Raw genomic sequence first — 53,710 nt, forward strand, 5'->3', positions numbered from 1 at the left:
GCCTTCGGCAGCGGCTACAGAGTCCGCGCCCTATCGACAAGAACAATAAAGAGGCCCCGCCCATGTCCAGCTCGACCCTAGCCCTGCCCAGCGCCGCGGAGACGTCCGACACCTATCGGCGGATCACCTGGCGCCTGATGCCGCTGCTGTTCACCTGCTACATCTTCGCCCACCTGGACCGCATCAATATCGGCTTCGCCAAGCTGCAGATGACCCAGGACCTGGGCTTCAGCGACAGCGTCTACGGCTTTGGCGCCGGCCTGTTCTTCATCGCCTACGCGCTGTTCGGCGTACCCAGCAACCTGGCCCTGGATCGGGTCGGGCCGCGCCGCTGGATCGCCAGCCTGATGGTGGTCTGGGGCCTGCTGTCCAGCGCCATGCTGCTGGTGGACAGCGCCGCCGGCTTCTACCTGTTGCGCTTTCTGCTGGGGGTGGCCGAGGCCGGGTTTTTCCCCGGCATCCTGGTGCTGCTCAACCGCTGGTTCCCGGCCAGCCGCCGGGGCCAGGTGACCGCGCTGTTCGCCATCGCCGTGCCCATGGCCGGGGTGATCGGCGGGCCGCTGTCGGGCTGGATTCTCGAAAGCTTTCACGACCTGGGCGGGATGCGCGGCTGGCAATGGATGTTCCTGATCGAAGGCTTGCCGGTGGTCTTGCTCGGCCTGGTGGTGCTCAAGGCGTTGCCGGAAAGCATCGACAGCGTCGCCTGGCTGAGCGACCAACAAAAGCAGCAACTGCACGCGGCCCTGAGCCAGGAAGAACAGCACAAGCCGATCACCCGCTTCGCCGGCATCCTCCAGGACAGACACATCTGGTTGCTGGTGTGCATCTATTTCGCGGTGATGCTGGCGGTCAACACCATCGCCTTCTGGATGCCGACCCTGATCCACCACGCCGGTATCGCCCGCGACAGCCGCGTCGGCATGCTCAGTGCCCTGCCGTACCTGGCCGGCTGCCTGTTCATGATCGGCGTTGGCCGTTCCTCCGACCGCCTGCGCGAACGGCGCTGGCACCTGAGCGTGCCGCTGCTGATGTCCAGCCTCGGCCTGATCGCCGCCGGCCTGGCCCCGGACAACGCCTGGCTGGTGATGGCCGGGCTGCTGGTGGCCGGCATGGGCGCCAGCGCCGCGCTGCCGATGTTCTGGCAACTGCCGCCGGCCTTTCTCGCCAGCAACACCCAAGCCGCGGGTATCGCCCTGATCAGTTCCTTCGGCAGCATCGCCGCCTTCCTCGCGCCCTACCTGATCGGCGTGGTCCGCGACGCCACCCAGAGCGCCAGCCTCGCCCTCTATGCCCTGGCCCTGCTGATCGCCGGCGGCGCCTGGCTGGTGCTGCGGGTGCCGGCCCTTATCGTCAATCCCCAGGAGAAGTAACCATGCTCAGCACTTCGGACATCCAGCAGGCTGCCGCCCGCCTCGACGCCGCCGAACGCAACCGGGAACAGATCGCCCAGCTGTCGCTGGAGTTTCCCGGCATCGCCATCGAGGACGCCTATGCCATCCAGCGCAGCTGGGTGGAACACAAGATCCGCGCCGGGCGCAAGCTGGTCGGGCACAAGATCGGCCTGACCTCGCGGGCCATGCAGGTGTCGTCGAACATCACCGAACCGGACTTCGGTGCCCTGCTGGACGACATGCTGTTCGAGGAAGGCAGCGACATTCCCTTCCAGCGCTTTATCGTGCCGCGGGTCGAGGTGGAGCTGGCGTTCATCCTCGGCAAGCCGCTCAAGGGCCCGAACTGCACGCTGTTCGATGTGCTCGACGCCACCGAGTGGGTGATCCCGGCCCTGGAGATCATCGACGCGCGCATCCAGCAGGTCGACCCGCGGACCCAGGTCACGCGCAAGGTGTTCGACACCATTTCCGATAACGCCGCCAACGCCGGGGTGGTCATGGGCGGCCGCGCGGTGCGCCCTGGCGACATCGACCTGCGCAAGGTGCCGGCGGTGCTGTACCGCAATGGGGTGATCGAGGAGTCCGGGGTATCCGCCGCGGTGCTCAACCACCCGGCCAAGGGCGTGGCCTGGCTGGCCAACAAGCTGGCGGCCTACGACGTCGGCCTGGAAGCCGGACAGATCATCCTCGGCGGTTCCTTCACCCGCCCGGTGGCCGCCCGCCCCGGCGATACCTTCCACATCGACTACGATCAGCTCGGCAGCATCGCCTGCCGTTTTGTCTGAGGAGGACGCTCATGCAACTGCCGATCAACCATTTCAAACAACGCCTGCGGCAAGACGCGCCGCAGATCGGCCTGTGGCTGGGCCTGGCCAATGCCTATTGCGCGGAGCTGGCGGCCAACGCCGGTTTCGACTGGCTGCTGCTGGACGGCGAACACGCGCCCAACGACCTCAACAGCCTGCTTGGCCAGTTGCAGGCCATCGCCCCCTACCCGGTGCAAGGCATCATTCGCCCGCCGGTGGGCGACACCGCGCTGATCAAGCAGCTGCTGGATATCGGCGCCCAGACCCTGCTGATCCCCATGGTGGAAAGCGTCGAACAGGCCCGGCAGCTGGTGCGCGCCATGCGTTATCCGCCCGCGGGCATTCGTGGCGTCGGCAGCGCCCTGGCCCGGGCCTCGCGCTGGAACAGCATTCCCGGCTACCTGGACCAGGCCGATGAGCAGATGTGCCTGCTGCTGCAGATCGAGAACCTCGAAGGCCTGGCCAACCTGGATGCCATTGCCGCCCTGGAGGGGGTCGATGGTTTGTTTATCGGCCCGGCCGACCTCTCGGCGTCCATGGGCCATCGCGGCAACCCGGGGCATCCCGAAGTGGTCGCGGCGATCGAGGACGCCATCGCGCGGATCCGCAAGGCTGGCAAGGCGGCCGGGATCCTCAGCGCCGACCGGACATTGGCGCAGCGCTATATCGAGTTGGGGGCGAACTTCGTCGCGGTGGGGGTGGATACCACGGTGCTGATGAAGGGCTTGCAGGGGTTGTTGGGGCAGTACAAGGAGGTGGCGGCGCCTACCTCGGGTGGTGGGGTTTACTAAGATTCTGCGGGCGATCCTGGCGGCGCGGGGGTGTCAGGTAGAACTGATCGCGGGCAAGCCTCGCGTCTACAGAAGACTATGTCGATCCGCAAAATGGGGACGACGCAATCCTGTAGGAGCGGCCGGTCGACGCTCGATTGCCCGCGATGACGTCAGCCCTGGCGTGCCGCCAAGCGCCAGACCCGGGCAATATCCGCCGCCCTGTCCCGCAGCAAGCGCGGTGCCTCGGCACAGGCCTGCTCCAGGGTCATGGGGCCGGAGGCCAGGGCAAAGGCCGCATCCACGCCGTGCCCATACATCTGCTCGTAGCCTTCGCCCAGGGTCCCGGCGATCACAATCACCGGCACATTGTGCTGCTTGGCGATGCGCGCCACGCCAAAGGGGGTCTTGCCCCGCAGGGTCTGGGCGTCGAAGCGACCTTCGCCGGTAATCACCAGGTCCGCGCCCCGCACGGCCTCAGCCAGCCCCACCAGCTCGGCCACCACTTCCACCCCCGGACGAAAGCGCGCGCCGAGGAAGGCCTTGGCGGCGAACCCCAGGCCACCGGCGGCGCCGCTGCCCGGCTCGTCGCGCACGTCCTTGTCCAGCACCTGGGCGGCCTGGTCGGCGAACTGACCGAGGGCGCGGTCCAGCTGTTCGACCTGCTGTGGCGACGCGCCCTTCTGCGGGCCGAAAATCGCCGAGGCGCCGTGAGGGCCACAGAGAGGATTGTTGACGTCGGCGGCGATCTCGAAACGCACCTCGGCCAGCCGTGGGTCGAGGTTACTCAGATCGACTCGCGCCACCTGTGCCAGGGCCAAGCCGCCCAGCGGCAGAGCCTGGCCGCCGCGATCCAGCAGGCGCACGCCCAGCGCCTGCAAGGCACCGCTGCCGGCGTCGTTGGTGGCGCTGCCGCCGATGGCCAGGATCACCCGTTGCGCGCCGGCATCCAGGGCCGCGCGGATCAACTCGCCGGTGCCGATGGTGCTGCTGGTGCAGGCATCGCGCTGGCCCGGCGGCACCAGTTGCAGGCCGCTGGCCTCGGCCATTTCGATGATCGCGGTCTGGCTCTGCGGCAGCCAGCCCCAGCGCGCGTCCACCGGCGCCCCCAGCGGCCCCTGAACCCGGGTGGTGCGCAACTGGCCCTCGCAGGCATCGAGGATCGACTCCACGGTACCCTCGCCGCCGTCCGCCATCGGGCACTGGATCAGCTGCGCGTGCGGCCACACCCGCGCCAGCCCATCGGCGATGGCGCTGGCCACGCCAGAGGCACTCAGGCTGTCCTTGAAGGAGTCGGGGGCGATGATGATTTTCATGGGCTATCTCCGGTTCTTATGGCGCCCATGCTGCCAGTTGGCCGCGACCTTGACCCCGGTCGGCTGCACAAGTGTGGGGCGGCTTTATTGTTCATTGTCACAATCATAGGAGCCAGACGCAGCCCTGTAGGAGCGAGGCTTGCCCGCGATCAAGGCGCCGCGGTGTATCAGGCTCACCGCGGTGTGGCCATCGCGGGCAAGCCTCGCTCCTACGAATGCTGTGGTCAGGGTGCGTCGGTCTGCGGCAACAGCTGCACCCCCAGGTACAGCGCCAGCATGCCGTCGAGCTTGAGCGGGTCGACGCCGCTGAGTTCGGCGATGCGCTCCATGCGGTAGCGCAGGCTGTTGCGGTGGATGCCCAGGGCGTCGGCGCAGGCCTGGCTCTGGCCGTCGTGGTCGCACCAGCTGCGCAGGGTCGCCAGCAGCTGGCCATTGCTGTCCTTGGCGATGACCTTGCGCAAGGGGCTGAGCAACTCGTCCAGGGCATCGTCATTGCGATGGCGCCAGAGCATCACCGGCAAACGGAAACGATTGAGAGTCAGCAGCCGCGATTGGGGCAGCACGTCACGGCCATAGGCGAGCAAGTCGCCGACCCGCCGGTAGCAGCGGCGCAGCCCTGCCAGTCCGTCGGCCTGGCCGCCCACGGCGATGCGCAGGATGTTCCAGCCCAGGCTGTCGAGTTTTTCCAGCAGCCGCGGGTTGTCGACGCTCAGGGTCGCCGGCCGGCACCACAGCAACGAGGACTTGGCCGAGCTGACGCACCAGCTGTCCGGGTAACGGGACATCAGCCAGGCACTCAAGGCCTCGACGGTCTGCCCCGCCCCTTGCTCCGGGCCCAGCTCGAACAGATAAGGCGTGCGTAGCAGCTGCGGCTTGAGGCCCATCTGCTGCGCCTCGTCCACCAGCCGCGGCGAATCCCCGCTGTCGCTGAGCAGCAGCGCCAGCAGGTCGTCGCAACGCTGGCGGCGCCATTGCTGTTCCGCTTGCTGGTGGCGCTGGCCCACCAGCATCTCGGCGGTCATGCGCACCAGCTCGGCATAGGTGCGCAGCAGTTCCGGCTCGCCGGTGATGCCCAGCACGCCGATCAGCCGCTGGTCGTGCAGCAGCGGCAGGTTGATCCCCGGCTGCACGCCCTTGAGGTGCTTGGCGGTCTGCGCGTCGATCTCCACCACCCGGCCGTTGGCCAACACCAGTTGCGCGCCTTCGTGGCGGGTGTTGATGCGCTCGGGCTCGCCGCTGCCAAGGATCAGACCCTGGCTGTCCATGACGTTGACGTTGTAGGGCAGGATGGCCATCGTCCGGTCGACGATATCCTGCGCCAGGTCGTGATCCAGTTCGAACATAGCGACGTGTTCCTAGGAAAGCGGGCTCGGGTGCGATGGCGAAGGCTTGTTCACCGGCACAGGGGATGCCGGCAAACCCTGTGCGCCGGCACAAAGACAGCGGCCCATGGGGTGACCGAGACTCTCGGGGCGATCAACGTTAACCTCGCATCGCAAAAAATCATAATAAAGAGAGACACGCCATGTCACAGAGCGCCGCTGCCACCCTGGCCACCGATGACGATAAAAACGCCGTCTACAAGCGCATCACCCTGCGCCTGATCCCCTTCATCTTCATCTGCTACCTGTTCAACTACCTCGACCGGGTGAACGTCGGCTTTGCCAAGCTGCAGATGCTCGATGCCCTGAAATTCAGCGAAACCGTCTACGGCCTCGGTGCCGGGATCTTCTTCATTGGCTACGTGCTGTGCGGCGTGCCGAGCAACCTGGCGCTGAACAAGTTCGGCCCGCGGCGCTGGATCGCGCTGATGATGATCACCTGGGGCACGCTGTCGACCTGCCTGCTGTTCGTCACCACCCCGACCCAGTTCTACACCCTGCGCCTGTTCACCGGCGCCGCCGAGGCCGGCTTCTTCCCCGGCGTGGTGCTGTACCTCTCGCAGTGGTTCCCGAGCTTCCGCCGCGGCCGCATCATGGCCCTGTTCATGTCGGCGATCCCGGTCTCCGGCCTGCTCGGCAGCCCGTTCTCCGGCTGGATCCTCAACCACTTCGCCGCGGGCCAGGGTGGCATGGCCGGCTGGCAGTGGATGTTCCTGCTGCAGGGCATCCCCACCGTGATCCTCGGCGCCCTGGCGTACTTCCTGCTCAATGACAATTTCGCCCACGCCAAGTGGCTGAGCCCGCAGGAACGCGCGCTGCTGGAAGCCGACCAGGCCGAAGACGCCGCGCGCAAGCCGCGGACCACCGGCGATTCCCTGGCGGCGGTGTTCAAGAACCCGGCCATCTGGGCCTTCGGCCTGATCTACTTCTGCATCCAGAGCGGCGTGTACGCCATCAACTTCTGGCTGCCGTCGATCATCAAGAACCTCGGCTTCAGCGACAACCTGGTGATCGGCTGGCTCAGCGCCATTCCTTATCTGCTGGCGGCGCTGTTCATGCTGATGGTCGGTCGCTCGGCCGACCTGCTCCAGGAACGCCGCTGGCACCTTGTGGTACCTATGCTGATGGGCGCCATCGGCCTGGTGATCGCGGTCAACTTCGCCGCCAACCCGACCATCGCCATCCTCGGCCTGACCATTGCCACCATGGGCGCCCTCACCGGCCTGCCGATGTTCTGGCCGGTACCGACCGCGCTACTGAGTGCCGGCGCCGCCGCGGGTGGCCTGGCGCTGATCAACTCCATGGGCCAGATGGCCGGTTTCCTCAGCCCCTACATCGTCGGCTGGGTCAAGGACAGCACCGGCTCCACCGACGCCGCGCTGTACCTGCTGGCGGGCGTGATCGTCACCGGCAGCCTGCTGGCCCTGCGCATGACCCGCAGCCTGAAACGCTGAGCCACGCCTCCGAGCCTGCCACCGGGCCTGCCCTCTGGCGGGCCCGGCTTCCTGGGACAAGCCGCGGGTTTGTCACCGCCTCGCTACAAAAAGCAACAGCCCGCCCGGGCGCCCCCGTGGTATATCGGACAGATGTCCGGCCGCGGCAGTTTTCCATTGGCTGGATCGATTGATGACTCCCTCGCAGACCTTACCGAAGGAAGACCCACAGGATCATGACCGCGCCCATCTCCCTCGCCCGCCTGAGCGATATCCAAGCCCTGGAACAGCAGCAGCCCCTGGCCCAGCGCAATCTTCCCGCCAGCACCTATGAACTGTTGCAACGCTCGGCCAGCCGTTTCGGCGAGCGCACCGCCCTGACCTTCCTGCCCCAGGGCAGCCTCCAGGACCAGCCCTGGAACATCAGCTACGCCGAGTTGTTCGCCCAGGTCACCCGCACCGCCAACGCCCTGCACCGGCTGGGCATCCGCCCGGGCAAGGCAGTGTCCTTCCTGCTGCCCAACCTGCCGCAGACCCATTACGTGATCTGGGGCGGCGAAGCCGCCGGGATCGTCAACGCCATCAACCCGCTGCTGGAGCCGGAGCACATCGCCGAGCTGGTCCGCGCATCCGGCACCACGGTGCTGGTGACCCTGGCGCCCTTCCCCGGCACCGACCTCTGGCAGAAGGTCGCCAACCTGCGCGAGCGCCTGCCGGAACTGGAAGCCATAGTCACCATTGACCTGGCCAACCTGCTGCCCGAGCCGCAACGCAGCGCGATCAAGAGCCAGCGCCCGGCGATGCCGGAGGGCGTGCTGGACTTCGACACCCTGCTCGCCGCCTGCCCCACCGACCACCTGGAAAGCGGCCGGGTGATCCGGCCGGACGACATTGCCTCGTACTTCCACACCGGCGGCACCACCGGCACGCCGAAACTGGCGCCCCACAGCCACCTCAATGAAGTGGCGATGGCCGAGATCATTGGCCTGCACGGCGATTACAGCAGCCACGACGTGCTGCTCTGCGGGCTGCCGCTGTTCCACGTCAACGGGGTGATACTCACTGGCCTCGCCGCCTTCCACCGCGGCGCCCGGGTACTGCTGGCCGGACCCCAGGGCTACCGCAACCCGACGCTGATCAAGGATTTCTGGCACCTGGTGGAGCGTTACCGGATCAGTTGTTTCAGCGGTGTGCCGACCATCTTTGCCGCCTTGCTGCAGGTACCCAACGACGGCATCGACGTTTCCAGCCTGCGCTTTGCGGTGTGCGGCGCCGCGCCGATGCCGGTGGAGCTGATCCGTCAGTTCGAGGCGCGCTCGGGGCTGAAGATCATCGAAGGTTACGGCCTCACCGAAAGCACCTGCGCCACCAGCTGCAACCCTCGGGACGGCGAGCGCCGGATCGGCTCCATCGGCCTGCGCCTGCCGTATTGCGAGGTCAAGATCGCTGTGCTCGACAGCGATGGCCACTACCTGCGCGACGCCGCCAGCGACGAACCCGGCAACGTCTGCCTGCGCGGGCCGACGGTGTTCAAGGGCTATCTGCAGGCCGACAAGAACCAGGGCCTGTGGCTCGACGGCGGCTGGTTCGATACCGGCGACCTGGGGCGCATCGACCGGGACGGCTACATCTGGCTGACCGGGCGCAGCAAGGACCTGATCATCCGCGGCGGCCACAACATCGACCCGCAGATGATCGAAGAAGCCCTGCACCGCCACCCGGCCGTGGCCATGGCCGCGGCGGTGGGCAAGCCGGACATCAAGGCCGGCGAACTGCCGGTGGTGTACGTCCAGCTCAAGTCCGGCGCCAGCGCCGATCCGGCCGAACTGCTGGAGCACGCCGCGCGCCATATCCATGAACGGGCCGCGCTGCCCAAGGACGTCTGGCTGCTCGAGCAGATTCCCCTGACGGCCGTGGGCAAGACCTTCAAGCCGGCCCTGCGCCTGGACGCCATTCGCCGGGTGTTCGAGGACGAAGTCCGCCAGGTTGCCGAGGGCATCCGCGTCGAGGCCGTCAGCGACGAGCGCCACGGACAACGGGTGGATATCCATGTGCCCGACCTGGATGCGACCCGCCGCGCGGCCCTGGACCAACGCCTGAGCGGTTACGCGGTGCGCTACCAGTTGCACTCGGCCTGAGTTGCCGGCGGCCCCGGCAATCGGGGTCGCCGCGCTTCAGTCAGGCGCGCCGCCATCCGCTTCATAGCGATACCCCGGATGCAGGTCGGCGCCCGCCGGCGCATCCAGTTCCAGCACCAGGCCACCCGGAATGCGCACGAAGATCTGCCAGGTGCCGTCCTGCGGCACCTGCGCCACCTGATGCGGCAGGCCGCTGGCCTGGACCCGCTGCAATACCACCGCGGCATCCTCCTCGGTCCTGAAGGCGATATGGCTGAGCGCCGTCTCGGCGAAGGTCGGTTGCTCGATCACATGCACCAGCGCCTGGCCGTCCTGGTACAGCCAGCGCCCCGGAAAGGGAAACGGCGGGCGCCGTCCGGCCTGCAGCCCGAGCAAGGCCTGGAAGGCCTGCTGCAAGGCGTCGCCCTCGACGGTGTTGAAGGCCAGATGATCGAAATGCCAGGTCATGACACACCTCCGCCGCCGATAACGGCGGTGCGATCCGGCAAGAATGTAGTGAGCGGTTTCATGGGGGTCACCCTTGTGCGATGGAAGTGAGTGCATATTCTCAGCTTGATAATCGAGGAAAAATCCCGGTAAAACGCAAGGATCTTTAAAGGATTTTTAGCAATGAGCTCGATTCTCGACCTTGAAGTCTTCGTCCGCACCGCCGACTCCGGCAGCATTTCCGCCGCTGCCCGCAGCCTGGAGCTGACCCCCGCCGCCGCCAGCATCGCCCTCAAGCGCCTGGAAACCCGCCTGGGCATGCGCCTGCTGGCGCGCTCGACCCGCAGCATGCGCCTCACCGAAGAAGGCCGGCGTTACCTGGACAGCGTACGCGTGGCGCTGGCGGCCCTGGCAGAGGGCGAACAGGCCCTGAAGCAGCAAAGCCAGGGGCTCAGCGGTGTGCTGCAACTGGCGGCGCCGTCGGACTTCGGGCGCAACCTGCTGCTGCCCTGGCTGGACGACTTCAAGCGCGAACACCCGCATATCCGCCTGCAACTCTTGCTCAACGACCGGCACAGCGACCTGTTCCGCGAGACCGTGGACGTCGCCCTGCGCTTTGGCGTGCCCAGCGATTCCAGCCTGGTGGCCCTGCCGATCCTGCCCCGGCATCACCGGCTGGCCTGCGCCAGCCCCGACTACCTGGCGCGCCACGGTACCCCGCAAACACCCGCCGAACTGAGCGAGCACAGCGCCCTCGTCTATCTGCGCAACGGCCGCCCCTACAACAGCTGGCATTTCAGCCGGGATGGCGAGGTGCAGGAAGTCCAGGTGCGCGGCGACTACCTCAGCGACGACGGCGAAGTGGCGCGGCGCTGGGCCCTGGCCGGCCATGGCATCGCCTACAAGGCCTGGCTGGATGTGGCCAGCGACATCCGCGCCGGGCGCCTGGTGTCCCTGCTCGGCGACTGGCAAGGCGAAAGCGTGCCGCTCAACCTGCTGTGCCCGCACCGTTTGCAGGTCTCGGAACGGGTGAAGGTGCTGCAAGGCTTTTTGCAGGCGCGCTGCCAGCTGCTGGCGGGATAATTCAGATTGCCCCCTACGCCCGTTCTGGTATTTGATGGGCGTCCCATGACCGGTCGCTGGCCGCTGTCGCGCCGGCCTTACCTCACGCACAAGGATTTCGTACATGAGCTACCGCATCCTCGGCCATTCCGGGCTGCACGTGTCCCCCCTGACCCTCGGCACCATGATGTTCGGCGAACAGACCAGCACCGAGGACTCCCTGCGCATCATCGACAAGGCCTGGGACCAGGGCATCAACTTCATCGACACCGCCGACGTCTACACCAACGGCCGTTCCGAGGAAATCGTCGGCGAAGCCATCGCCAGCCAGCGTGACCAATGGGTACTGGCGACCAAGGTCGGCTTCGGCCCCGCCGATGGCGTGCCCAACCGCAGCGGCCTGAGCCGCAAGCACATCTTCAACGGCATCGACGCCAGCCTGACCCGCCTGGGCACCGATTACGTCGACATCTACTACCTGCACCGCGAAGACCACAACACGCCGCTGGAAGTCACGGTGTCGGCCATCGGCGACCTGCTGCGTCAGGGCAAGATCCGCTACTGGGGCCTGTCCAACTACCGCGGCTGGCGCATCGCCGAGGTGATCCGCGTCGCCGACCGGCTCGGCGTCGACCGGCCGGTGATCAGCCAGCCGCTGTACAACATCGTCAACCGCCAGGCCGAGACCGAACAGATCACCGCGGCCCAGGCCTACGGGCTGGGCGTGGTGCCCTACAGCCCGCTGGCCCGCGGCGTGCTCAGCGGCAAGTACGCGCCGGATGTCGCCCCCGACAGCAACAGCCGCGCCGGGCGCCAGGACAAACGCATCCTGGAAACCGAATGGCGCGTCGAGTCGCTGCGCATCGCCCAGCAGATCCAGCAGTACACCCAGGGCCGCGGGGTCGGCATGGTCGAGTTCGCCATCGCCTGGGTGCTGAACAATGCCGCGGTCAGCTCGGCGATCGTCGGCCCGCGCACCGAGGCACAGTGGGACGCCTACACCAAGGCGCTGGACGTGAAGATCAGTGCCGAGGATGAAGCCTTCATCGATTCGCTGGTCACCCCGGGGCATGCCTCGACCCCGGGCTTCAACGACGTCAGCCACTTCGTCTCCGGACGCACGCCACGCTGATCTCCCCCACAGTGGCGGCCTCTTCCGCGGGCCGCCCGCTGGCGCACTGCCGGTTGGTGGCGGCAAACGGGATATTTTCCCGTAACCTGCGCTAAATCCGAGTAAACGTCTCGCGCCAAACCCTCTATATTCCCCGCAGTTTTTCCTTCCACCCCATTTGCCTGGTTCAGGTCACACGAGGACAGCTTGTCTAAAGGTATTGCTCTATCGGTCTTGGCGTCGGTGCTGTTTGCCGTCATGTATTTCTACACCTCCTTGCTGGCGCCCCTGACCGGGGTGGAGATTTTCGGCTGGCGCATGCTGCTCACCGCGCCGTGCATGACGGTGTTCATGCTGCTGAGCGGCGAATGGCGGCATGTCGGGGCGATCCTCAAGAGACTGCTGGGCCAACCGCTTCTGCTGCTGGCGCTGCCACTGTCCGCGGCGCTGCTCGGGGTGCAGCTGTGGCTGTTCATGTGGGCGCCGTTGAATGGCTACAGCCTGGATGTATCGCTGGGTTACTTCCTGCTGCCGCTGACCATGGTCCTGACCGGACGCATCGTCTACGGCGAACAGCTGTCGCGTTTGCAGAAGATCGCCGCCGGCCTGGCGACCCTGGGGGTGCTCAACGAGCTGTACCAGGTGGGCAGTTTTTCCTGGGCGACCCTGTTGGTGGCCATCGGTTATCCCGTCTACTTCGTGCTGCGCAAACGCCTGGCCGCCGATAACCTGGGCGGCCTGTGGCTCGATATGGCGCTGCTGCTGCCGATCGCGCTGTGGTTCGTACAAAGCGGCGAGCAGGGGTTTGCCGTGGTCGATCAACACCCCTGGCTATACCTGCTGATTCCGTTGCTGGGGTTGATCAGTGCCTCGGCGCTGGTGGCCTATATCATCGCCAGCCGCCTGCTGCCCTTCAGCCTGTTCGGCTTGTTGAGCTATGTCGAACCGGTGTTGCTGCTGGGCGTGGCCCTGCTGCTGGGAGAAAGCATCAAGGCCGGGGAATGGCTGACCTACCTGCCGATCTGGCTGGCGGTACTGGTGCTGGTGTACGAGGGGTTCAAGCATCTGATGCGCCAGCGCAGAAGCTGAACCGGCTGTTGCTGTTGTAGGAGCGAAGCTTGCTCGCGATGCGGACCACGCGTACTGCCTGTCGCACCGCGCCGTATTCATCGCGGGCAAGCCTCGCTCCTACAGAAGCATCCGGGTCAGGGTTTGATTTGCTTCAGCTCGTTGAGCAGGGCCAGCAGGGCCTGCATCTTCTCTTCGCCGAACTGCTGCTGGATACGTTGGTAGTTGATTTCCATGTCGCCGCTCATGGACTCGAAACAGGCCTCGCCCTTTTCCGTCAGGGTGATGAACAAGCGGCGCTGGTCCTCGGGGGATTTACGCCGACTGACATATTCGTCGCGCTCCAGGCGGGTCAGCACGCCGGTCATGCTCGGCGGCAGGATACAGGCCATTTTCGCCAGCTGATGGCTTTCCAGCTCGCCGTTCTGGCGCAGGATGCGGATCACCCGCCACTGCTGCTCGGTCAGGTCGTGCTGGTTGAGGGACGGGCGAAAAAACGCCATGGCCGCTTCGCGGGCCTGAAGCAGGGTCAATGTCAGGGAAGGTCTTGGGTTGGTCATGTGCGGGTCGTTCACAGGGCTGGATGGCGGCGCTCGGCGCCACAAAGGCCGAACATTAACACATTCACAATCGCCAACCGACAGGCAAAACAAAGCCCGGTCGAGAATTCCCCGACCGGGCTTGATTGTCAGGCAGGCTGTGGCTTAGTCGGTGGACAGCACGCCACGACGGACCTGGTCGCGTTCGATCGATTCGAACAGTGCCTTGAAGTTGCCTTCGCCGAAACCATCGTCGCCTTTACGCTGGATGAATTCGAAGAACACCGGGCCCATCAGGGTTTCCGAGAAGATCTGCAGCAGCAGGCGCTTGTCGCCCTCTTCCGAGGAGCCGTCCAGCAGGATGCCCCGCGACTGCAGCTCGTTCACCGGCTCGCCGTGGTTCGGCAGGCGGCCTTCGAGCATTTCGTAGTAAGTGTCCGGCGGTGCGGTCATGAAGCGCATGCCGATCTTCTTCAACTGATCCCAGGTCTTGACCAGGTCGTCGGTAAGGAAGGCCACGTGCTGGATGCCCTCGCCGTTGAACTGCATCAGGAACTCTTCGATCTGCCCGGCGCCCTTGGACGACTCTTCGTTCAGCGGGATGCGGATCATGCCATCGGGCGCGGTCATGGCCTTGGAGGTCAGGCCGGTGTATTCACCCTTGATGTCGAAGTAACGGATCTCGCGGAAGTTGAACAGCTTCTCGTAGAAGCCGGCCCAGTAGGCCATGCGCCCGCGATACACGTTGTGGGTCAGGTGGTCGATGATCTTCAGGCCGGCGCCTTGCGGATGGCGGTCCACGCCTTCGAGGTAGACGAAGTCGATGTCATAGATCGAGCTGCCTTCGCCGAAACGGTCGATCAGGTACAGCGGCGCGCCGCCGATGCCTTTGATCGCCGGCAGGTGCAGCTCCATCGGGCCGGTTTCGATGTGGATCGGCTGGGCACCCAGTTCCAGGGCGCGCTTGTAGGCCTTTTGCGAATCCTTGACCCGGAACGCCATGCCACACACGGACGGGCCGTGCTCGGCGGCGAAGTACGAAGCGACGCTGTGGGGCTCGTTGTTGAGGATCAGGTTGATCGCACCCTGGCGATACAGGTGCACGTCTTTGGACCTGTGGGTCGCGACCTTGGTGAAACCCATGATCTCGAAGATCGGCTCGAGGGTGTTGGGGGTAGGCGATGCGAATTCGATGAATTCAAAGCCCATCAGGCCCATCGGGTTTTCGAAGATATCTGCCATGGTTGGCGCCTCATCATGCTTTTAGAAATTAACGGATCGTTAGTTGCTAGCAATGCTGAGGCAGGCAGGTGGCGCGCAAGAGATGCCCCGCACGCTGCGCGCGAGGAAATCACCGTAAATCAGTTGGAACCCGAGAATCTTCATGTCGACCCTGTCTTACCGGCTGGGGGGCGAGGCTTCTGCTGCCAGAAGACTTTATTATTGTATGCGTAACCAGATTCTACACAGCGTAAAACTGTTTGTCCGCACTCTCTATAAAATCCGCTTTTTTTCCAGGCTCGCAAGGGGTTTGTTGCACTGGTAAATGCCCCACAGGATCAGCCCGCCGCCCAGGCACATGGCCAGGCTCAGGCGCTCGTCCAGCAGCAGCGCGCCAAGGAGCACCGCGGTCAGCGGATTGAGCGCGATAAACACCCCCGAGCGGGTCGCGCCGATCTTGCGCAGGCCGTCGTAGTACCAGATATAGGCCAGGGCCGAGCCCAGCACGCCGAGGTACAGCAGGCTCAGGCCCTGCTCCAGGGTCAGGCTCGCCAGCGCCTCGATCCGCACCTCGCCGCGCAGCGCCGCGGTGCTCCAGAGCATCGCCGTGCCCAGCAGGATCGAATAGGTCACGGTCTGCAACGGGCCCAGGCTCTGGTTCAGATTGCGCGAAAACAGCGAATAGACACCCCAGCCCAGCACACAGCCAAAAATCAGCAGGTCCCCGCGCCAACTGCCCGGGCCGCTGGACAAGGCCCCCGGATCGCGACTGAGGATCACTACCCCTGCCCCGCCCAGGCACAAGGCAATGCCGAACAGCCTGGCGCCACTCAAGCGCTCCTTGAACAGCGCCCAGGACGCCAGGGCAATCACCGCCGGATTGAGGGCGACGATCAGCGAGGCGCGGGACGCATTGATCGACTGCAAGCCCTCGAAGAAACACAGGTTGTAGAAAAAGATCCCGAAAAACCCCAGCACCGCCAGCTGGGCGAACTGCATCCAGCTCGGGCGCACCAGGGCAATCCGGGCGATCGCCATGAACAGCAGCAAGGCCAGGCTGGCCAGGAGAAAACGCAGGCTGGCGGCTAACAATGGCTCCAAGGTACCCGCCAATAGCCGCCCAGCGACGAAGGTTCCACCCCAGATCATGGTGACCGCCGCCAGCTTGCAATACACCGGCCTATCGGAAGGTCCGGCACAGGATTGATCGACAGTTTTCATAAGGCCCCGAGGCGCGGTTGAAGGAAGGTTCGGGTATTCTTCGGCTAATGCCCGATCATCGTAAAATGAGCTTTTACTCATGACCCTGAGCCAACTGCAGATCTTCTCCCTGGTGGCCGAGTTGCGCGGCTTCACCAGCGCCGCCAGCCGGCTGGGTATCAGCCAGTCCGCGGTGTCCCACGCGCTCAAGTCCCTGGAACAGGAACTGGGGGTCGAGCTGATCCGCCGGCATCAGTCACTGGTGGAACTCACCGATATCGGCCAGCAATTGTTGCTGCGGGCTCGCGCCATCCTCGGCCTGGCCGCCACCATGGAACAGGAAGCCGCCGACGCCCGCGGCATGAAACGCGGCACCTTGCGCATCGGCTCGTTCGGCCCGACTTCGTCGATGAAACTGCTCCCGGCGATCCTCCAGCGTTACCGCGCGGCTCATCCCGGTATCGAGGTGCACATCGACGAAGGGCCCGACCGCCAGGTGCTGCAATGGCTGGAGGAACGCCGTATCGATGTCGGTTTCGTGGTGCTACCCCAGGAGCGCTTCGACTGCTTCGCCCTGGTGGAAGACCAGATGGTGGCGCTGATCCCCAGCCAGCACGGGCTGGCCAGCAAGGACTCGGTGAGCCTCGCCGAGCTGTGCGACGACCCGTTCATCCTCACCGAAGCCGGTTCCGCCGAGCTGGTTTCCCGGCTGTTCCTCGCGGCCAGGCTCAGCCCCAACATCCACTATCGCAGCTCGCAACTGCTCAGCACCCTGGAGACCGTGGCCCGCGGCGATGCCCTGACCCTGGTCGCCCAGTTGTCGCTGCCCGAGGCCAGCGATCCGCGTTACCTGATCAAGGCACTATCACCCCCCGTCCGGCGCCAGGTAGGGCTGGCGGTGCTGGACCGGCGGCAGGCGTCACCGGCGACCCTGGCCTTTATCGAGCAGGCGCGGAGTCTGTATCGCCATGACTGAGCGCAACCCGGGGGCGCCGTCTATCATGCCCATGGAGCGGATGCCGCCGTACCGTCCACCGGCTGTTGAGCGTTCTCTGGCCCCCACTTCGCCACAGGTTTTTCCTCCATGCCATTGACCGCCAAAGGCCCGTTGAAACGCTCCACCCGCAACCTGTGGACCCTGCTGATCGGCTTGCTGCCGGTTCTGCTGGGCGTGGTCATCCTCTATATGCAGGCCGAGCGCGCGCTGATCCACAGCAGCCAGCAGACCGCCGAGGAAGCGATCCGTCAGTTCGACCTGATGCTCGACAACACCGACATCGCCGCCCGGTCGCTGATGGTGCAAGTCGGCCAACCCTGCGACGACTTCAGGCAACTGGCCCTGCGCGAGCAGGTGACCCGCCGCCCGTTCGTACGCTCGACCAATCTGGTGTGGCGCAATGACAATTACTGCAGCTCGCTGCTCGGCCCATCCTCGTTCGCGCTGGACCCGGCCAACTATGTCGACGGCAAGCTGTGGTTGATGGACGGCAACCCGGTCACGCCCAATACCGCGCTGCTGGTCTATCGCCTGCAAGAAGGCGAACGCGCGGTCCTGGCCACCATCGACGGTTATCACCTGAGCAACGCTTTGCGCCTGATCAGTCGTTTTGCCGAGCTGCAACTGCAAGTCGGCCCCTACTGGCTGGCCGACGATGGCCAGGTCCATCAATCCATCGCTCCGCCAGCCCCGGTCGCCCCTTATCAGATGGCTTCTTCGCGCTACCCCTACAGCGTCAATTCGGGGTTCCCCGAGGGCGATATCTGGCTCTACATGAAGTCCCAATACCCTGCCCTGTTCAGCCTGCTGATTTTCTTCGGGGTGCTGGCGGCGGCCCTGGGCCACTGGCTACAAAAACGCTCGTCGTCACCCAGCCATGAACTGCAACGCGCCCTGGAAGCGGCGGAGTTCATCCCGTACTTCCAGCCCGTGGTGCGTGGCGACACTAAACAGTGGGCCGGCATCGAAGTGCTGATGCGCTGGAAACACCCCCGGGAAGGTCTGGTGCGTCCGGACCTGTTCATTCCCTTCGCCGAGCATTCCGGCCTGATCGTGCCCATGACCCGTTCGCTGATGCAGCAGACCGCCCTGCTGCTGGCGCCTCACGCCCATACCTTCATCGACGACTTTCATATCGGCATCAACATCACCGCCAGCCATTGCCAGGATTTGGAGTTGCTGGAGGACTGCCGGGAGTTTCTCGGCATGTTCCCGCCAGGCAAGGTGAGGTTGGTCCTGGAGCTAACCGAGCGCGAACTGGTGGAACCGACGGCGATCACCCATAGCCTGTTCGAGGAGCTGCACAAGTTGGGGGTGATGATCGCCATCGACGACTTCGGTACCGGCCATTCAAGCCTGGGTTACTTGCGCAAGTTCAATGTCGACTATCTGAAGATCGACCAGAGTTTCGTGGCCATGATCGGTGTCGACGCCCTGTCCCGTCACATACTCGACAGCATCATCGAACTCTCGGGCAAACTCGAACTGGGAATAGTCGCCGAGGGCGTGGAAACAGCGGAACAACAGGACTATCTGGCCGCCCATGGCGTCGACTTCCTGCAGGGCTACTTATTCGGCAGGCCGATGCCCGGAGAAGAGTTCCTACAAGCACTGGCGCGCCACTAAATAGCCATTTTTAATGAAAATTTATTGAACTCGGCAATTGTTTCGCGCACCAATTTGAATCAGAAGATGGCAAATTGTGTGCATCAACAACGACGTGATTTACTTGCGCCAGATTAACTACTACAATTTTTCATGCCTGTACAAGATTCACAGGTGGGCCATTATAATCGAGTCGTTCTAAGGCTCTTGGCTTATAGCTTTGTTTGCGGTTGGTATCAGCCAAATACACTATTGGAGTAAAGATATTGTCCAGACTCGCTGAATTTCGTGCAGCAGAAAAGGCCCTTCAAGAACAGCTCGCCCAGCTGGAATCCCTGAAGAACGACGCCGGACTCAAGAAAGAAATCGAGTTCGAGGAAAAGCTCCAGGGCCTGATGAAGACCTACGGCAAAAGCCTGCGCGACATTATCGCCATTCTCGATCCTCATCCGGGCAAATCCGCTCTGCCGCTCTCGGGCGCACCGAAAACCCGTCGTGCCCGCGTGGTCAAGGTTTATCAGAACCCGCACACCGGCGAGCTGATCGAAACCAAGGGCGGCAACCATCGTGGTCTTAAAGCCTGGAAAGAACAGTACGGCGCCGCCACTGTAGATTCCTGGCTGCGCGGTTAAGAAACCGATGTATATAAAAGACCCTGCCCATGCAGGGTCTTTACCTTTAAGCCAAGGTTGTTTGTTTCGAAATCGAATAAGTTGCAGCCCATAGATTGCCTGAGCGGCAATAAACACCCAGCCGGAACTGCACCTGCGTAGCAATCCCCCTGCTTGATCCTACAACTTTGTACTTAGTTCAAAGGCGCGAACCGCGCCGATCGACGTAGGACAATCGCCCCCCTCCACTAAAGTTTCAGGCTACTTCGCACCTCGCGGATCTCCTCCTGACTTTCGGCATAAACCGCAGCCTGTCCGGCATAAGACAATACATAGGCCTTATCGCCATCGACAGCAGCCACCAGTGTTTGCGACAACACATGACGGCCGTTCTCGGTAATGGTGCAAGTGGTTTCCAGCGCCGCCAGACGACTCAATGTCGTGTCGTGAATACGCGTGCAGACACTTTGATAACCACCGCGCCCGAAGTCCTTCTGCACCGACTTGCGCATCTCCAGCAAGACTCCTTGCAGATTGACCTGATGCCCACTTTCCACTTGAGTCATGGTCAACTCCATGACCATCAACGGCGTGCCGCCGGCATCGTTCTTCACTGCGCGCTGGCGGAATACCTTCGCCGGCTCTTCTGTCGCTGCCTGTGGCAACTCTTCTATCTGCCAGCCGCTGGGCCAGGTGATCACCGGGTCCGCCGCCTCTGCCAGGGCCGGAACCAGAAGCCAGGACGCAAGCAGACACAGGGTTTTGAACGATAAGCGCATGGTCATGAACACGTAGGGGACGAGCCCTGAAGTCTGAGGCTGGCAGGAGTATCGAGCAACAGATTCGTAGCTTTGTGTTTGGTGCGCCCAGCCGCTCTTGCGTATCATTGACCGACCGCAAGGACGCCCGAAGCCCTGCAAGCCAAGGGGCTCATTAGCATGAATATTCTTGCCCACTTCATTTCCGGAGGGCCCATGAGCCTGCACGAACTCAATACTTTCCCCGGCGTGACTGCCCAGCCTGACACCGCCACCGCCCACTTCGTGTTCAACCACACCATGCTGCGGGTCAAGGACATCACTAAATCCCTGGACTTCTACACCCGCGTCCTGGGTTTCTCGCTGGTGGAAAAACGCGACTTCCCCGAAGCCGAATTCAGCCTGTACTTCCTGGCCCTGGTGGACAAGGCCCAGATCCCGGCCGATGCCGCGGCCCGCACCGAGTGGATGAAGTCGATCCCCGGCATCCTCGAGCTGACCCACAACCACGGCACCGAGCACGACGCGGACTTCGCCTACCACAACGGCAACACCGACCCGCGCGGCTTTGGCCATATCTGCATCTCGGTGCCGGATATCGTCGCCGCCTGCGAACGTTTCGAAGCCCTGGGCTGCGATTTCCAGAAGCGCCTGAACGACGGTCGCATGAAGAGCCTGGCCTTTATCAAGGACCCGGATGGCTACTGGGTTGAGATCATCCAGCCTGCACCGCTGTAACCCACCTGTGTAGGAGCGGCCGGTCGACGCTCGATTGCCCGCGATAGGCATAACGCGGTTTGTCTGAACCACCGCGTCATCGTTGATCGCGAGCAAGCTTCGCTCCTACAGAAGCCTCGGATACAAATAAAAAACCTCATGAGCCTTGGCTCATGGGGTTTTGTTTTTTCCGCTGTCGGCTCAGGCCGGTGCGGAGGTACGGATCAGGTGGTCGAAGGCGCTCAGCGAGGCCTTGGCGCCCTCGCCTACCGCGATCACGATCTGCTTGTACGGCACGGTGGTCACGTCACCGGCGGCAAACACGCCGGGCAGCGAAGTCTCGCCACGGGCATCGACAATGATCTCGCCACGGGGCGACAGCTCGACGGTGCCCTTGAGCCAGTCGGTGTTCGGCAGCAGGCCGATCTGCACGAAGATCCCTTCCAGATCGACAGTGTTGAACTCGCCCGAATCGCGGTCCTTGTACACCAGGCCGGTGACCTTCTGGCCGTCACCCTTGACTTCGCTGGTCAGCGCGCTGGTGATCACGTTGACGTTCGGCAGGCTGTACAGCTTGCGTTGCAGCACGGCATCGGCGCGCAGCTTGCTGTCGAACTCCAGCAGGGTCACGTGGCTGACGATACCCGCCAGGTCGATGGCCGCTTCAACGCCGGAGTTGCCGCCACCGATAACCGCCACGCGCTTGCCCTTGAACAGCGGACCGTCGCAGTGCGGGCAGAAGCACACACCCTTGGCCTTGTATTCCTGCTCGCCGGGCACACCCATCTCGCGCCAGCGGGCTCCGGTGGCCAGGATAAGCGACTTGGCCTTGAGGCTCGCGCCGCTTTCGAAACGCACTTCGTGCAGGCCGCCGACTTCCTTGGCCGGTACCAGCGCGCTGGCGCGCTGCAGGTTCATGATGTCGACGTCGTACTGGCGAACGTGCTCTTCCAGGGCACTGGCCAGTTTCGGTCCTTCGGTTTCCTGGACCGAGACGAAGTTCTCGATGGCCATGGTGTCCAGTACCTGGCCGCCGAAACGTTCGGCCGCGACACCGGTACGGATGCCTTTACGGGCCGCGTAGATCGCTGCCGACGCACCGGCCGGGCCACCGCCGACCACCAGGACGTCGAAGGCGTCCTTGGCACTGATTTTTTCCGCCTGTTTCTCGATGGCCCCAGTGTCGAGCTTGCCGAGGATCTCTTCCGGGCCCATGCGGCCCTGGCCGAAGTTCACGCCATTGAGGTAGACACTGGGGACCGCCATGATCTTGCGATCGTTGACTTCATCCTGGAACAGCGCGCCGTCGATGGCGACGTGACGGATGTTCGGGTTCAGCACCGCCATCAGGTTCAGTGCCTGGACCACGTCCGGGCAGTTCTGGCAGGACAGCGAGAAGTAAGTCTCGAAGTTGAACTCACCCTTGAGGGCGCGGATCTGTTCGATCACCTCGACACTGGCTTTCGAGGGGTGGCCGCCGACTTGCAGCAAGGCCAGCACCAGGGAAGTGAATTCGTGGCCCATGGGGATGCCGGCGAAACGCAGGCTGATATCGGCACCCGGGCGATTGATCGAGAACGATGGTTTACGTCCATCGCTGCCGTTGTCGAGCAAGGTAATCTGACTGGAAAGACTGGCAACGTCTTTCAACAGTTCAAGCATTTCCTGGGATTTCGCACCGTCGTCGAGAGAGGCAACGATCTCGATCGGCTGGGTGACCCGTTCCAGGTATGACTTCAACTGGGCTTTAAGATTGGCGTCCAACATACGGGCGATTTCCTTTTATTCAGATCGAAAAAAAACGCCCGAGCGAATCTCGCCCGGGCGTTCTTGAGGGCGGTGCAGCTGACTTAGGTGCGGCGGTCCGCCCTGCTGTAGCGAGTCACAGACTTAGATCTTGCCGACCAGGTCCAGGGAAGGAGCCAGGGTGGCCTCGCCTTCTTTCCACTTGGCTGGGCAGACTTCGCCTGGGTGGGCAGCGACGTATTGAGCGGCCTTGATCTTGCGCAGCAGCTCGGAAGCGTCACGGCCGACACCGCCGTCGTTGATTTCAACGATCTTGATCTGGCCTTCCGGGTTGATCACGAAGGTGCCACGGTCAGCCAGACCGGCTTCTTCGATCAGCACGTCGAAGTTGCGGGAGATGGCCAGGGTCGGGTCGCCGATCATGGTGTAGCGGATCTTGCCGATGGCTGGCGAAGTGTTGTGCCAGGCCGCGTGGGCAAAGTGGGTGTCGGTCGAAACGCTGTAGATTTCCACGCCCAGTTTCTGGAATTCGGCGTAGTTGTCTGCCAGGTCTTCCAGCTCGGTTGGGCAAACGAAGGTGAAGTCAGCCGGGTAGAAGAACACGACGGACCATTTACCTTTCAGAGTGGCGTCCGACACTTCGATGAACTCGCCATTCTTGAAGGCGGTTGCTTTGAACGGTTTGACTTGGCTGTTGATGATAGGCATCGGTGATTCTCCATCAGTGGGTAAAAACTTGGGTTGAAAACTTGATGGGGAGAATCCTAACCAATGCTCCCAGCCAAGGCTCATTGGCAAAGCTGATGCTGCTGATTAGGTTTGGCTATTAGCGCGCAGTATTAATAGAAGAAATCTGCATTTACTCGCCGACCGGCTTTTCCTGGGTCAGGGCCATGCCGAGAAACGGGCTGGCCTCGACATAACGCATGGCCGACTTGATGTCCTTCCAGCCGACGTAGCTCATCAGCGACTTGAGGTCCCAGCCGCTGCGATGGGCCCAGGTGGCAAAGCCGCGGCGCAGGGAGTGGCTGGTGTATTGCTCGGCGGCGACCCCGGAGCGCTCCAGGGCCTGGCGCAATAGCGGAATCACGCTATTGGCATGCAGGCCCTCCTCGCTCAGATGGCCCCAGCGGTCGATGCCACGAAACACCGGGCCGCGTACCAGGGCGGCGGCGTTGATCCACTCGATATAGGCCTGGACCGGGCACAACCGCCGCAACGCCGGGGTGTGCCAGGTCTTGCCGAGGTTGTCGCGATCGCTCTTGCTGCGGGGCAGATACAGGCTGATGCCGGAGCCCGCTACCGCCTGCACATGCTCGATCCGTAGCCGGCACAACTCATCGCTGCGAAAGCCGCGCCAGAACCCCAGGAGAATCAGCGCGCTATCACGCCGCGCCCGCAGCAGCGCTGGCTGATTGTCATCGAGCCGGGCCTGGGTGGCTTCCTGCTCCAGCCAGGCCACCACCTGCTCCAGATGCTGCAACTGCAAGGGCTCAGCCTGTTTCTCCTGCGCCGGGTGCAGCGCGCGAATGCCCTTGAACACCTGGCGCACCACCGGCGCCTTGGTCGGATCGGCGAACCCCTGGCTGTTGTGCCACTGCGCCAGGGCCGAGAGCCGCAACTTCAGGGTGTTGATCGACAGCTCCCCCGCATACGCCACCAGATAACGCGCCACGCTGTCGCTGGTCGCCGGCAGAAACCCGCCCCAGGTCACCTCGAAATGCTCGATGGCCGCCCGGTAACTGCGCCGGGTGTTGTCGCGCGTCGCGGCGCGCAGATAACGATCCAGTTCACTCATGGCTTGCTCGACTCGTGTTGCGGTATGGAAATGGCGGGCTGAAACAGGGCGATCTGGCGATGACATGGGGTAATACCAGTATATCCCATGTCAATATTCCGAATATTTATCTTTGTTTTTATTGTAAAATTACACTTTATACATACCACGTAAAAAATTACGTAATCGTAGGAGATACCATGGCTCGTGGCGGCGTTAACAAGGCGGTGGTGCAAATCGCCCGTTCGGCAATCCTCGCCCGCGGCGAACACCCCAGCATCGATGCGGTGCGCATCGAAATGGGCAATACCGGTTCGAAAACCACCATCCACCGCTACCTGAAGGAGCTGGAGCAGAGCGAAGCCCGCCGCGCCGCGCCCCAGGAAGCCCTGGAAGAAGAGCTGACGGAACTGGTCCAGCGCATGGCCCAACGCCTGCGCGAACAGGCCCAGGAACCTGTGGAGCAGGCCCAGGCGCAAGTGGCGGAAATGAACCAGGAATTGGCGGCGCAGCAGGCCGCGGCCGAACAGGCACAAGCCCAGTTGCGACAACAACTGCAGACCCAGGCGTCAGCCCTGGCCAGCGAAAGCGCCCTGCTGCAGGAGACCCGCTCCATGCTGCAGAGCGAACAGACCCGCAATGCCGGGCTGAACCAGGCCCTGGCGGACTTCGAGTTGCGCCTAAAAGACAAGGACGAGCAGATTCGCTCGCTGGAAGAAAAGCACCTGCACGCCCGGGACGCCCTTGAGCATTACCGCAGCGCGGTCAAGGAGCAGCGCGAACAGGATCAACGCCGCCATGAAGGCCAACTGCAGCAAGTGCAACAGGAACTGCGCCAGGCCCAGCAAAGTGCCTTGGTACGCCAGGATGAGATCACCCAGTTGCACCGCGACAATGAGCGCTTGACCAGCGAGCAGCGCGCCACCCAGAAGGAATTGCGCCAGGCACAGGAACAGATACAGAAGGCTGACGGCAAGCTTGGCCAGCTGATGGAGCAATCCACCCGCCTGAACAGCGAACACACCCTCCTCCAAGAACGCCTGCGCGTCGCCTTGTTGGAGAGTCATGAGTTCAAGCAGAACCTGGAGCAACAGCTGCAGGACAACCGACAACTGGAACTGCGCGCCGCCAAGGCCGAGGCGAGCCTGGAGGCCCTGCAACTGGCTGCCGCCGCGAAGGTCGAGGCGGAGCCAGAAGAACAGCGGCCGGAGCCGCCAGAGCAGGCTTAACCGGCGACCGGCGTGCGCATGGTGACGAACTCTTCGGCGGCCGTCGGGTGGACCCCGATGGTTTCGTCGAAGTCACGCTTAGTGGCGCCGGCCTTCAAGGCAATCGCCAGGCCCTGGACGATCTCGCCGGCGTCCGGGCCGACCATATGGCAGCCCAGCACCTTGTCGGTGTCGGCATCCACCACCAGCTTCATCAGCGTGCGCTCCTGGCATTCGGTCAGGGTCAGCTTCATCGGCCGGAAGCGGCTTTCGAAGATCTGCACCTTGTGCCCCGCTTCCCGCGCCTGTTCTTCGGTGAGGCCGACGGTGCCGATGTTCGGCAGGCTGAACACCGCGGTCGGGATCATGTTGTAGTCCACCGGACGATACTGCTCCGGCTTGAACAGGCGCCGCGCCACGGCCATGCCTTCGGCCAGGGCTACCGGCGTCAACTGCACACGACCGATCACATCGCCAATCGCCAGGATCGACGGTTCGGCGCTCTGGTACTGCTCATCGACCTCGATGAAGCCACGTTTGTCGAGCTTCACCCCGGTATTTTCCAGCCCCAGGTTGTCGAGCATCGGCCGCCGCCCGGTGGCGTAGAACACGCAATCGGTGACCAGCTCGCGCCCATCCTTGAGGGTGACGTTCAGGCTGCCATCGGCCTGCTTTTCGATGCGCTCGATATCGGCGTTGAACTGCAGGTCGAGCCCACGCTTGGTCAGCTCCTCCTGCAAGTGCTTGCGCACCGCACCATCGAAGCCGCGCAGGAACAGCTCGCCGCGATACAGCAGCTTGGTGTCCGCGCCCAGGCCGTGGAAGATCCCGGCGAACTCCACCGCGATATAACCACCGCCCACCACCAGGATGCGCTTGGGCAGTTCCTTGAGGAAAAACGCTTCGTTGGAACTGATGGCGTGTTCGCGCCCCGGAATGTCCGGGATCTGCGGCCAGCCGCCGGTGGCGATCAGGATGTGCTTGGCGCTGTAACGCTGGCCATTGATTTCCACCTGATGCGGATCGATCAGCCTGGCGTGGCCTTCGTGCAGGGTCACGCCGCTGTTGACCAGCAGATTGCGATAGATGCCGTTCAGGCGATTGATCTCGCGATCCTTGTTGGCGATCAGGGTGGCCCAGTCGAAATCGGCCTCGCCCAGGGTCCAGCCGAAGCCTGCGGACTGCTCGAAGTCCTCGGCGAAGTGAGCGCCGTACACCAGCAGTTTTTTCGGCACGCAGCCGACGTTGACACAGGTACCACCCAGATAGCGGCTTTCGGCGACCGCGACTTTCGCGCCAAAACCCGCGGCGAACCGCGCCGAACGCACACCGCCGGAACCGGCGCCAATTACATAAAGATCAAAATCGTAGGCCATTTCACTCTCCCAGGCAGGCTGACAGCATAACCGCAGATGCGCATGCGGTCAGCGCTAGAGGATTTACATAGGGGCATAAAACGAAAAAGCCACCCGAAGGTGGCTTTTCAGTACAAGGACGAAGCGGGCTATCAGTAAGCCTTGCCAGTCTTGTAGAAGTGTTCGAAGCAGAAGTTGGTCGCTTCGATGTAGCCTTCGGCGCCACCGCAGTCGAAACGCTTGCCCTTGAACTTGTAGGCGATCACGCAACCGTCCTGCGCCTGCTTCATCAGGGCGTCAGTGATCTGGATCTCGCCGCCTTTGCCTGGCTCGGTCTGCTCGATCAGGCTGAAGATGTCCGGGGTCAGGATGTAACGACCGATGATCGCCAGGTTCGACGGAGCGTCTTCCGGCTTCGGCTTCTCGACCATGTTGCGCACGCGGTAGAGGTCGTCACCGATCAGGTCACCGGCGATCACCCCGTACTTGTTGGTTTCCTGCGGGTCAACTTCCTGGATCGCGACGATGGTGCAGCGATACTGCTTGTACAGCTTGACCATCTGGGTCAGGACGCCGTCGCCTTCCAGGTTCACGCACAGGTCGTCCGCCAGGACCACGGCGAACGGCTCGTCGCCGATCAGTGGGCGGCCGGTCAGGATCGCGTGGCCCAGGCCTTTCATCTCAGTCTGGCGGGTGTAGGAGAACGAGCACTCGTCCAGCAGCTTGCGGATGCCAACCAGGTATTTTTCCTTGTCGGTGCCCTTGATCTGGTTTTCCAGCTCGTAGCTGATGTCGAAGTGGTCTTCCAGGGCGCGCTTGCCGCGACCGGTGACGATGGAGATTTCGTTCAGGCCGGCGTCCAGTGCTTCTTCAACGCCGTACTGGATCAGTGGCTTGTTCACCACCGGCAGCATTTCTTTGGGCATGGCTTTAGTCGCTGGCAGGAAGCGAGTACCGTAACCGGCTGCTGGGAACAAGCATTTCTTGATCATATGAGTCCTTAAAAGGGCTGTACGTACGAATTTCGGCGCAGTCTAATCAGGCCGCGTGCACCTTACAATGGGCCGCGCTGGCTAACCGCTGCCATCTAAGAGAAATATTGCCGCGGATAGTTCCGCACTGGCTGCGAACATAGCTGCGCAGCATCGTACAGATAGCCCGCGCCGTAAACTGCCATCCGGCCGCAAGGCCTTAACTTTTCTGCACTTGAGCCCCGATCCGCACTCTTGCTGTGGCCCGTTTCCCGCTATCATGGCGCCCTTGAACCCGCCAACGAGGCAGATAGATGTCGGCAACAAAAAGCGTAAACGGTTACCAGATCAAGCAGTTGAAAGATGGCCAGTGGTGGCTGGTCAGTGCCCAGGGCGAGAACGTCGCCGGACCTTTCGCCAGCGAGGCGATGGCGGTCGAAGTGGCATCGGTGTTCGAGGATTCGGCAGGCCACGCCTCGGCGCGTCGCAGCCCCAAGGCCTGAGACCGCCCCTGTATCGAAGAGCCCTGCCCCGCGCAGGGCTTTTCATGCTGATCTATACCGCAGTGGCGGTTCGCTATAGCATCTCGTCCCAGACGCTCGCCAAGGGTGTCCAGCCCTCCCCCGGGGCTCAACTTCTCGACGACGATCACTCCCATGCACAAACTTCTGGCACTGACCGCGGTACTGGCCCTGACCGGATGCGCCACCGTTTCCGATACCTACCTGGAAAACGGCGAGCAAGGCCTGAGCATCGATTGCTCCGGCGAAGCCAGCTCCTGGGCCAGCTGCTATGAAAAGGCCGATGCCTCCTGTGCCGGCACCGGTTATCGGATCATCGGCACCGACGGCACGCCATCACTCAAGGAAAGCGACAAGACCCTGGGGGCGGATGTCGGCAACTACAAAAGCCGCAGCGTGGTGGTGGTTTGCAAATAGCAGGCGGCCCTCATGGCCTGCCTACATATGAATCTCGGCAAACTTGATGCCCAGGTTGCGAATGGTCTCGATCAGGTCGTCCAGCCGGTCGAATGACTCGACTTCATCGTTGTCATCCACAAGAAAGTAGCTGCGCCCCGCGCTTTTCTTGAAGAACACGATCCACTCCCCGGAATTCGCCGGATTCTGAATCACATGGGTCGCAGAGATATGCCCCTCTGCATGCCTCTCCCGGACTGTTTCGCGTTTCATGCTTTCTCCCAAAAAACGATGCCGCCGAAACCTGGATTTCGACGGCATCCTTGACAATGGCCGACAGTTTATCGGATGCCCTGGCCAATCAGCACGCCATCTACCGTCTGGCCATACAGATTGACCCCGTCGTTGGCGTGGAACTTGAGCCGGGTCTTCTCGATCGAGCCCTCCACCAGGCGCGGGTCCTGCGGCCGCTCATGGCGGTTGACGAACGCCGCCACGTCCCAGGCCTGCTGGTCGCTCAAGCTGCCGGCCTTGCCCAAGGGCATGTTGTATTTGATAAAGGACGCGGCCGTGTTGATCCGGTGCATGCCCGCGCCCCAGTTGTACGAGTCCTTGCCCCAGAGCGGCGGCATGACATAGTCCGTGCCGACCTTCTGGCCCTGGCCGTTATCGCCATGGCAGACCGCGCATTGCGCCCGGTACACCTGCTCGCCACGGGCCAGGTCATAGCCCTGGGCTGGTTGCGGCACCTCGGGGTAACCGCGCCCGGGCAACTCGACCCCGATCGGCGCCTTGCTCGCCAGCCAATAGGAATACACCGACAGCGCGGTGATCTCGTAGCTGTCGGCAGCCGGCGGCGTGCCGTTCATGCTGAACTGGAAGCAGCCCTGCAAGCGTTCGGCGTAGGTGTTCACCTTGTTGTTCTTCTTGCGGTACGCCGGGTACATCGGATAGGCGCCCCACAGCGGCGCGGAGTTGGCCAGTCGCCCCTGATCCAGGTGGCAGTTGCTGCAATTGAGCCCATTGCCGACGAACTTCGGCGCCAGGCGCTTGGTATCGACGAACAGCGCATAACCGTCGCGGACCATCTTGCCGTAGGCATTGTCCGGCAGCTCGCTCTCCGCCGGCGCCTGGAAATACTGAGGATGAGCAGCGCTCACTGCCGGCTCTCGAACCTGCGATTGGTCCTCCATGGCGACCGCAGCGCCATGAGCCTGGCTCGCCAGTAATACGAGGGAAAAGCCCAATAGAAGATCACGGCTCATGGCTTGGGCTCCTGTTTATTGGCCTTGGCCAACTGGCTGTCGGCCTTGGCGAAGTAGTCGGCCACCGCGGCGATTTCCTCGGGGCTCAGGGCCTTGGCGATGTGTCCCATCAGATCGTTCGGGTCGTTGCGGCGCGTGCCGTCGCGCCAGGCATTCAATTGCCCGACCAGATAAGCCGCGGGTTGTCCGGCCAACGGCGGAAAGGCGTCTCCCACACCCACGCCACCTGGTCCGTGACAGATCACGCATTCGGGGACCTGACGCTCCCAGGCACCGCGCAGGGCCAGCCTCGCCCCCACGCCTTCGGCCACGGAACTGCGATTGATGGGTGCTGGAATGGGCGCGGGCATGGCCGCCAGGGTCTGGCTGACCGCGTCGATCTCGTCATCGCTCAGGGCCTTGGCCAGTGGCTGCATGACCGGGTTGCTGCGCGCGCCGCTGCGAAAATCTTCCAGCTGCTTGCGCAGATAACCCGCCGACAATCCCGCCAGACGTGGAAATCCGGCGGCTGCCAAACCCAGGCCATCGCCACCATGACAGGCCAGGCATGCCGTGGCGCCGGGCTGCGCCCCACCTTGGGTAAACACTTTCTGCCCATCCACGGCCTGGGCACTGGCGACAAAAAACAGCATCAGGCTGCTCAGCAGTATTCGATCCATGGGGATCATGGCGAACTCCATTTTTCTAGTTATATCCTTAGTCTTATTTTATATAAGCCTACAAAGAGTAGGCCAATAGACCTTTGGCTACAACGCGAAATCCACCGAGCCTGCTTTGCCATCGGGCACAAAAAAGCCCGCCTGCGCCAGGGAAATCCGGGCCAGGGCGGGCTGTTGAAAAGTCACGCGGCTATCAGCCGGAAATGCAGTCCTCCGCCGCCTTGCGGATATCGCCCGGACGCATGGGCACGTTGGACATGCTTTCATGCAGCTTGATGCTGCTGCCGCTGGAACGCTCCTCGATATCGAACACCGCGGTCGGCCCCGCCGACAGTTTCTGCGGAACGATAACGCGCATACCGTCCTTATGCGGTTCGATCTGCAACTGGCCACGGCTGTCAGCCAGTTTGTCGCTGACGCACTTGGCGTACTCCTGCGGCTTTTTCCCTGAAATCACGTTCAGGGTGGGCAGTGTCTGGTTAATGTCCGAGACTGTCGCACAACCACTGATCGCCAAGGCCAGAATCAACACACCCCACTTCATACATTTCCTCCGTTAAAGACCGTCCGACCGCAGAAATGGCATTTTTCTCCGGATCAGTCAGATTTATCCTAAATAATCGGCAAATAACTGTTTTAAATTGTCAAAGCCGCCGGCCGTGGCCTGATAAACTGCGCCATCGTTTTGATTTTGTAGCAAAAGCCCTTCTGGAGGCGCCCATGAAATTTATCCACCAGCGCGAGCACCTCAACGAAGACGATATCGTCGTCATCGAATGCTCCCAGGTCTGCAACATCCGCCTGATGAACGACGCCAACTTCCGAAGCTTCAAGAACGGCGGACGTCACACCTATCATGGCGGCGCGTTCGACAAGTTCCCAGCCAAGATCACCGCGCCGAGCACCGGCTTCTGGAATATCACCATCGACACCGTCAACCGCCGGCCCATCAGCGTCACCCGCAAGCCGAACCTGACCCACTCGATCAAGATCATCCGCCGGTCCAGCTCGAAACTGCGCTGAACCCCGCCCAGCCCGCGAAAAACAGGTATCACCGTGGCCCAAACGACCAAGTACGTCATCAAATACAAACTCAACGGCGAACGCCGTTTCGAGTTCGCCCAGCTGGAAAGCGGCACTCAGGAAGAAGCCAAGGCCGCGCTGGAAGCCCTGCACGGCCAGACCGACGACGTCATCAGCGACGTCAGCGTGAGCAAGGCGCTGTAAGCCCAGCGAATTCGAGCGCAAGCAGCGGAGTGTGAGCGGCCCGCGCGCTTCCCAGAATGGCGGACCTCAGCCTCTACTCCGGGAATCGCCAGCATGTCCGCCCCCTCCCTCGAACAACGCCTCGCCTGCCTGGACTGGCCCTCGATCGAGCAGCAGATCGACCAGGACGGCAGCGCGGTGATCGGCAACCTGCTCAGCGCTGACCAATGTCATGAGCTCAGCACTTTGTATCCCCACAGCGAGTTGTTCCGTTCGCGAGTGGTCATGGCCAGGCACGGTTTCGGCCGCGGCGAGTATCAGTATTTCGCCTACCCCTTGCCACAGCTGGTCGCCGAATTGCGCAGCCAGTTCTATCCGCGCCTGGTACCGCTGGCCAACCGCTGGAACCAGCTGATGAATATCCCCGTGCAGTATCCGCCCCGACACGAGGATTTTCTCCAGCGCTGCCACGCCGCCGGACAGCAGCGGCCGACGCCCTTGTTGCTGCAGTACGGCCCGCAGGATTACAACTGCCTGCATCAGGACCTGTACGGCGACAACGTATTTCCCCTGCAGGTCGCAGTCCTGCTGTCACAGCCCGGCACCGATTTCAGCGGCGGCGAATTCGTCATCACCGAACAGCGCCCGCGCATGCAGTCACGGCCACAGGTCATTGGTCTGAAGCAGGGTGATGCAGTGATCTTCGCCGTGCATCATCGTCCGGTAGCCGGCGTGCGCGGCCATTACCGGGTGACGCTACGCCATGGCGTCAGCCGCCTGCACAGCGGCCGCCGCCATACGCTAGGAGTGATCTTCCACGATGCCCAGTAACTTCACCGCCGAGCTGTTCGGTGACCCCGAACTGCAACAGGCGCCCCGCACCGAACAGATCGGCCCGCAGTCCTTTGTGCTTCGCGGTTTCGCCCTGCCCTGGATCGAACGCCTGCTGCCGGCCCTGCGTGGGGTGCTGCGCGCCGCGCCTTTCCGGCAGATGGTCACCCCGGGCGGCTTCACCATGTCGGTGGGCCTGAGCAGTTGTGGCCAGCTGGGCTGGACCACCGACCGCAGCGGCTACCGTTATACCGCCATCGATCCGCAGAGCGGCCAGCCCTGGCCGGCGATGCCCGAGGTGTTGCACGAACTGGCCCAGGCCGCCGCGACCCAGGCCGGTTTTGCCGGGTTCGACCCAGACGCCTGCCTGATCAATCACTATGTGCCCGGCGCCCGCATGTCCCTGCACCAGGACAAGGACGAGCGCGACTACCACGCACCGATCGTCTCCGTTTCCTTGGGTTTGCCGGCGGTGTTTCAGCTGGGTGGCGATCGGCGCAGCGACCGCCCGCTGCGGGTGCCGCTGCTGCATGGCGATGTGGTGGTCTGGGGTGGCGTCGACCGCCTGCGTTATCACGGCGTGCTGCCGCTCAAGGAAGGCACGCACCCGCTGCTGGGCCCGCGGCGTATCAACCTGACCTTTCGCCGGGCCGGTTGATCCCGCGGGAATTCAAGCGCAAGACTCGGAGTGCCAGGCACCCTGCCCTTGGCTAATCTGAGCGACATCCGTCACCGAGTAGAGCCCATGACCATGGTCCAGCCCAAGCCCACCACCGCAAGCGATCCCCGCTGGCTCGCCGTCCTGGCCCGTGATGCGAGCGCCGATGGCCAGTTTGTCTATGGGGTGAAAACCACCGGGGTCTACTGCCGTCCCAGCAGCCTGTCGCGCCTGCCTCGGCCGGAGAATGTCGAGTTCTTCGACACCGCGGAACAAGCCGAGGCCGCCGGTTACCGGCCAAGCAAACGCAGCGCCAGCGACCAGACCCAGGTGGCCGCGCATCACGCCAGCCTGGTGGCGGCCGCGTGCCGGCAGATCGAATCGGCCGAAGCGCTGCCCAGCCTGAAACAGCTGGCCGAGCAAGCCGGCATGAGCAGCTTCCACTTTCACCGGGTGTTCAAGGCCGCCACCGGGCTGACTCCGAAAGGCTACGCCAGCGCCCACCGTTCGCGGCGGGTGCGGCGCCAGCTGGAGCACGGCCATTCGGTGACCGACGCGCTGTACGACGCTGGCTTCAACTCCAACAGCCGCTTCTACGAAACCGCCGACCAGTTGCTGGGCATGAAACCCAGTGACTACCGCGCCGGCGGCCTGAACGCCGATATCCGCTTCGCCGTCGGCCAGTGTTCCCTGGGCGCGATCCTGGTCGCCCAGAGCAATCGTGGGGTCTGCGCGATCCTGCTGGGCGACGACCCCAACGCCCTGGTGCAGGATCTGCAGGACAAATTCCCGCGGGCCAACCTGATCGGCGCCGACCAGGATTTCGAGCAACTGGTGGCCAAGGTGGTGGGGTTTATCGAAGCGCCGGCCATTGGCCTCGACCTGCCGCTGGACCTGCAAGGCACGGCGTTCCAGGAGCGGGTCTGGCTGGCTCTCAAGGAGATTCCGCCGGGCAGCACCGCCAGCTACGCCGAGATCGCCCAGCGTATCGGCGCGCCGAAATCCTTTCGCGCCGTGGCCCAGGCCTGTGGCGCCAACAGCCTGGCGGTGGCGATCCCTTGCCACCGGGTGGTGCGCAGCGACGGCAACCTGTCCGGCTACCGCTGGGGCGTGGAGCGCAAGCGTCAGTTGCTCGAGCGCGAGAGCTCGTCCGAGGCTTGAATGCCGATGTACAGCGACACCGATTCCGGCCCGGTGTACACCTCGAAGTCCGTGGCGAAACGCCGGCGGACCTGCGGGTTGTCCTCGAAGTAGGCCCAGACCAGGCCCCAGGTCTGGATCACCACGTCCGGCATCGGCCCCTTGGCGGAGAACGCCAGGTACTCGCCGCCCTGCACCTGCACCAACGGATAGTCAGCGTTGCCTTCACCCACCGCCACACCAGCGGTGACGTCGAAATGCCCCGAGGCATCGGACTCGTAGTTGGAGTACACGCCGTAGATGAACGAGTCCGACTGCCGGTGACCGATGCTGTCGAACAGGCCTTCGACAAAAAACCGCTCCCACATCGGCCCGATCCGCGCGCTGTCCGCTTGTTGCTCGTCGGCATTGCAGGTACGCACCTGCAAGCCCGAAACACTGAAAGGCTGAACCTCTCGCAGTTTGACATCCATGCTTCGTACTCCTGTCTGGCGTTTATCTGGGTGACCGGCGCGCACGGTATCAGCGATTCACATCCACCACCACGCGCCCACGCAACTCGCCGGCCAACAGGCGCGACGCAGCGGCGATGGCTTCGCTGAGGCCGATCTCATGGCTGATCAACGGCAACAGGGCCGGGTCCAGATTACGCGCCAGGCGCTGCCAGGCCTCGATTCGCCGGGCCTTGGGCTGGGTCACACTGTTGATTCCGACCAGGGTCACGCCCCTTAGAATGAAGGGCGCCACCGAGGCCGGGAAGTCCATGCCCTGGGCCAGCCCGCAAGCGGCCACGGTGCCATTGGCCTTGGTGCTGGCGCAGGCATTGGCCAGGGTATGGCTGCCCACGGAGTCGATCACCGCCGCCCAGCGCTCCTTGGCCAAAGGCTTGCCCGACGCGGACAGGCTCGCGCGGTCGATGATCTCGCTGGCGCCCAGGCGCTTGAGGTAGTCCTGCTCGGCAGTGCGTCCGGTGGACGCCACCACCCGGTAACCGAGCCGGGCCAGCAAGGCTATGGCAAAGCTGCCGACCCCGCCATTGGCCCCGGTGACCAGCACCTCGCCCTGGTTCGGAGTCAGGCCGTGGCGCTCCAGCGCCAGGATGCTGAGCATCGCCGTGTACCCGGCCGTGCCGATGGCCATGGCCTCGGCCGCGCTGAACGCCTGGGGCAAGGGAATCAGCCAGTCACCGTCCAGCCGTGCCTTCTGCGCCAGGCCGCCCCAATGCCCTTCGCCCACGCCCCAGCCGTTGAGCAGCACCTGGTCGCCGGGCTGGTAATCCGGGTGGCTGCTGTCTTCGACGATGCCCGCCAGATCGATCCCCGGGACCATGGGAAACTTGCGCACCACCGGGCTGCTGCCGGTGATGGCCAGGCCGTCCTTGAAGTTCAGGGTGCTGTAGGCCACCCGCACCGTCACGTTGCCCTCGGGCAGCTGCTCTTCGCCAATATCACGCAGCGCCGCACGATAACCGGCGTCGTCTTTCTCGATCAAAATACCCTTGAACATCACTGCCTCCCGATAGGCCCATGGCCGGGCCGCGAACTTGAGCTTCAGCTTGCAAAGCCCCCACCTTCCCAGCCCGGGCGGGAAAAATCCACGCTCTTTTCGTCGTAGACCGCCCACACCCTGTCCTATCTGCAGGAGCGAGGCTTGCCCGCGATAGCGTTATCACTGGCAACCCAGGTGGCGGCCCTAATCCCGCCTCGCGAGCAAGCTCGCTCCTACAGAGGATTGCCGCGCCCCAGCCAAAGTCGACTGGCCTTGACCAACCCTCTCCTGATACAAACCCCGGGTTGCCGTCCTTCTTTTTTTGACGTCGGAGAATCATTCCAAATGAGCCAATGGCCTGACACCCGCATTCTCGACCTGCTGGGCATTCAACTGCCGATCATTCAAGGCCCCCTGGCCGGGGCGACCACCTCCGCCATGGTCATCGCCGTCGCCAGGGCCGGCGGCCTGGGCTCCCTGCCCTGCGCTATGCTCACCCCCGAGCAGATTCGCCAGGAAGTCCAGGCCATCCGCCAGGCCACATCCGCCCCGCTGAACCTGAACTTCTTCTGCCACCAGATGCCAGCCCCCGATGCCGAGCGCGCCGCACGCTGGAAAGCCGCCCTGGAACCCTACTACCGGGAACTGGGGGCCGACTTCGATGCCCCCACACCGGTCAGCAGCCGGGCGCCTTTCGACCTGGTCAGCTGCGAACTGGTGGAAGAGCTGCGCCCGGAAATCGTCAGCTTCCACTTCGGCCTGCCGGAGCCAGCCCTGCTCGCACGGGTCAAGGCCACCGGGGCCAAGGTGCTGTCGTCGGCGAGCACCGTCGATGAGGCGATCTGGCTGGAGCAGCATGGCTGCGACGCGATCATCGCCATGGGCTACGAGGCCGGTGGCCATCGCCCGATCTTCCTCAGCGACGACTTGAATACCCAGGTCGGCACCATGGCCCTGGTGCCGCAGATCGTCGATGCGGTGCAGGTGCCGGTGATCGCCGCCGGCGGGATCGGCGACGCCCGCGGCATAGTCGCCGCCTTCGCCCTCGGCGCCTCGGCGGTGCAACTGGGCACCGCCTACCTGTTCACCCCGGAAGCCAAGGTCAGCGCCGCCCACCACCAGGCCCTGCACACCGCCAAGGAGAGCGAAACCGCCCTGACCAACCTGTTCACCGGACGCCCGGCACGGGGCATCGTCAACCGGGTGATGCGCGAGATCGGCCCGATCAGCCCGCTGGCCCCGGCCTTCCCTCTGGCGGGTGGCGCGCTGATGCCGCTGCGCGCCAAGGACGACGCCGACTTCGCCAACCTCTGGTCCGGTCAGGCCCTGCGCCTGGGACTGGAACTGCCGGCCTTCGAGCTGACCCGCACGCTGGCCGAGCAAGCCCTGGCCAAGCTCAACAGAGGCTAAAAGCCCCAGGGCCGCGACCTCGTTCGCGGCCCGCCTCCCACTCCAGCTCCTGCCACAGTTCCGTTCGCTGGCAATTCGCTATATATTTTCGTATATAGCGTTTCACCCACCCCTGGCGCAGTCCATTCCAATACCCCCAACTGCCCAACGTCCCTTCGCCAATGGAGCTGTTCATGAACCGTCGTCTCTCAGGTTTTGCCCCAACCTGCCTTGCCGCTTTGCTCGCCGCCTGCGCGTTAGGCTCGGCCCAGGCCGATGAAGTCCAGGTGGCGGTCGCCGCTAACTTCACCGCGCCAATCCAGGCCATCGCCGCCGATTTCGAGAAAGACACCGGACACAAGCTGGTGGCCGCCTATGGCGCGACCGGGCAGTTCTATACCCAGATCAAGAACGGCGCGCCGTTCGAAGTCTTCCTCGCCGCCGACGACAGCACTCCGGAAAAACTCGAAAGCGAAGGCGCCACCGTCAAGGGCTCGCGCTTCACCTACGCCATCGGCACCCTGGCGCTGTGGTCGGCCAAGGATGCCTACGTCGACAGCAAGGGCCAGGTGCTCAAGGACAACCAGTACCAGCACCTGTCCATCGCCAACCCGAAAGCCGCGCCTTACGGCCTGGCCGCCACCCAGGTACTGGCCAAGCTGGGCCTGACCGACCAGGTCAAGGGCAAGATCGTCGAAGGCCAGAACATCACCCAGGCCTATCAGTTCGTCTCCACCGGCAACGCCGAACTCGGCTTTGTCGCCTTGTCGCAGATCTACAAAGACGGCAAAGTCAGCAGCGGCTCGGCCTGGATAGTCCCGGCCGAAATGCACGACCCGATCAAACAAGACGCGGTGATCCTCAACAAGGGCAAGGACAACCCGGCGGCCAAGGCCCTGGTTGACTACCTCAAGGGACCGAAAGCCGCGGCCGTCATCCAGTCCTACGGTTACCAACTCTAAATGCCGCTATCGAGTGCCGACTTTTCCGCCATCTGGCTGACCCTGCAACTGGCGTCGCTGACGACCCTGATCCTGCTGATCGTCGGTACGCCGATTGCGTTATGGCTGTCGCGCACTCGCTCGTGGCTGCGGGGGCCGATCGGCGCCATCGTCGCCTTGCCCCTGGTCCTGCCGCCGACGGTGATCGGCTTCTACCTGTTGCTCGCCCTCGGCCCCAACGGTTACATCGGCCAGCTCACCCAGGCCCTCGGCCTGGGTACCCTGACCTTCAGTTTCAGCGGCCTGGTGATCGGCTCGGTGATCTATTCCATGCCCTTTGTGGTGCAGCCGCTGCAGAACGCCTTTACCGCGATCGGCACCCGTCCACTGGAAGTGGCGGCGACCTTGCGCGCCAATCCCTGGGACACCTTCTTCAGCGTGATCCTGCCGCTGGCCAGGCCAGGCTTCATCACCGCGGCCATCCTCGGGTTCGCCCACACCGTCGGCGAGTTCGGCGTGGTGCTGATGATCGGCGGCAATATTCCCGAGAAGACCCGAGTGGTCTCGGTGCAGATCTACGACCACGTCGAAGCCCTGGAATACGCCCAGGCCCACTGGCTGGCCGCCGCCATGTTGGTGTTCTCGTTCCTGGTGTTGCTGGCGCTGTACTCCAGCCGCAAAACCCGCGCTGGCTGGAGTTGAGTCGTGAGTGCATCGATCCATGTGCGCCTCAAGCGCAGTTACAAAGCCTTCAACCTCGATCTCGACCTGGAGCTGCCAGGCCGCGGCGTCACCGCCTTGTACGGGCATTCCGGTTCCGGCAAGACCACCTGCCTGCGTTGCATCGCCGGCCTGGAGCAGGCCGAACAGGGCCTGGTGCGGATCAACGACGAGGTCTGGCAGGACAGCGAACGCCAGCTGTTTATGCCACCGCACAAACGCTCCCTGGGTTATGTATTTCAGGAAGCCAGCCTGTTCGCCCACCTCTCGGTGCAGGCCAATCTGGAGTTCGGTCTCAAGCGCATCCCCCGCGCGCAACGCCGTGTGGACATGGCCCAGGCCACCGAGCTGCTGGGCATCGGCCACCTGCTGCAACGCCATCCGCATAACCTGTCCGGCGGCGAGCGCCAGCGCATCGGCATTGCCCGCGCGCTGCTCACCAGCCCGCGGCTGCTGCTGATGGACGAGCCCTTGGCGGCCCTGGACAGCAAACGCAAAAGCGAGATCCTGCCGTACCTCGAACGCCTGCATGACGAGCTGGAGATCCCGGTGCTGTACGTCAGCCATTCCCAGGATGAAGTGGCGCGCCTGGCCGACCATATCGTGCTGCTGGAAAACGGCCGCGCCCTGGCCAGCGGGCCGATCGGCGAAACCCTGGCCCGCCTCGATCTGCCCCTGGCCCTGGGCGACGATGCCGGGGTGGTGATCGAAGGCCAGGTCACCCACTACGACGCCGGCTACCAGTTGCTCGCCCTGCAACTGCCCGGCAGCCAGTTGCGGGTACGGGTCGCCCACGCGCCGATGGCCATCGGCAAGCACCTGCGCTTCAAGGTCCAGGCGCGGGACGTCAGCCTCAGCCTGCAGGCCGGCGAACACAGCAGTATCCTCAACCGCCTGCCGGTAACGGTCAGCGGTGAAATCCCCGCCGACAACACCGCCCATGTCCTGGTGCGCCTGGATGTCGCCGGCAACCCGTTGCTGGCGCGGATCACCCGCTACTCCCGCGATCAACTGGAACTGCATCCGGGCCAGCAACTCTGGGCGCAGATCAAGGCGGTGGCCGTGCTCGCCTGAGCCGCGCGCCGGGCGCAAGCGCTTGCTCGCGATAGCCGCGCCGCGGGTTGTCATCCGGCCCACCCGCGCGTTAGGCTAGCCGCCCTTCCCCGTCACCGGACGATTGCCGACGTGAACAACTAAGCCTTCCAGAAATGTATTCGCGACAAGCCGCCTTGCAGCGCTTGTTGGCCTTTTTCGACATTTTCCGGAGGTGCTGATGACTCACGTCACACGGCTGCCTGCGCTGGTTTCCCTGAACCAGCTGACATTCCAGTTCGCCCATGGCGAAACCCTGTTCGATTCACTCGACCTGACATTCGATGCCTTGCCCACCGGCATAGTCGGGCGCAACGGCACCGGCAAGAGCCTGCTCGCGCGCCTGATCGCCGGCGAGCTTACGCCGTCCTCGGGCAGCGTCACGCGCTTTGCCCGCGTGGCCTATGTCGCCCAGGAACATCTGGCGCAGGAAGGCCAGAGCGTCGCCCAGGTCGCCGGCATCGCCGAGGCCCTGGCCGCCCTCGAACGCCTCGCCGCGGGCCAGGCCTCGATGACCGACCTGGCGCAGGTCGACGAGCGCTGGGACCTTGGCGAACGCCTGCGCCGCCTGCTGGACGAGGCAGGTCTCGACACAGTCGGCCCCGACAATCCGGCCGCCAGCCTCAGCGGCGGGCAACGGGCGCGTATCGCGGTGATCGGCGCCCTGCTCAGCGATGCCGAATTGCTGATACTCGACGAACCGAGCAACCATCTCGACGAACCCGGTCGCCAGTGGCTGCTGACGCAGCTCAGGCAGTGGCGCGGCGGACTGCTGCTGATCAGCCATGACCGCCAGCTACTGGCGCAGATGCAGCGCATCGTCGAGCTCACGCCCCAGGGCGCGCGAGTCTACGGCGGCAACTACGCGGCGTTCCGCGCCCAGCGCGAAGCCGAGCACGGCGCGGCGCGGGCCGCCCTGGAACACGCGCGAACCGAGCGCAGCCGCGAACAGAAACGCCTGCAACGCGAGCACGACACCATCCAGCGCCACGCCGCCGGCGCCCGGCGTTATGCCGACACCGCCAACATATCCAGCTTCGAACGGATGAAGATAAAAGGCGCGGCGCGGGACATCATGGGCCAGGTGCGCAACCGTCAGCAGAGCCACAAGAACAACCTCGATCAACAGGTCCGCGACGCCTATGCGCGGGTGGTGCCGGAGGCGCCAACCCTGGTGACGTTGCCCGGCACCGCGGTGCCCCAGGGGCAACAGGTATTCTGCCTGACGCGAGCGCAATTGCCCTGGCTGCCGCCCGAGGCCGCCTCCAGCTACCTCGACCTGAGCGTCACCGGCCCCATGCGCATTGCGGTCAGCGGGCCCAACGGCTGCGGAAAATCCACCCTGCTGAAAATGCTGGCCGGCGAGATCCAGCCCTTGAGCGGCCAGTGCCAGGTGCGGCTGGCCAGCGCCTGCCTTGACCAGCACCTGTCGCTGCTCGATCCCGAGCGTTCGATCCTCGACCACCTGGGAGCCCTCGACCGGCCACTGCAAGAAGGCCTGCTGCGCAGCCGCCTGGCCTTGCTGCAGTTGGACGCCCAGCGCGTGACCCAGCCCTGTGGCCAGCTCAGCGGTGGCGAACGCCTCAAGGCCGCCCTGGCGATTGCCCTGTGGCACGACACGCCGGCCAAGCTGCTGCTCCTGGACGAGCCGACCAACCACCTGGACCTGGAATCGGTGGAAGCATTCGAAAGCGCCCTGCGCGATTTCCCCGGCGCGATGCTGGTGGTGTCCCACGACCGCGAGTTCCTCGCCGCCATGGCGCCCAGCCACCGGTTGCAATGGACGGCAGCGGGCTGGAGACTGGACGAGGTCGGCCAATGAACAGGCTTTTGCGCGAATTTCGGAGTTACTTCTATAGTTGCTCTGAGCAGCTATCAACCAGGGAAGCGCCATGGAAGACATTTTTGTCGTAAAGCGCTGCAACAAGATCATCATTCAGGGTCGACGCGCCGGGGAAGCCGCCCACGGCGCGCCGATCGCCGCCCACTGGTACCGCATCGCCGACACCCGCACCGACGGTTTCATCGGCGATGGCTACGACCTGGAAGAGGACGCCGTGCGCGAGTGTCGCCGGCTCAATGCCGCCAGCCGCCGCGCCTGAAACCCTGGACAATCGGGTGATGCAGCCACTCGCCGGCAATGATGAAATTTCTTTCACTGTGAACCCGCCAAGGCTTAGCTAAAGTGGTTCAGGCTTATTGAAGACTCCCGACTGGCCCACCGCTCCCCGGTGGGTCTTTTTTATGGGCGATCGCCAAGGGCCGGGCGGCGGTTTGGCAGGTCATGCCGGGCATAAAAAAGCCCCGCACAGGGGCGGGGCTGCAGGACGCGGGCAAGACGTCGGTTACTTGAGCCTGACAGCGGTGCCGGTGACAAAAACCACCACCATGCCGCCACGGCCGCTGGGCATGCTGATCTCGTAGTCCAGACCGATCACCGCATCCGCGCGAATATCGCGGGCACGTTCCTTGATCTCGTCGGTCGCCTGCACCCGGGCTTCTTTCAGTGCCCGCTCCAGGGTCTGGGAACGCCCACCGAAAAAGTCGCGCATCCCGGCGAAGACATCACGTACGACGTTGATCCCCTGCACGGACTCGGCGCTCACGATATCCAGGTACTCGGCGATTTCTCGCCCCGCGATCGCGTGGGTGGTAGTGATAATCACGGCATTCTCCTTTGACCGGCGCGACCGCGCCCTGAACCCGGGCGTGGTCGCAAAAAAACGCGATGGTAACAGACCCTCTGCGCAGCATGCCGCGCGAGGCTGCCGCATCGGCCGGCAAGGTAATGCCAGGGGCGCGCCTGTCCGTGATTAAATCCGCCAGCGGATGGCCGCAGATCCCTTCTCAATTGGAGTATTCACATGGACGTCATTCAGTCGCGAGCCCCCGATCAATGCGCAGGCATGGAGGACATCCGCCGCGAAATCGATCGCCTCGACCAGGCTGTCATCCAGCTGCTGGGCGAACGTTTCCGCTACGTCATGGCCGCATCGAAATTCAAGACCTCGGAAACCGCCGTGCGGGCTCCCGAACGTTTTCGCGCCATGCTCCTGCAACGCCGGGAATGGGCCCAGGCCGAGGGGCTGAGCGCCGACGCCATCGAAAAGCTCTACAGTGACCTGGTGCAGCACTTCATCGCAGAGGAACTCAAGGGCTGGAAGTCCGCCCAGGCCCAGTCGCCGGCCTGAGGGCAAAAGAAAACCCGACAGCCAGGGAACAGGCCAGGCTGTCGGGCAGGGTCGTGGATGGGGTTATCGGGTGTTGGCCCCTTGTACAACCTTCTTGGCCTTCGCCTTGTAGGCCGGCAAGGCTGCCGCATAGGCCAGGGCCTCCTCTCGAGTGCCAAAGGAGCCAAGACGGTCGCCCTTGGTGCAGACCCGCCAGGGGCCGCTGTTGACGCTGACCACGTCATAGCCGTTCATGTGCATCTTGTTCAGCATTGGAACGCTCATAATCGCCTCCCTTTCGGTAGAGATCGTCCGAGGTTGTCGCGAACACCTTACACCCGGTCCGTACGGGCGTGGGTTCCATCCATCGCTACGAGGCCGGAGTACCCTGCCCGTGTTTCACTTGGGCTTGAGGTTCCCCAGGGGGTCATACGCCCGGGACTTGGGTTCTTTCTCCGGCTTGTTGTCCCTGGGCGCTCTCGCCGGACCTATGGGGTCCACCTGCGGATCAGCCAGGTCCGGGGAGTCAGGGTCGAAGCCCAGTTCGTCCTTGCCGGAGGCATGCTCGGATGAACTCGGGCCAGTGGGCCTGTTCGTATTCATGGATACCTCCCGACCAGGATGGAATGTTCTCTCAATAAGAGGGCCATTCCGACGCGGGGTGCAAAACAGCTGACGAATGGCACTGGATCAAACGGCCTTTTCCACCGCGCTTATGGCGTTTTGGAAGGTCTGCCACAGCCGAATCATGAGCTGCGTTATCAGTCTGCGCCAAGGCCTGCGTTTCGTCGCCCTGTCGTTGCTAGGACCACAGCGCAAGCGCACACTGGCCCCAGCTGACGGATCAGCTCCCCCTCTGCAAAAAGCCCGCCCATGCGGGCTTTTTGTCTATCCGCCATCCCCTCGTCCCGTCCTTGGCGAATACTGCTCGTGGCCCTCGTCGCTCGGCTTTACTTCAACTGATGCACCCAGGCGTCTCTTCACGACACCTATCATCGGGAGCCCTGCCATGAACAAAGTACTTATCGTCATGCTCACCCTGCTGTCAGCCACCTCCGGTTGCACCAGCAACTCCCACGTCTACCGCAATCAACCGCTGGTGGCGAAGGTCGAGACCGGCATGACCCAGGAACAAGTCCGACAGATCGGCGGCGAACCCTTGTCCGTCACCCCGCGCACCGTGGAACTCGGGACCTGCTTCGACTATGTGTTGACCCAGGCCGGCCATAACCAGCCGTTCAATGTCAGCTTCGACGGCAGCGGCAAAGTCGATCACACCAGCTTCCTCACCTGCGCCGAATGGAGCCACGCCCAGCAAAAAGCCAGGGCTCCAGGCAGTGGCACGGTTGATATGGGTGGCGGTTATTGAGCTGAGCTGGCCAGAGCCGACGGCGATTGCGGGTGGGTACGACCAGATGAAATTTCTTTCACTGTGAGCCGAGCGCCAGGCGGGTAGATTTCACCCTGCTCATTCAACTATTGGCCCGCTCCCCGCGGGCTTTTTTTTGCCTTGCTGCGGCTCGTGAGGAAGGCGCCCAAAGTGGCGTCGGGCGACAAGGAGGATTGCCGAAGGCAAATTTCAGGCAAAAAAAAGCCCAAGTAGCTGATGGACACTTGGGGCTAAAAATGCATAAACCGTGGTAGGTGAACGCGGGGCTATCTTAACGTCCTCGAGAACATGTAACAATATATTTTGAGGTTATTTTTACCCTAAATATTTTCTAAGTCATTAAATAACCACATGTTTTTTCAGGCTATGGCCGATTCGTCACCTTGTTGACGCCAGTAAAAAAGCGCCACCGCCCCTCTCTCCGCATTATTGAAGGGTTGCGTGAACCGCTTGCCTGTCGTCAGGCATAAAGGATCACGCACTCGGCAAACGAGGAAAACTCACCGGCTTCCACAGGCCCGCTGGTGCTGACCAGTCTTGCCGCGAAGGACAGCCTGAAACCCGATGCCACCGGGTACTCGACACAACCTTCGTGCCCCAGCAGCAGAACTTTCCCCTCGCTATCCAGCAGTTGAACGCCAACATTGCGTGCGGAGCCGGCCTCTTCATAGTCATTCATCAAGGTCACGCCATCGCTGGTGATGCCGTCAAAGTAGACCTGGACCTTTTTCGCGTCCTTGAGCCGGTCTTCGTTCAACTCGACGCTGAAAAAATGCGGGGAGCTGCCACCCGCCTGCAGCGCGTCAAGGCTCGATACACCCAGCTCGACCACTTGCTCCATGACGCTGGAACGCCGACGTGAAACCCCAGGAACAACACTCGCACCCAGGCCATTATCAGGATCGATCGTCCACGCGGAAGCGGTGACCCTGGCGCGAAAATCAAAGAACTTTCCAACATTCTGAGTGGGCATTAGTTATTCCTTTAATTGAATGCAGACATGCGATCGGTTCAGTCCGGAGCAGCCACCCAGGCCACTCTTCCTGTCTGTCGCCATGCGCTTTTTCAATGGACGAAACGCCAGTCGGTGTCAGCCAAAAAAGCGCACACGGCGAACGCTGAAACCTTAGAACGGCACCCCATTGGCGTCCTTAAGACACTTCCGAAACACTCCACTCAACTATCAGATCGCGCTGGAATGCTGCTGAAGGGGAGGCTCGGCAAATCACCGCCAAGGCGGTTATCCGGTATTTGAGCCAACGAAAAACAGCAAGGCATCGGAATCGAACCGGCGCCTGGATGTGGGGGGAATATCGGCGGGAGTACGGGACGCTGCGTGTCAGGCAAAAGCCCGGTCTTGCACCGGGCTTTGCTTGCGAGCCGGTCCGGACTGAATCAGTCCAGAGCGTCGTGCAGAACTTCGTAGATGATGCCTGTCGCGATGGCGACCAGGATCAAGTCGGTACCGGCCTGTTGCCATTCATAGCCGTCATAGTGCGGCAGCCGGCCCAGCATCCGGCCATCCAGTTTTTTCGCGATACCTGGCGGCAGGGGTTTGCCTCGGGCCAGGTTTTTCTGAATGCCCGGTGGCAGCGCCGGACCAGGTGACCAGTAGTCACGGCTGTCGCCAATGATCACGCGAATACCGCCGACATCTACTTGAGGTCCGTCATACCGCCCACCCTGTTTGTAATCCTGGGATTTGTTGCCTTTATTGCCGTGTCCGCCCTGATTGCCATGGGGATTGCCCTTGCCATTCCCTGGGTCCGCATACAAGGCAGTCGAGCCGAATAAAAACGCGGCACTTGCTAAAACAGCTACAACCGAACGAGTAGTCATCTCTGCAGTCCTCTGCATGAATCCAGCCGTGGTGCCATTCGTCATGACACCCGAACTATAGACAGCCGATTGCGTCTTAGTTCATGCAAACCTCTCCTTATCTATGGAAGCAATCATGCTTTTAAAGAAAAAAAATCTCGTGACGGCCGTGACCTGTGTACTGATGCTGGCAGCGGCCCCTCTGCTCCCTCTGACGTCCGCCTATGCAAAGGACGGTGGTGGCCATGGTGGCGGAAATGGCGGTGGTAACGGTGGGGGTCATGGCGGTGGCAATAGTGGCGGCAATAGTGGTGGTCATGGTGGCCAGGCTGGCGGCCACTCCGGAGGGGTCAGCAGCAAGGGCCATAGCGGCGGCCTGAAAAGCGACCCTGCCGGCAAGTCGGTTCGCAATCTCGGAGAAAATGGCAACCATTACGGCAGCATTCGTAATGACAGCAATGGCCATGGCTCGACCACTTCTGGAGTGGCTCACTCCAAAGATACCCGCGGGCTGTCAAAAGCGACGGCAATCTCGGGCACTACGCCTGGGGACCACAATGCAAAAGGCTTGAGCAACGCTGGCGTCTCTTCGAGCAAAAACGATCGATAGACCCCGCTTTTTGCTCTCCAGTTGAGTCGGCTTCAACACCGCAGGCTGGATGGCATCGCCCTGCATAAAAAGCCCGGCCCAGCGCCGGGCTTTTTAGTATCTGCCCAACCTGGCTGCCCCCTCTTTGGCTCTCATGACTCGGGCGCAGATGAAACTATCTTTATCTAACCTTCATGAAGCGAAGCGTCTGAATACCTACCCTTCAGGGACCGACAAAGTGAACTACAGGAGTAACCCACGATGTTTTCCCATGAAGGTCTCGGTCTGATGTCCATCTTCATTGTCCTGCTGCTGTGCGTGCTGGCGATGTTCATTCATCCTGTGCATGCGTTCTGGAGCTGGGTGCAAAGGCGTAGGCGCAGGTTGTCGGTCGAACATGCGGGGCGTGAAGGCAAGCCCTATTCGCGTTGAGCAGACACCCATCCAACGAAGCCCGGCCATGTCCGGGCTTCTGGTTTCTTGCTTCTACGCAGCCGCTCAGGCTCAGAGCAGCTCGGGCCGTTTGCGCCAGTCGATCGCAACCGCGATAGCCGCCAGCAGGATCGCCAGGACGTAGGCAAACAGCCCCAGGTTGACGCCCAGGATCAACTTCTCAGAACCATCGGTGAGCACCATCGACCCACCGTAAGACTGCCGAAGCCAGTAAGCCAACAAGAAGCCGCCCGTGACGAACAGAGTCAGGAGACTGGACAGGCGCAGGTTGCCCTTCAACCACACCAGCCACAGGCTGAATACACCGATCGCCGTATTGGTGAACAGCTGCCAGACCTCATGCAACCGTGCGTGGGGTTCCCAGGCCGGGTTGAAAACATGGGTCTCATTGATCTCCAGCACTGGCACCACAACGGCGTAGAAGATAATCCCGATCGTCACGAACAGCTTTGCTATCACTTGGAACCTCCTTGTGAGCGCGGCAAAACGCCAGTGCTTCAGCGGCCTATAAGGACACGCAAACGAATAAAGATCAGGTTCGATATACGCCAAAAGTCAGGGGAAAATGACAGTCCAGTTATAACCAATGGGTACCGCTCGTCCAGACCCTGATGCCCCGTCCCGTTCCTCATCTACACCTTTAGACATGGACTTCCGGTCGTATACATCCGACCTCTTCAGCGCCGCTCTTGGATATGGATAGAGAGGATCGGGCAACCGGCATTCGATTCGATGGCACACGAAGCGCCATGCGAAACCGCAGTACCTCAAGCTTCGAGTTTCATTTCTCAAGGAACGAAAAAATGATCACGAACTGCACGAACTGGCATGCCTGGCTGGACACCATGCCACCCAAGCCGGACGAACTTCATGTAGTAGGAGACGTTGAAGTCTCCAACCCAGGGGTCAAGGCCTATCTGACGGTACGAGTCCCGCAGGGTATCAACCCGGCAATACTCTTGCTGGATCTGCACCTGTACCAAAGGCCAGGGCAATGGATTCAGATGATCACCTGCACGCAAGTCAAATTCACCCGGGTACTGCCGCCAAACTCCGCGCTCTACAGCGCGGTTGAGATCTTCCACAACGGTGAGCGAATCGCGTATATCGACGAAATCCCACACATCTCCTGACTGATCCGTACTGAATCAGTGGAGCCTTGAAATCCGACTGCGACCGCCTGATCCTGGATCAGTCGGTCGCCTCCTCCGCCGCATTCCTGCTTCGCTCAATACGTTGGCTCTTGAACTGGCTGGCGTCTGCTTCTAGCCTGCAACCCGTTGTCAGGAAAAGCGGAAAAGAAATGATCAGAAGATTTGAACAGCAAGATATGGATGCCGTGCTGGACATCTGGCTGCAGGCTTCGCTGAAAGCCCACGACTTTATCGACGCCTCATTCTGGCAGTCGCAAGTCGACAATATGCGCAACCTGTACCTCCCGGCGTCAGAGACCTATGTCATCGAGCGGCAATCCAAAGTGCTGGGCTTCTATTCACTGCACGACGATCAGCTGGCCGCCTTGTTTGTTGCGCCTGAATTCCAGGCCAAGGGGATTGGCAAGCAATTGCTCGCCCATGCCGGGGCGCAGCGCCCGGTGTTGAGCCTGGCGGTGTACAAGAGCAACACGGCCAGTTGCGGCTTTTACCTGGCACAGGGTTTTGTCGTGACCCACGAGCAGACGGATGAGCAAACAGGGCAGCAGGAATACCTTATGAGCAGCGCCCCGCTCTGATCCATGTAACCCGTCACGGTATATCCAGGCTTTTATTGCTCTCCCAAAAAGCCCAGCGTACGAGCTGGGCTTTCTTGGCCAAAGACTGAATCAATGAGGCTGGCGCTGCCTCTGCAGCTCCGCCTTCAACCAGTTGCTTGCCGGTTGCGAGCCCCCAGGGCAGCGCACCTCATAGGCCTTGCCACTCATGCTGCTTTTAGTGGCGGCGAGGTCGATAAAGTCCTCCGCGCTGCTCACCATGTTCTTGCCCTCGAGGTAATTCAGCTTTTTCTCCAGGTGCTGCCGTGCCTGAGGGGCTGGGTACTCGGTGCCATTACGCACGAACTGACATTGGCTGTGCTCGACAAAGTCCAGCAAGCCCTTTATCTCCTGGGCTGCCTGAGGCGTCGTTTGAGCCTGCGCACTGCTTACTACCGCCAAGACGCCGATACCCGCCGCCATCAGCCATCGAGCCCACTCACCTGTAAAAATTCGCATCATTCGTCCTTGTCTTGAAACTGAGCCATGTTGCCGGATCTGGCCGAGCATCGCCCGGCGCCAGGTCGGTCAAACTTCGATAGGGAAAACCGGTTGAACGCCCTGCTGCACATCCGCGTTTTCTATCGCGGCCTCAAGTTTGGTCAGGAAGGCTGGATTCAATTTGGCGTCAAGCAGATTGACCTGCTCTACCGCCCTCTTCTGCTCAACCAGCTTGGCAAGTTCCGCATAAGAAAGTTTTGGTGCCGGGTTTTGAATAATCATCACTGAAGCTCTCCCTTGGTTCATCCGCCCAGCCCACTAGCGGCTGGCGGCAAGTGTATCCGCTGTTCCGCGCTCATCCAAACTCACCTGGCCAGCACTTGAGCCTATGGGTATTCAATATCCGCTTTTGTCGATAGCTGGCGCAGCCGAGCCTCGAATGCCATGCCGTTCAAGCACAGCCTTGAATGTTGCCGTCTCAGCCCCTCCTTGCCGCGCATGCCTGTCCGTACCTATTCCTGCCCTGCCATAGACCAATGGTGCCGCCAGTCGTCGTCGGGGCGTTGACGCCCTACCCCTTAAGGCGCGCAATGGCCCCCTAAAAATGATCGCCCAGGGCCCCTTTCCAGATGGCAAAGATCATAGTGCTGGCCGGTGACTTCCCCCAGGGGGACGCGGAGTATCTGCGCGGAACCATCACGCTCAAAACCCCCAATAAACCTCTAGTCGGGAAGAGCTTTCTCGTCTCCGAATTCAAGGACCTCACCGTCGAAAATACCGACTCGAACAAAAACATAAAGAGCGCCATAGGTCTTGGCGTGGTGGGCGCCATGTTTCTTGGGCCGGTGGGCGCCGTCGCCGGCTATCTTCTGGCGGGCCACAATACCGAGGTGACATTTCTGGCCACCTTGAAGAATGGTCAGACACTGCTTGCTGCAACCGATAACGAGACCTACCAGGACATCTCGGAGCGCTTCAACAGAAAAAACCTGCCCAACAAGCGCGATAAAACCGAGCCCTGACGCCAATTCAGCGCTTTGCTTCTTTTAGTCTGGTTGGGATGACAAAGTTGCAGCGAAAGATCGTTTATTGCGGAGCCAGCCGATTGACCTTCGACTGTCCCCCTCCCATCAAGCAGCCAGCAGAACCTTCTCTATCAGGCCGCTCAACGCCGGCAAACATCGACGAATGGCTGGATTTGAGAACAGCGCGATGAATACGCACGAATGGAAAAGCGACAAGGCTGACCGGACGGGGAAACCGTTCACAGTCAGCCTTGTCGTTTGGACAGCTTCAACCCAGGAAACGGCGGATTACCATTGGCCCGAGAAGATGCAGGTCAGTGCTTCGATGCCGCTGAACTTCCACAGCGAGTCGTTACAGTCCCTGGCGAATGCATGGGCGTTCGAGGCAGTGAGGGCCAGGACCACTGCGGAGGCGTAGACGATTTTCTTGAATGACATGGTGAATCTCCCTTTTCGAGTCGGCACTTTCTTGTGAGAGCCATCCTGACGAGGATGGTCATCCGCACTATAAGCCTGGCCTCGGCAACAGACGATTAGGGCTGTTGTGCTAATGGCCAATGTGCATCACCCAAGGCCGTGGGCGAGTGGCACAGGCCTTACAGCCCCCTCTGCGGACAAAAGCCGAAACAGATCAGAAGTTGCAGCTGTATTGATACTCGAAGGGAAAAAACACCGTATCGACCACCAAGGAAAACGGCGCGTCGATCAGTAAGAAGGGAATCAGTTTTCCATGGGATGTGCCTACCAACCACCAGTCCAGGCGCACGCCCTTGTAAGGGCAAGGGTGGTCGTAGTCCATGCGCATCGCTACCGCGGCGCAGCCGCTCAAGCAGTTGATCAACACCAACAGAATCACTTTCCGAAACACCTAATGTCCTTATTACTTCTATCTGCGGAACTGCGCAGGCGTCACTGCAATTCGCTAGTCACTCTTCCCCAGTCGTCATGACAGAGAAATACATCCGCAATCGGAAAGACAAGAACGTCGCTCCAAGCAAGCGAACCGCCACCTGCAATTCAAATTTGCGGACCAGAAACGAACAAGGGTTTGCATCGGCTTTCGCCAGCAAACCCTTGAGATAGATGGTGCCCGAAGCCGGAATCGAACCGGCACGCCCTTACGAGCGGGGGATTTTAAGTCCCATGCGTCTACCAGTTTCGCCATTCGGGCGGTAGCGCGGTGTTGCAATCTGAAAGGCTTGAATTGCTTGAGCCGTTTCAGCGCCTTGCGGCAAGGGGGTGAAATATATACATCCCCTACCCTTGAAGCAAGTTCGTTGGCGTCAAATTCAAGACTGGATATCGAACGCGGCCAAAAACAAAAAGGCTCCGTAAATCATCGATCTACAGAACTATTTTTATCAGAGGGAGCAACTGCCAGAACCGAACCGGCGCAGACGGATCTGCATTTCACTGATAAAACCAGATTTTTCAACAGGCTATCACACTAGAAACAGCGTAACCATCTGATTTTAAAAGGCTTGTAGCTGGACGAACAGGCGAAGACAGATTTTGCCCAGCCGGCGTAGGGATCGTGGGATCACTGAACCCATGGGCCAGCGGAGTCGAAGGGACAGGCCATAGGCCAAACTGCGAAGGAGCGAAATAGGTGCCCACCCTGACCAGCTGTTGGCCGTTCAGCATTCCATCGTAAACACACCTGGCCGGGCAAGCGGGATAACTCTATCCAGAGCGGTCGCGTATGTCTCGAAGACAATTCTGAAGAAACCTGAACGGCTAGAGGATGCTTTCTTGCAACCAACAAAAAGCCGGTAGATCGCTGATCTACGGGCTTTTCAGTTTGCAGGTCGAGGTTGCAACCGAACCGGCGAAATCGCTTCTCCAGGGTTGTATTCGGTCGAAAGCACCAGGCTTCAGAGGTTCGTTGAATACGATGTGCGGCTGAAGGCAAGCTCGCCCCGATTGTGCACTTCTACCCCTATGCCCCCTGGATGGGGCCGGAAGCGTTTTAAGAATCGACTGATACCTGGGGAAATCCAACGCCACTAGTATGCCCGGGTACTTATCAGGACATGCGGCGAAAGCCCCACAACCCGTCGCACTGGCTTATGAACACTCCACAAGGAAGAGGCACATCGATGTCTCTTTCAGTTTTCTCGAGAAAATTCATGAAAAAGTACCTTGCCGTGAGTGCCGCGCTTGCCGGTTTTCTGTCGTTGTTTGCCGTGCCCTCCCATGCCGGCATCTCATTGGGGGTAAACCGAGTGGTACTGGTTGCGCCGAAGAAGGAAGCTTCCGTTCTAATGCTGAACGATGAGTCGACCTCCTTCATGGTCCAATCCTGGATCGAGCCCTTCAGCACCAGCACCGATCAGGACGTACCCTTTGCCCTTACCCCTCCCCTGAAACGCCTGAACGGGAACGCCCGGCAGCAGTTGCGTGTTCTGTATCAAGGCGCGGGACTTCCAGCGGACAGGGAGTCGGTGTTCTGGTTGAGCGTGCAGGAAGTTCCCCAGAAGTCGAAGGATGAAAACATCCTGCAGATTGCCGTGCGCCAGCGCATCAAGTTGTTTTACCGGCCCGCCGACTTGCCAGGCGACGTTGGCCAGGCCCCATCCAGGTTGCAATGGCGCATGGTGCCCAAGGATGGCAAGCCGGGCCTGGAAGTCAGGAATGACTCAGCGTTTCACATATCTTTCAGCTCGGTGAACCTCAAGAGCGGTTCGAACAACTATCCGATTCCCGTAGAAATGCTGCCCCCCTACTCAAGCCAATCATTCGCGATCGAGGGGGCTTCTTCCTTGGCTCCAGGCGGAGCAACAAAAATCGAGTTCGAAAGCATCAACGACGATGGCGTACTGGTACAGCACTCAGGCGACATATCCAGCTGAGCATAGTTAAAGACCAGGACGCTTTGTTTGTTGCTTACCCCACATCTAGTTATCGGCTGAACATCACTTCTTGGTGGCGTACACACTTCGCCAACGATCTGCAGCCAACAAAAATCATTTCCGAACGAATGGAGCCAAGGGTGCGTGAGAGCGATTCACCCACGAACTGCATTCAAGGTCGATCAGAGAGAAACAGGCAATGAAGACCACAGCAGAAAGAATTTTCAGCGCAATATTTATCGTGCCGCAACTGTGCGTAATAACATTCACGGCCCTCGCCGTGTCACCGCCCGCGAAGGCGGATGTAA

The 53,710-nt window shown here is 62.2% G+C and carries 63 protein-coding genes and 1 tRNA gene (1 of these 64 cut by a window edge); 35 read left to right on the forward strand and 29 right to left on the reverse strand.

The features are described from left to right. Positions 1 to 62: 62 nt before the first annotated feature. The 3 genes from J4D52_RS10140 to hpaI are packed head-to-tail and all read left to right on the forward strand — an operon-like array spanning position 63 to position 2,988. The gene (locus J4D52_RS10140; protein ID WP_102678119.1) at positions 63 to 1,370 is read left to right on the forward strand and encodes an MFS transporter; all 1,308 of its coding nucleotides are present in this window, start codon (positions 63 to 65) and stop codon (positions 1,368 to 1,370) included. A gap of 2 nt (positions 1,371 to 1,372) precedes the next feature. Next, a complete protein-coding gene (gene hpaH / locus J4D52_RS10145; RefSeq protein WP_102678118.1) occupies positions 1,373 to 2,176 on the forward strand; it encodes a 2-oxo-hept-4-ene-1,7-dioate hydratase in 804 nt (267 codons plus the stop codon). A gap of 11 nt (positions 2,177 to 2,187) precedes the next feature. After that, positions 2,188 to 2,988, forward strand: a complete 801-nt coding sequence (gene hpaI, locus J4D52_RS10150; protein WP_102678117.1) for a 4-hydroxy-2-oxoheptanedioate aldolase — start codon at positions 2,188 to 2,190, stop codon at positions 2,986 to 2,988. 152 nt (positions 2,989 to 3,140) lie between these two features. On the opposite strand, the gene J4D52_RS10155 is transcribed toward hpaI, so the two are convergent. Together J4D52_RS10155 and J4D52_RS10160 are read right to left on the reverse strand one after the other, a co-directional pair. Next, positions 3,141 to 4,283: a glycerate kinase gene (locus J4D52_RS10155; protein WP_102678116.1), complete on the reverse strand. Its 1,143-nt coding sequence runs from the start codon at positions 4,281 to 4,283 to the stop codon at positions 3,141 to 3,143. Between the two features lie 224 nt (positions 4,284 to 4,507). Next, entirely contained in the window at positions 4,508 to 5,626 is a 1,119-nt protein-coding gene (locus J4D52_RS10160) for a sugar diacid recognition domain-containing protein (protein WP_102678115.1), read from the reverse strand. A gap of 182 nt (positions 5,627 to 5,808) precedes the next feature. Between J4D52_RS10160 and J4D52_RS10165 the strand changes: the two genes are divergently transcribed. Together J4D52_RS10165 and J4D52_RS10170 are read left to right on the forward strand one after the other, a co-directional pair. Then, positions 5,809 to 7,119, forward strand: a complete 1,311-nt coding sequence (locus J4D52_RS10165; RefSeq protein WP_102678114.1) for an MFS transporter — start codon at positions 5,809 to 5,811, stop codon at positions 7,117 to 7,119. Positions 7,120 to 7,334: 215 nt separating this feature from the next. Further along, a complete protein-coding gene (locus J4D52_RS10170; protein WP_102678113.1) occupies positions 7,335 to 9,236 on the forward strand; it encodes an acyl-CoA synthetase in 1,902 nt (633 codons plus the stop codon). Between the two features lie 36 nt (positions 9,237 to 9,272). On the opposite strand, the gene J4D52_RS10175 is transcribed toward J4D52_RS10170, so the two are convergent. Further along, entirely contained in the window at positions 9,273 to 9,683 is a 411-nt protein-coding gene (locus J4D52_RS10175) for a hypothetical protein (protein ID WP_102678112.1), read from the reverse strand. A gap of 162 nt (positions 9,684 to 9,845) precedes the next feature. Between J4D52_RS10175 and J4D52_RS10180 the strand changes: the two genes are divergently transcribed. The 3 genes from J4D52_RS10180 (at position 9,846) to rarD (ending at position 12,924) form a co-directional block, all read left to right on the forward strand. After that, positions 9,846 to 10,745 (forward strand): LysR family transcriptional regulator, encoded by a 900-nt coding sequence (locus tag J4D52_RS10180; RefSeq protein WP_102678111.1) that lies wholly within the window; start codon positions 9,846 to 9,848, stop codon positions 10,743 to 10,745. A 103-nt stretch (positions 10,746 to 10,848) separates the two neighbouring features. Further along, positions 10,849 to 11,856, forward strand: a complete 1,008-nt coding sequence (locus J4D52_RS10185; RefSeq protein WP_102678110.1) for an aldo/keto reductase — start codon at positions 10,849 to 10,851, stop codon at positions 11,854 to 11,856. Between the two features lie 186 nt (positions 11,857 to 12,042). Next, complete coding sequence (gene rarD, locus J4D52_RS10190) at positions 12,043 to 12,924, forward strand: EamA family transporter RarD (RefSeq protein WP_053279434.1); 882 nt, start codon at positions 12,043 to 12,045, stop codon at positions 12,922 to 12,924. 116 nt (positions 12,925 to 13,040) lie between these two features. Here the strand turns inward: rarD and hpaR are convergent, their stop codons facing one another. From hpaR to J4D52_RS10205, 3 genes are all read right to left on the reverse strand, one after another. Further along, the gene (gene hpaR, locus J4D52_RS10195; protein WP_007921772.1) at positions 13,041 to 13,463 is read right to left on the reverse strand and encodes a homoprotocatechuate degradation operon regulator HpaR; all 423 of its coding nucleotides are present in this window, start codon (positions 13,461 to 13,463) and stop codon (positions 13,041 to 13,043) included. Between the two features lie 144 nt (positions 13,464 to 13,607). Further along, entirely contained in the window at positions 13,608 to 14,684 is a 1,077-nt protein-coding gene (hppD, locus tag J4D52_RS10200; protein ID WP_016702457.1) for a 4-hydroxyphenylpyruvate dioxygenase, read from the reverse strand. 252 nt (positions 14,685 to 14,936) lie between these two features. Continuing rightward, positions 14,937 to 15,884 carry a DMT family transporter gene (locus tag J4D52_RS10205; protein WP_102678109.1) on the reverse strand — a complete coding sequence of 316 codons (948 nt, stop codon included), beginning with the start codon at positions 15,882 to 15,884 and terminating at the stop codon, positions 14,937 to 14,939. A 79-nt stretch (positions 15,885 to 15,963) separates the two neighbouring features. On the opposite strand from J4D52_RS10205, the gene J4D52_RS10210 reads away from it, so the two are divergent. The 3 genes from J4D52_RS10210 (at position 15,964) to J4D52_RS10220 (ending at position 19,097) form a co-directional block, all read left to right on the forward strand. Next, positions 15,964 to 16,839 (forward strand): LysR family transcriptional regulator, encoded by an 876-nt coding sequence (locus J4D52_RS10210; protein ID WP_102678108.1) that lies wholly within the window; start codon positions 15,964 to 15,966, stop codon positions 16,837 to 16,839. Between the two features lie 108 nt (positions 16,840 to 16,947). Further along, positions 16,948 to 18,486, forward strand: a complete 1,539-nt coding sequence (locus J4D52_RS10215; RefSeq protein ID WP_102678107.1) for a cyclic diguanylate phosphodiesterase — start codon at positions 16,948 to 16,950, stop codon at positions 18,484 to 18,486. 245 nt (positions 18,487 to 18,731) lie between these two features. Then, positions 18,732 to 19,097, forward strand: a complete 366-nt coding sequence (locus J4D52_RS10220; RefSeq protein WP_009044214.1) for a histone-like nucleoid-structuring protein, MvaT/MvaU family — start codon at positions 18,732 to 18,734, stop codon at positions 19,095 to 19,097. 227 nt (positions 19,098 to 19,324) lie between these two features. On the opposite strand, the gene J4D52_RS10225 is transcribed toward J4D52_RS10220, so the two are convergent. Next, entirely contained in the window at positions 19,325 to 19,855 is a 531-nt protein-coding gene (locus tag J4D52_RS10225; protein WP_025808622.1) for a DUF4946 domain-containing protein, read from the reverse strand. A 195-nt stretch (positions 19,856 to 20,050) separates the two neighbouring features. Between J4D52_RS10225 and gloA the strand changes: the two genes are divergently transcribed. Next, complete coding sequence (gloA, locus tag J4D52_RS10230) at positions 20,051 to 20,572, forward strand: lactoylglutathione lyase (protein WP_102678106.1); 522 nt, start codon at positions 20,051 to 20,053, stop codon at positions 20,570 to 20,572. 180 nt (positions 20,573 to 20,752) lie between these two features. On the opposite strand, the gene ahpF is transcribed toward gloA, so the two are convergent. The 3 genes from ahpF to J4D52_RS10245 all read right to left on the reverse strand — a co-directional run bounded on the left by ahpF (position 20,753) and on the right by J4D52_RS10245 (position 24,095). After that, positions 20,753 to 22,318 (reverse strand): alkyl hydroperoxide reductase subunit F, encoded by a 1,566-nt coding sequence (ahpF, locus tag J4D52_RS10235; RefSeq protein ID WP_102678105.1) that lies wholly within the window; start codon positions 22,316 to 22,318, stop codon positions 20,753 to 20,755. 123 nt (positions 22,319 to 22,441) lie between these two features. Continuing rightward, positions 22,442 to 23,005 (reverse strand): alkyl hydroperoxide reductase subunit C, encoded by a 564-nt coding sequence (gene ahpC, locus J4D52_RS10240; protein ID WP_007921754.1) that lies wholly within the window; start codon positions 23,003 to 23,005, stop codon positions 22,442 to 22,444. Positions 23,006 to 23,156: 151 nt separating this feature from the next. Then, positions 23,157 to 24,095: a site-specific integrase gene (locus J4D52_RS10245; RefSeq protein WP_063431319.1), complete on the reverse strand. Its 939-nt coding sequence runs from the start codon at positions 24,093 to 24,095 to the stop codon at positions 23,157 to 23,159. Positions 24,096 to 24,274: 179 nt separating this feature from the next. On the opposite strand from J4D52_RS10245, the gene J4D52_RS10250 reads away from it, so the two are divergent. After that, on the forward strand, positions 24,275 to 25,303 hold the full coding sequence (locus tag J4D52_RS10250; protein WP_102677303.1) for a DNA-binding protein: 1,029 nt from the start codon (positions 24,275 to 24,277) through the stop codon (positions 25,301 to 25,303). On the opposite strand, the gene gorA is transcribed toward J4D52_RS10250, so the two are convergent. After that, positions 25,300 to 26,658, reverse strand: coding sequence for a glutathione-disulfide reductase (gene gorA / locus J4D52_RS10255; protein ID WP_063431323.1), 1,359 nt, complete (start codon positions 26,656 to 26,658; stop codon positions 25,300 to 25,302). The two genes, J4D52_RS10250 and gorA, sit on opposite strands and share 4 nt — an antisense overlap. A gap of 131 nt (positions 26,659 to 26,789) precedes the next feature. Continuing rightward, the gene (gene galU, locus J4D52_RS10260) at positions 26,790 to 27,629 is read right to left on the reverse strand and encodes a UTP--glucose-1-phosphate uridylyltransferase GalU (RefSeq protein WP_009049342.1); all 840 of its coding nucleotides are present in this window, start codon (positions 27,627 to 27,629) and stop codon (positions 26,790 to 26,792) included. A 293-nt stretch (positions 27,630 to 27,922) separates the two neighbouring features. Between galU and J4D52_RS10265 the strand changes: the two genes are divergently transcribed. Together J4D52_RS10265 and J4D52_RS10270 are read left to right on the forward strand one after the other, a co-directional pair. Beyond that, positions 27,923 to 28,111, forward strand: a complete 189-nt coding sequence (locus J4D52_RS10265) for a hypothetical protein (protein ID WP_025808616.1) — start codon at positions 27,923 to 27,925, stop codon at positions 28,109 to 28,111. 153 nt (positions 28,112 to 28,264) lie between these two features. Continuing rightward, a complete protein-coding gene (locus J4D52_RS10270; protein WP_063431325.1) occupies positions 28,265 to 28,546 on the forward strand; it encodes a hypothetical protein in 282 nt (93 codons plus the stop codon). Between the two features lie 21 nt (positions 28,547 to 28,567). On the opposite strand, the gene J4D52_RS10275 is transcribed toward J4D52_RS10270, so the two are convergent. The 4 genes from J4D52_RS10275 to J4D52_RS10290 form a co-directional block, all read right to left on the reverse strand. After that, complete coding sequence (locus tag J4D52_RS10275) at positions 28,568 to 28,798, reverse strand: hypothetical protein (RefSeq protein WP_007921740.1); 231 nt, start codon at positions 28,796 to 28,798, stop codon at positions 28,568 to 28,570. A 68-nt stretch (positions 28,799 to 28,866) separates the two neighbouring features. Next, positions 28,867 to 29,790 (reverse strand): c-type cytochrome, encoded by a 924-nt coding sequence (locus J4D52_RS10280; protein ID WP_063431327.1) that lies wholly within the window; start codon positions 29,788 to 29,790, stop codon positions 28,867 to 28,869. Then, entirely contained in the window at positions 29,787 to 30,458 is a 672-nt protein-coding gene (locus tag J4D52_RS10285) for a cytochrome c (protein WP_025808613.1), read from the reverse strand. The genes J4D52_RS10280 and J4D52_RS10285 overlap by 4 nt, the downstream gene beginning before the upstream one ends. Positions 30,459 to 30,642: 184 nt before the next feature. Then, positions 30,643 to 30,993, reverse strand: coding sequence for a hypothetical protein (locus J4D52_RS10290; protein ID WP_063431329.1), 351 nt, complete (start codon positions 30,991 to 30,993; stop codon positions 30,643 to 30,645). A 176-nt stretch (positions 30,994 to 31,169) separates the two neighbouring features. Here J4D52_RS10290 and J4D52_RS10295 point away from each other — a divergent pair, with 176 nt between their 5' ends. The 5 genes from J4D52_RS10295 (at position 31,170) to ada (ending at position 34,305) form a co-directional block, all read left to right on the forward strand. Next, positions 31,170 to 31,472, forward strand: coding sequence for a DUF1883 domain-containing protein (locus J4D52_RS10295; protein WP_007921735.1), 303 nt, complete (start codon positions 31,170 to 31,172; stop codon positions 31,470 to 31,472). 33 nt (positions 31,473 to 31,505) lie between these two features. Next, positions 31,506 to 31,676, forward strand: a complete 171-nt coding sequence (locus tag J4D52_RS10300; RefSeq protein ID WP_007921734.1) for a hypothetical protein — start codon at positions 31,506 to 31,508, stop codon at positions 31,674 to 31,676. 93 nt (positions 31,677 to 31,769) lie between these two features. Then, a complete protein-coding gene (locus tag J4D52_RS10305; protein WP_102677304.1) occupies positions 31,770 to 32,486 on the forward strand; it encodes a 2OG-Fe(II) oxygenase in 717 nt (238 codons plus the stop codon). Further along, the gene (alkB, locus tag J4D52_RS10310) at positions 32,476 to 33,144 is read left to right on the forward strand and encodes a DNA oxidative demethylase AlkB (protein ID WP_063431333.1); all 669 of its coding nucleotides are present in this window, start codon (positions 32,476 to 32,478) and stop codon (positions 33,142 to 33,144) included. The genes J4D52_RS10305 and alkB overlap by 11 nt, the downstream gene beginning before the upstream one ends. An 87-nt stretch (positions 33,145 to 33,231) precedes the next feature. Next, complete coding sequence (gene ada / locus J4D52_RS10315) at positions 33,232 to 34,305, forward strand: bifunctional DNA-binding transcriptional regulator/O6-methylguanine-DNA methyltransferase Ada (RefSeq protein ID WP_025808609.1); 1,074 nt, start codon at positions 33,232 to 33,234, stop codon at positions 34,303 to 34,305. Here ada and J4D52_RS10320 read toward each other — a convergent pair. Together J4D52_RS10320 and J4D52_RS10325 are read right to left on the reverse strand one after the other, a co-directional pair. Beyond that, the gene (locus J4D52_RS10320; RefSeq protein WP_025808608.1) at positions 34,269 to 34,757 is read right to left on the reverse strand and encodes a GyrI-like domain-containing protein; all 489 of its coding nucleotides are present in this window, start codon (positions 34,755 to 34,757) and stop codon (positions 34,269 to 34,271) included. The two genes, ada and J4D52_RS10320, sit on opposite strands and share 37 nt — an antisense overlap. A gap of 49 nt (positions 34,758 to 34,806) precedes the next feature. Next, positions 34,807 to 35,790, reverse strand: a complete 984-nt coding sequence (locus J4D52_RS10325) for an MDR family oxidoreductase (RefSeq protein ID WP_063431335.1) — start codon at positions 35,788 to 35,790, stop codon at positions 34,807 to 34,809. Positions 35,791 to 36,117: 327 nt separating this feature from the next. Between J4D52_RS10325 and J4D52_RS10330 the strand changes: the two genes are divergently transcribed. The 6 genes from J4D52_RS10330 to J4D52_RS10355 all read left to right on the forward strand — a co-directional run bounded on the left by J4D52_RS10330 (position 36,118) and on the right by J4D52_RS10355 (position 42,016). Beyond that, positions 36,118 to 37,182, forward strand: coding sequence for a nitronate monooxygenase family protein (locus tag J4D52_RS10330; protein WP_102677305.1), 1,065 nt, complete (start codon positions 36,118 to 36,120; stop codon positions 37,180 to 37,182). A 173-nt stretch (positions 37,183 to 37,355) separates the two neighbouring features. Beyond that, the gene (gene modA / locus J4D52_RS10335) at positions 37,356 to 38,123 is read left to right on the forward strand and encodes a molybdate ABC transporter substrate-binding protein (RefSeq protein WP_053279453.1); all 768 of its coding nucleotides are present in this window, start codon (positions 37,356 to 37,358) and stop codon (positions 38,121 to 38,123) included. Beyond that, the gene (modB, locus tag J4D52_RS10340; RefSeq protein WP_009049354.1) at positions 38,124 to 38,804 is read left to right on the forward strand and encodes a molybdate ABC transporter permease subunit; all 681 of its coding nucleotides are present in this window, start codon (positions 38,124 to 38,126) and stop codon (positions 38,802 to 38,804) included. A 3-nt stretch (positions 38,805 to 38,807) separates the two neighbouring features. Next, complete coding sequence (gene modC / locus J4D52_RS10345) at positions 38,808 to 39,896, forward strand: molybdenum ABC transporter ATP-binding protein (protein ID WP_102677306.1); 1,089 nt, start codon at positions 38,808 to 38,810, stop codon at positions 39,894 to 39,896. Between the two features lie 199 nt (positions 39,897 to 40,095). Beyond that, positions 40,096 to 41,736 carry an ABC-F family ATP-binding cassette domain-containing protein gene (locus J4D52_RS10350; protein WP_102677307.1) on the forward strand — a complete coding sequence of 547 codons (1,641 nt, stop codon included), beginning with the start codon at positions 40,096 to 40,098 and terminating at the stop codon, positions 41,734 to 41,736. Positions 41,737 to 41,806: 70 nt separating this feature from the next. Beyond that, the gene (locus J4D52_RS10355) at positions 41,807 to 42,016 is read left to right on the forward strand and encodes a hypothetical protein (protein WP_023965801.1); all 210 of its coding nucleotides are present in this window, start codon (positions 41,807 to 41,809) and stop codon (positions 42,014 to 42,016) included. 243 nt (positions 42,017 to 42,259) lie between these two features. Here the strand turns inward: J4D52_RS10355 and J4D52_RS10360 are convergent, their stop codons facing one another. Next, positions 42,260 to 42,580, reverse strand: coding sequence for a YbjQ family protein (locus tag J4D52_RS10360; RefSeq protein ID WP_009049358.1), 321 nt, complete (start codon positions 42,578 to 42,580; stop codon positions 42,260 to 42,262). A 198-nt stretch (positions 42,581 to 42,778) separates the two neighbouring features. On the opposite strand from J4D52_RS10360, the gene J4D52_RS10365 reads away from it, so the two are divergent. Next, the gene (locus tag J4D52_RS10365) at positions 42,779 to 43,105 is read left to right on the forward strand and encodes an isochorismate lyase (protein ID WP_053279458.1); all 327 of its coding nucleotides are present in this window, start codon (positions 42,779 to 42,781) and stop codon (positions 43,103 to 43,105) included. Between the two features lie 63 nt (positions 43,106 to 43,168). On the opposite strand, the gene J4D52_RS10370 is transcribed toward J4D52_RS10365, so the two are convergent. Beyond that, a complete protein-coding gene (locus J4D52_RS10370; protein ID WP_102677308.1) occupies positions 43,169 to 43,369 on the reverse strand; it encodes a DUF2188 domain-containing protein in 201 nt (66 codons plus the stop codon). A 114-nt stretch (positions 43,370 to 43,483) separates the two neighbouring features. Beyond that, on the reverse strand, positions 43,484 to 43,687 hold the full coding sequence (locus J4D52_RS10375; protein ID WP_025808599.1) for a DUF6021 family protein: 204 nt from the start codon (positions 43,685 to 43,687) through the stop codon (positions 43,484 to 43,486). Positions 43,688 to 44,093: 406 nt separating this feature from the next. On the opposite strand from J4D52_RS10375, the gene osmE reads away from it, so the two are divergent. Beyond that, a complete protein-coding gene (osmE, locus tag J4D52_RS10380; protein WP_025808598.1) occupies positions 44,094 to 44,453 on the forward strand; it encodes an osmotically-inducible lipoprotein OsmE in 360 nt (119 codons plus the stop codon). Positions 44,454 to 44,934: 481 nt separating this feature from the next. Here the strand turns inward: osmE and J4D52_RS10385 are convergent, their stop codons facing one another. Together J4D52_RS10385 and J4D52_RS10390 are read right to left on the reverse strand one after the other, a co-directional pair. Continuing rightward, a complete protein-coding gene (locus J4D52_RS10385; protein WP_102677309.1) occupies positions 44,935 to 45,447 on the reverse strand; it encodes a fimbrial protein in 513 nt (170 codons plus the stop codon). Positions 45,448 to 45,869: 422 nt separating this feature from the next. Next, positions 45,870 to 46,313 carry an anti-virulence regulator CigR family protein gene (locus J4D52_RS10390; RefSeq protein ID WP_025808596.1) on the reverse strand — a complete coding sequence of 148 codons (444 nt, stop codon included), beginning with the start codon at positions 46,311 to 46,313 and terminating at the stop codon, positions 45,870 to 45,872. A gap of 115 nt (positions 46,314 to 46,428) precedes the next feature. Here J4D52_RS10390 and J4D52_RS10395 point away from each other — a divergent pair, with 115 nt between their 5' ends. Together J4D52_RS10395 and J4D52_RS10400 are read left to right on the forward strand one after the other, a co-directional pair. Further along, positions 46,429 to 46,902, forward strand: a complete 474-nt coding sequence (locus J4D52_RS10395) for a hypothetical protein (protein ID WP_080693514.1) — start codon at positions 46,429 to 46,431, stop codon at positions 46,900 to 46,902. 240 nt (positions 46,903 to 47,142) lie between these two features. After that, the gene (locus J4D52_RS10400) at positions 47,143 to 47,313 is read left to right on the forward strand and encodes a hypothetical protein (RefSeq protein WP_164485765.1); all 171 of its coding nucleotides are present in this window, start codon (positions 47,143 to 47,145) and stop codon (positions 47,311 to 47,313) included. 72 nt (positions 47,314 to 47,385) lie between these two features. Here J4D52_RS10400 and J4D52_RS10405 read toward each other — a convergent pair whose 3' ends face one another. After that, positions 47,386 to 47,793 carry a hypothetical protein gene (locus J4D52_RS10405; RefSeq protein ID WP_063431349.1) on the reverse strand — a complete coding sequence of 136 codons (408 nt, stop codon included), beginning with the start codon at positions 47,791 to 47,793 and terminating at the stop codon, positions 47,386 to 47,388. A gap of 344 nt (positions 47,794 to 48,137) precedes the next feature. On the opposite strand from J4D52_RS10405, the gene J4D52_RS10410 reads away from it, so the two are divergent. Both J4D52_RS10410 and J4D52_RS10415 read left to right on the forward strand, forming a co-directional pair. Beyond that, on the forward strand, positions 48,138 to 48,467 hold the full coding sequence (locus J4D52_RS10410; protein ID WP_102677310.1) for a hypothetical protein: 330 nt from the start codon (positions 48,138 to 48,140) through the stop codon (positions 48,465 to 48,467). Between the two features lie 170 nt (positions 48,468 to 48,637). Continuing rightward, positions 48,638 to 49,066, forward strand: coding sequence for an N-acetyltransferase (locus J4D52_RS10415; protein ID WP_102677311.1), 429 nt, complete (start codon positions 48,638 to 48,640; stop codon positions 49,064 to 49,066). A 90-nt stretch (positions 49,067 to 49,156) separates the two neighbouring features. Here J4D52_RS10415 and J4D52_RS10420 read toward each other — a convergent pair whose 3' ends face one another. Continuing rightward, positions 49,157 to 49,543: a DUF5329 domain-containing protein gene (locus tag J4D52_RS10420; protein WP_102677312.1), complete on the reverse strand. Its 387-nt coding sequence runs from the start codon at positions 49,541 to 49,543 to the stop codon at positions 49,157 to 49,159. A gap of 69 nt (positions 49,544 to 49,612) precedes the next feature. Beyond that, the gene (locus J4D52_RS30505) at positions 49,613 to 49,810 is read right to left on the reverse strand and encodes a hypothetical protein (protein ID WP_230589689.1); all 198 of its coding nucleotides are present in this window, start codon (positions 49,808 to 49,810) and stop codon (positions 49,613 to 49,615) included. Positions 49,811 to 50,154: 344 nt separating this feature from the next. Here J4D52_RS30505 and J4D52_RS10430 point away from each other — a divergent pair, with 344 nt between their 5' ends. Continuing rightward, positions 50,155 to 50,547 (forward strand): hypothetical protein, encoded by a 393-nt coding sequence (locus J4D52_RS10430; RefSeq protein ID WP_063431377.1) that lies wholly within the window; start codon positions 50,155 to 50,157, stop codon positions 50,545 to 50,547. Positions 50,548 to 50,838: 291 nt separating this feature from the next. Here J4D52_RS10430 and J4D52_RS10435 read toward each other — a convergent pair whose 3' ends face one another. The 3 genes from J4D52_RS10435 to J4D52_RS10445 all read right to left on the reverse strand — a co-directional run bounded on the left by J4D52_RS10435 (position 50,839) and on the right by J4D52_RS10445 (position 51,721). After that, positions 50,839 to 50,988 (reverse strand): hypothetical protein, encoded by a 150-nt coding sequence (locus J4D52_RS10435; RefSeq protein WP_007921689.1) that lies wholly within the window; start codon positions 50,986 to 50,988, stop codon positions 50,839 to 50,841. A 193-nt stretch (positions 50,989 to 51,181) separates the two neighbouring features. Then, the gene (locus J4D52_RS10440) at positions 51,182 to 51,418 is read right to left on the reverse strand and encodes a YceK/YidQ family lipoprotein (protein ID WP_053279470.1); all 237 of its coding nucleotides are present in this window, start codon (positions 51,416 to 51,418) and stop codon (positions 51,182 to 51,184) included. A gap of 216 nt (positions 51,419 to 51,634) precedes the next feature. Next, positions 51,635 to 51,721, reverse strand: a tRNA-Leu gene (locus J4D52_RS10445). 958 nt (positions 51,722 to 52,679) lie between these two features. Here J4D52_RS10445 and J4D52_RS10450 point away from each other — a divergent pair. Both J4D52_RS10450 and J4D52_RS10455 read left to right on the forward strand, forming a co-directional pair. Continuing rightward, entirely contained in the window at positions 52,680 to 53,402 is a 723-nt protein-coding gene (locus tag J4D52_RS10450; RefSeq protein ID WP_102677342.1) for a molecular chaperone, read from the forward strand. A gap of 199 nt (positions 53,403 to 53,601) precedes the next feature. Further along, positions 53,602 to 53,710, forward strand: the start of a protein-coding gene (locus tag J4D52_RS10455) for a fimbrial protein (protein WP_102677313.1). Its footprint extends 818 nt past the window's final position; 109 of the gene's 927 nt are visible here — the first part of the coding sequence; its start codon is at positions 53,602 to 53,604; the stop codon falls past the right edge of the window.

The organism is Pseudomonas sp. GW460-12-10-14-TSB1, from assembly GCF_017349775.1.
GTDB lineage: Bacteria > Pseudomonadota > Gammaproteobacteria > Pseudomonadales > Pseudomonadaceae > Aquipseudomonas > Aquipseudomonas piscium.

Coding starts and splice junctions, on each gene's coding strand:
- J4D52_RS10270 (WP_063431325.1), top strand. CDS start 28,265: ATGCACAAACTTCTGGCACTGACCGCGGTACTGGCCCTGACCGGATGC.
- J4D52_RS10225 (WP_025808622.1), bottom strand. CDS start 19,855: ATGCGCTTATCGTTCAAAACCCTGTGTCTGCTTGCGTCCTGGCTTCTG.
- J4D52_RS10140 (WP_102678119.1), top strand. CDS start 63: ATGTCCAGCTCGACCCTAGCCCTGCCCAGCGCCGCGGAGACGTCCGAC.
- J4D52_RS10180 (WP_102678111.1), top strand. CDS start 9,846: ATGAGCTCGATTCTCGACCTTGAAGTCTTCGTCCGCACCGCCGACTCC.
- hpaH (WP_102678118.1), top strand. CDS start 1,373: ATGCTCAGCACTTCGGACATCCAGCAGGCTGCCGCCCGCCTCGACGCC.
- gloA (WP_102678106.1), top strand. CDS start 20,051: ATGAGCCTGCACGAACTCAATACTTTCCCCGGCGTGACTGCCCAGCCT.
- J4D52_RS10325 (WP_063431335.1), bottom strand. CDS start 35,790: ATGTTCAAGGGTATTTTGATCGAGAAAGACGACGCCGGTTATCGTGCG.
- J4D52_RS10290 (WP_063431329.1), bottom strand. CDS start 30,993: ATGAAGTGGGGTGTGTTGATTCTGGCCTTGGCGATCAGTGGTTGTGCG.
- J4D52_RS10275 (WP_007921740.1), bottom strand. CDS start 28,798: ATGAAACGCGAAACAGTCCGGGAGAGGCATGCAGAGGGGCATATCTCT.
- J4D52_RS10170 (WP_102678113.1), top strand. CDS start 7,335: ATGACCGCGCCCATCTCCCTCGCCCGCCTGAGCGATATCCAAGCCCTG.
- ahpC (WP_007921754.1), bottom strand. CDS start 23,005: ATGCCTATCATCAACAGCCAAGTCAAACCGTTCAAAGCAACCGCCTTC.
- J4D52_RS10435 (WP_007921689.1), bottom strand. CDS start 50,988: ATGTCATTCAAGAAAATCGTCTACGCCTCCGCAGTGGTCCTGGCCCTC.
- J4D52_RS10305 (WP_102677304.1), top strand. CDS start 31,770: ATGTCCGCCCCCTCCCTCGAACAACGCCTCGCCTGCCTGGACTGGCCC.
- J4D52_RS10420 (WP_102677312.1), bottom strand. CDS start 49,543: ATGCGAATTTTTACAGGTGAGTGGGCTCGATGGCTGATGGCGGCGGGT.
- J4D52_RS10285 (WP_025808613.1), bottom strand. CDS start 30,458: ATGATCCCCATGGATCGAATACTGCTGAGCAGCCTGATGCTGTTTTTT.
- J4D52_RS10205 (WP_102678109.1), bottom strand. CDS start 15,884: ATGAAAACTGTCGATCAATCCTGTGCCGGACCTTCCGATAGGCCGGTG.
- J4D52_RS10450 (WP_102677342.1), top strand. CDS start 52,680: ATGAAAAAGTACCTTGCCGTGAGTGCCGCGCTTGCCGGTTTTCTGTCG.
- J4D52_RS10265 (WP_025808616.1), top strand. CDS start 27,923: ATGTCGGCAACAAAAAGCGTAAACGGTTACCAGATCAAGCAGTTGAAA.
- osmE (WP_025808598.1), top strand. CDS start 44,094: ATGAACAAAGTACTTATCGTCATGCTCACCCTGCTGTCAGCCACCTCC.
- hpaR (WP_007921772.1), bottom strand. CDS start 13,463: ATGACCAACCCAAGACCTTCCCTGACATTGACCCTGCTTCAGGCCCGC.
- J4D52_RS10430 (WP_063431377.1), top strand. CDS start 50,155: ATGGCAAAGATCATAGTGCTGGCCGGTGACTTCCCCCAGGGGGACGCG.
- J4D52_RS10410 (WP_102677310.1), top strand. CDS start 48,138: ATGATCACGAACTGCACGAACTGGCATGCCTGGCTGGACACCATGCCA.
- hpaI (WP_102678117.1), top strand. CDS start 2,188: ATGCAACTGCCGATCAACCATTTCAAACAACGCCTGCGGCAAGACGCG.
- J4D52_RS10215 (WP_102678107.1), top strand. CDS start 16,948: ATGCCATTGACCGCCAAAGGCCCGTTGAAACGCTCCACCCGCAACCTG.
- modA (WP_053279453.1), top strand. CDS start 37,356: ATGAACCGTCGTCTCTCAGGTTTTGCCCCAACCTGCCTTGCCGCTTTG.
- J4D52_RS10385 (WP_102677309.1), bottom strand. CDS start 45,447: ATGCCCACTCAGAATGTTGGAAAGTTCTTTGATTTTCGCGCCAGGGTC.
- J4D52_RS10250 (WP_102677303.1), top strand. CDS start 24,275: ATGGCTCGTGGCGGCGTTAACAAGGCGGTGGTGCAAATCGCCCGTTCG.
- J4D52_RS10160 (WP_102678115.1), bottom strand. CDS start 5,626: ATGTTCGAACTGGATCACGACCTGGCGCAGGATATCGTCGACCGGACG.
- J4D52_RS10155 (WP_102678116.1), bottom strand. CDS start 4,283: ATGAAAATCATCATCGCCCCCGACTCCTTCAAGGACAGCCTGAGTGCC.
- J4D52_RS10370 (WP_102677308.1), bottom strand. CDS start 43,369: ATGAGCGTTCCAATGCTGAACAAGATGCACATGAACGGCTATGACGTG.
- J4D52_RS10165 (WP_102678114.1), top strand. CDS start 5,809: ATGTCACAGAGCGCCGCTGCCACCCTGGCCACCGATGACGATAAAAAC.
- J4D52_RS10245 (WP_063431319.1), bottom strand. CDS start 24,095: ATGAGTGAACTGGATCGTTATCTGCGCGCCGCGACGCGCGACAACACC.
- ahpF (WP_102678105.1), bottom strand. CDS start 22,318: ATGTTGGACGCCAATCTTAAAGCCCAGTTGAAGTCATACCTGGAACGG.
- J4D52_RS10185 (WP_102678110.1), top strand. CDS start 10,849: ATGAGCTACCGCATCCTCGGCCATTCCGGGCTGCACGTGTCCCCCCTG.
- J4D52_RS10390 (WP_025808596.1), bottom strand. CDS start 46,313: ATGACTACTCGTTCGGTTGTAGCTGTTTTAGCAAGTGCCGCGTTTTTA.
- J4D52_RS10375 (WP_025808599.1), bottom strand. CDS start 43,687: ATGAATACGAACAGGCCCACTGGCCCGAGTTCATCCGAGCATGCCTCC.
- gorA (WP_063431323.1), bottom strand. CDS start 26,658: ATGGCCTACGATTTTGATCTTTATGTAATTGGCGCCGGTTCCGGCGGT.
- J4D52_RS10320 (WP_025808608.1), bottom strand. CDS start 34,757: ATGGATGTCAAACTGCGAGAGGTTCAGCCTTTCAGTGTTTCGGGCTTG.
- J4D52_RS10210 (WP_102678108.1), top strand. CDS start 15,964: ATGACCCTGAGCCAACTGCAGATCTTCTCCCTGGTGGCCGAGTTGCGC.
- ada (WP_025808609.1), top strand. CDS start 33,232: ATGACCATGGTCCAGCCCAAGCCCACCACCGCAAGCGATCCCCGCTGG.
- J4D52_RS10355 (WP_023965801.1), top strand. CDS start 41,807: ATGGAAGACATTTTTGTCGTAAAGCGCTGCAACAAGATCATCATTCAG.
- J4D52_RS10400 (WP_164485765.1), top strand. CDS start 47,143: ATGTTTTCCCATGAAGGTCTCGGTCTGATGTCCATCTTCATTGTCCTG.
- modB (WP_009049354.1), top strand. CDS start 38,124: ATGCCGCTATCGAGTGCCGACTTTTCCGCCATCTGGCTGACCCTGCAA.
- J4D52_RS10330 (WP_102677305.1), top strand. CDS start 36,118: ATGAGCCAATGGCCTGACACCCGCATTCTCGACCTGCTGGGCATTCAA.
- J4D52_RS10365 (WP_053279458.1), top strand. CDS start 42,779: ATGGACGTCATTCAGTCGCGAGCCCCCGATCAATGCGCAGGCATGGAG.
- J4D52_RS10280 (WP_063431327.1), bottom strand. CDS start 29,790: ATGAGCCGTGATCTTCTATTGGGCTTTTCCCTCGTATTACTGGCGAGC.
- J4D52_RS10415 (WP_102677311.1), top strand. CDS start 48,638: ATGATCAGAAGATTTGAACAGCAAGATATGGATGCCGTGCTGGACATC.
- hppD (WP_016702457.1), bottom strand. CDS start 14,684: ATGGCAGATATCTTCGAAAACCCGATGGGCCTGATGGGCTTTGAATTC.
- alkB (WP_063431333.1), top strand. CDS start 32,476: ATGCCCAGTAACTTCACCGCCGAGCTGTTCGGTGACCCCGAACTGCAA.
- J4D52_RS10295 (WP_007921735.1), top strand. CDS start 31,170: ATGAAATTTATCCACCAGCGCGAGCACCTCAACGAAGACGATATCGTC.
- J4D52_RS10395 (WP_080693514.1), top strand. CDS start 46,429: ATGCTTTTAAAGAAAAAAAATCTCGTGACGGCCGTGACCTGTGTACTG.
- J4D52_RS10175 (WP_102678112.1), bottom strand. CDS start 9,683: ATGACCTGGCATTTCGATCATCTGGCCTTCAACACCGTCGAGGGCGAC.
- J4D52_RS10350 (WP_102677307.1), top strand. CDS start 40,096: ATGACTCACGTCACACGGCTGCCTGCGCTGGTTTCCCTGAACCAGCTG.
- galU (WP_009049342.1), bottom strand. CDS start 27,629: ATGATCAAGAAATGCTTGTTCCCAGCAGCCGGTTACGGTACTCGCTTC.